Source organism: Jiella avicenniae (assembly GCF_021390325.1).
Classification (GTDB): Bacteria; Pseudomonadota; Alphaproteobacteria; order Rhizobiales; family Rhizobiaceae; genus Jiella; species Jiella avicenniae.
Genome location: NZ_JAJUWU010000028.1, coordinates 1 through 56,106, shown reverse-complemented (window position 1 = coordinate 56,106; position 56,106 = coordinate 1). Strand labels below are relative to the sequence as shown.

Below are 56,106 nucleotides of genomic sequence, written 5' to 3'. Positions count from 1 at the left end.
AGCTGGTGATGAGGATGTGGCCCCTGGCGGCGACAATCGCCTCATGCGCGGCCTTGACGCTGTACATGACGCCGAGGACGTTGGTCAGCACCATCTGGCGCCATTCCTCCGGGTCGCCGCCGGCCGTCCCGGCGCCCGTCGAGCCGATGCCGGCATTGGCGAAGAGCGCGTCGAGCCCGCCGAAACGCTCGGTCACCGCTGCCACCGCGGCCTTTTGGGAGGCTAAGTCGGTGACGTCGCAGGAAACGGCGAGCGCATTGTCCGCGCCGAGTTCGGCGACGAGGCCGTCGAGCTTGTCCTTGCGCCGGGCGGCGAGCCCGACGCGGTATCCGGCCTCGACGGCGCGCTTGGCGGCGGCGGCACCGATGCCGCTCGACGCGCCGGTGATGAGCAGCGTCTTCATGGGATGTCTCCTTTTCGTGTCGAACGCCCATCTGGCGCATCGGGCGTCCGGCACAAGCTTGCCGTTGATGGTTCAGGCCGCCGGCCGCGGTTTCGCGTCCGTTGACGGCCCGTCGCGGAACCTCGGGGGAGCTTGCCGGTTATCGAGCCTGAATGGCTGAGCCCCTTTTTCGCGGGCTCGCCCGATCGTTTTTCACCGTCCGAAAGGAGCCATCCATGGCCAAGGCCAGCAAGACCGGCAAGACCAAGCTGCATCCGACCAAGAATCCGATTTCCGAGAACATCCGCGGCTCGATGGTCGAACTCCTGCAGACGCATCTCGCCACCGCGGTCGACATCACCTATCAGACCAAGCAGGCCCACTGGAACGTCAAGGGGATGAACTTCATCGCCGTGCACAAACTGTTCGACGAGCTGCACGAATTGACCGAGGGCTATGTCGACACCATCGCGGAGCGTCTGACCGCGCTCGGCGGCCAGGCCCACGGCACCGTGCAGGCGGCCGTCGAAAATTCGGTGCTCGAGCCCTATCCGCTCGATCTCGTCAAGTCCGAGGATCACCTGAAGCGCCTCACCGACAGCTATTCGACCTGGAGCGCGGCGGTGGAGAAGGGGATCGAGGAAGCCTCGGAGGCCGGCGATCCGCTGACGGAAGACCTGCTGACGGCGGTCGGGCGCGGCCTCGACAAGTCGATCTACTTCATGGAAAGCCACTTCCAGAGCTGATCTCCCAGGCCGGGGCGCATCCGGCACTGGCGCCCGGCGAGTATTCGTGATGTTGCAAGGGGCGGCGCTCGGCGTCGCCCCTTTTTCGTGTCGCCCCGCCGGCCGACCAAAACGATCGGAACCGACCCATGCTCTCCCTGTTCGATCTGGCCGCCATCCTGCTCGTCCTTGCCGCCGTCTTCGGCTATTTCAACGAGCGCCGTCTCGGACTGCCGAGCAATGCCGGCCTGCTGATCCTGGCGCTCGTCTCCTCGCTCGGGCTGATGGGGCTGTCTGCCGCGCTCCCCGGTCTCGATTTTCCCGCCACCATCCGCAACACCGTCGCCGGCATCGATTTCAACGAGACGCTGATGGAGGGCATGCTCGGCTTCCTGCTGTTTGCCGGGGCCTTGCACGTCGACTGGGAGGCGCTGAAGTCGCGTGCTTTGTCGGTCGGGCTGATGGCGACCTTCGGCGTCCTCATTTCGACCGGCATCTGCGGCACCGGCTTCTACTATCTGGCCGCCTGGGTCGGCGCGCCGATCGAATTTGCCTGGGCCCTCGTCTTCGGCGCGCTGATTTCGCCGACCGACCCGGTCGCGGTCCTGGCGACGCTGAAGACCATCAGCGGCGTGCCGAAGCGGCTGGAGATCGACATGGCCGGCGAGTCGCTGTTCAACGACGGCGTCGGCGTCGTCGTCTTCACCATCCTGGTCGGCGTCGCCACCGGCGCTTCGGGCGAGCATCTGACCGTTTCGCTCGCCTTCCAGCACTTCGCCGTCGAGGCTTTGGGCGGGGCGATCTTCGGCGCGATCACCGGCTATCTCGCCTATCGGATGATGCTGAAGATCGACGACTACCCCGTCGAAGTGCTGATTTCGCTCGCCCTCGTCATGGGCACCTATACCGCCGCCCACCAGCTCGGCCTCTCCGGCCCGATCGCCGTGGTCGTCGCGGGCCTTCTGATCGGCGACCGGGGCGTCGCCTATGCGATGAGCGATCTCACCCAGCGCTATCTGCACGGCTTCTGGACGCTGATCGACGACATCCTCAATGCCGTCCTGTTCATGCTGATCGGGCTGGAGCTCTTGGTCGTCGACTTTACCTGGCAAACCGCGGCGCTCGCGGGCCTTGCGATCCCTCTGGTGCTGATCGGGCGGTTCTTCGCGGTCTATCTGCCCTTCCAGATCGTCCGGCTGCGCGAGCGCTTCTCCCGCGGCATCGTCGCGGTGCTCACCTGGGGCGGGGTCCGCGGCGGCATCTCGGTGGCGCTGGCACTGTCCCTGCCGGAGGGGCCGCAGCGCGACTTCATCGTCACGGCGACCTATGCGGTGGTGATCTTCTCGGTGCTGGTCCAGGGGCTGACGCTGGAGGTGCTGGTCAAGCGCGTGGTGCGCCCGGAAAGCGGCGACCCGTCGCGGGAAGAGATCGCCGAACGGCAGAAGCAGACCGGCGAGGCGACGGTGGCGTGACTCCCGTCGAACCGCAGCGGCGGGCGTTTCCGAAAGGCGTAAGCGTGTCCCGCTTTCCGCCGTTGCGCCGAGGCACCCCCCCTCTGCCTGCCGGCATCTCCGCCGCAAGGGGGGAGATCGGGCCCGCGCAACCCTTTTCAGCTTCGTCGCAGACGCCAAAATCGGCACGAAGTCTGCGGAGAGAGGCGCGTGTGCGAAGCCGCCGATCTCTCCTTGCGGGGGAGAGGCCCGGCAGGGCAGAGGGGGGGTAACCACCCGCTCTGCTCGTTTGACAGCCGGTCCCCTCAGTCGTTGCGACCCGAAATCGGGCGAGCCTGACCCCGCCTCAGCCGATCGTCTGGCCGGTCGCCTTCCAGTCGGCGAGGAAGGTCTCGAGGCCCTTGTCGGTCAGCGGGTGCTTGACGAGGCCCTTCAGCGTTGCCGGCGGAACCGTGGCGACGTCGGCGCCAATGAGGGCGGCCTCGCGGACGTGGTTCATCGTGCGGATCGAGGCGGCGAGGATTTCGGTGTCGAAGCCGTAATTGTCGTAGATCCGGCGGATGTCGGCGATCAGTTCCATGCCGTCGAGATTGATGTCGTCGAGGCGGCCGATGAAGGGCGAGATGAAGGTCGCGCCGGCCTTCGCCGCGAGCAGCGCCTGGACCGCAGAGAAGCAGAGCGTGACGTTGACGAGGAAGCCCTCGTTGGTCAACTCGTTGCAGGCCTTCAGGCCGTCGAGCGTCAAAGGCAGCTTGATGCAGACGTTGTCGGCGATCCCGGCGAGGATCTTGCCCTCGCGGACCATCTCGCTCGCCTCGATCGCGGTGACCTCGGCCGAGACCGGGCCGTCGACGATGTCGCAGATCTCGGCGATGATGTCCTTCATCGGCCGGTTGGCCTTCTTGATCAGCGACGGGTTGGTGGTGACGCCGTCGAGCAGGCCGGCATCGGCCAGCTCGCGGATTTCAGCGACATCGGCTGTGTCGACGAAGAATTTCATGGGTGTTCCCCTTCGAGATTCTGGTTGTGCGTTCGCCGCGTCCATAGCAGCATCGCAGCGGCCGGCGCCATACGGATCGTTCCGATCCGCTTGCCGGTCCGGTGATCGTCCCCTTCATATAGGACATTCCGTCGCGATCGGCAGACCGGGGGCCACTCCATCCGGAACCTCGGCGTTTTACGAACCCCGCCGACAAGCACCTTGGCGCGGCCGTTCGCTTTCCTTATCTCCAGCTCGCCACCAACTTGCGGCGAGCCGCTACCGGCCACGCAATCTGCCGAAAAACGAGTATCGAGCCATGGCACTGCAATCCACCGCCAGCGTTCCGACCGGCAATGCCAGTCGTTATCTGCAACAGCTCTGCAAGCATTGGAGCCATAATCTCGCCGTCGAATTCACGCCCGAAAAGGGCACGGTGACGTTCCCGCGCGACATTCGCGGTGCCGACTGGCCGGGCGACGGCCATCTCGCGATGACGGCCTCCAGCGACCGTCTCGACTGCACCATCGATGCCAGCCGGCCCGAACAGCTGGAACAGTTGAAGGGCGTCGTTTCCAGCCATCTCGATCGCTTCGCCTTCAAGGAGGCGCCGCTCGCCTTCGACTGGCGCAACGGACCGGACGCGGCCTAGAGCATGATCCCGAAAAGCGGAAACCGGTTTTCGGAATGGATCATGCGCAAACGGGAAGATGGAGCGGAGGGATGAGCGAAGCTCGTCTCTTCCCGCTCCAGCGCGAGGCGCCCGTCCCCTTGCAGGCTGTTAGGCTGGCAGCGCCGCACCGGTGATTCGCCTCGCCGGCGGGTGGCGCCGTCCTTCGCCGGAGATGCCTTGAACCTCACCGACCAGCTCTTTCCGGAGACCGTCGTCCCGGTGCTCGTGCCGCTGCCGGCCGATCGGCCCTATTCCTACACCGTGCCGGACGGGATGACGGTGGGTCCGGGCTCGATCGTCCAGGTGCCGCTCGGGCCCCGGCAGGTCGCCGGCGTCGTCTGGGACGGGCCGACCGACCGTGTCGACGCCAAGAAACTTCGTCCGATCACCCATGTCTTCGACTGTCCGCCGCTGGACGAGACGATGCGCCGCTTCGTCGATTGGGTGGCGGATTACACCTTGTCGCCGCCGGGGCTCGTCGTGCGCATGGCGCTGCGCGCGCCGGCCGCCTTCGACCCTGAGCCCTGGGTCGAGGGAATCGAGGCGACGGGGGAGAAGCCGGACCTGATCACCTCCGCCCGTCGGCGCCTCCTGGCGACGGCCGAAGAGGCGCCGGCCTGGTCGAAGAGCGGGCTCGCCCATGCCGCCGGGGTCAGCACCTCGGTGGTCGACGGTCTCCTGAGGCAAGGCGTCTTCCGCACGGTGCGGTTTCCGCCGCCGCCGGCCGTCGCCGAACCGGACACGGGATATGGCCGCGCAGTCCTCAGCGAGGATCAGGCGCTGGCGGCAGGCGAACTCGCGGCTGCGGTGCATCGCGGTGCGTTCGCCCCGATCCTGCTCGAAGGCGCGACCGGTTCCGGCAAGACCGAGGTCTATTTCGAGGCGGTGGCGAAGGCGCTCGACGCCGGCAAGCAGGTGCTGATCCTCCTGCCGGAGATCGCGCTGACCCAGAGTTTCATCGACCGCTTCCATGCCCGATTCGGTGCGCCCCCGGCCGAGTGGCACTCGGACGTTGCGCCGAAGAAGCGCGAGGCGATCTGGCGGCAGGTGGCGGAGGGCCGGGTCAGGATCGTCGCCGGCGCCCGATCCTCGCTGTTCCTGCCCTTCAGGGAACTCGGCCTCGTCGTCGTCGACGAGGAGCACGACCCGGCCTACAAGCAGGAGGATCGCACCTTCTATCACGCCCGCGACATGGCGGTGGTGCGCGCCTCGCTCGGCGGCTTTCCGGTGATCCTCGCCTCGGCCACGCCCTCGATCGAAACCCGCGTCAATGCCGAGACCGGCCGCTACGCCCATGTCCGGCTGAAGTCCCGGCACGGCGACGCCGCCTTGCCGGAACTGTCCCTCGTCGACATGCGCCGGCATCCGCCGGCACGCGGACGCTTCGTCTCGCCGGTCCTGGAAACCGAGATCCGCAAGACGCTGGCCCGTGGCGAACAGGCGCTCCTGTTTCTCAACCGCCGCGGCTATGCGCCGTTGACGCTCTGCCGGGTCTGCGGCCATCGCTTCCAGTGCCACAACTGCTCGACCTGGCTGGTGGACCACCGGCTGCGGGGCGTGCTCCAGTGCCATCACTGCGGCTTCTCGACCCCGCGCCCGGAAGCCTGTCCCGAATGCGGGACGCTCGATCACCTCGTCGCCTGCGGGCCCGGGGTTGAGCGCATCGCCGAGGAGATCGTCGAGGATTTCTCCGAGGCGCGCACCATCGTCCTGTCCTCCGACATCGCCGGCGGCCCGCGCCGGCTGCGGCGAGAGCTCGAGGCCGTCGCCGACGGCGAGGCCGACATCGTCATCGGCACGCAGCTGGTGGCGAAGGGCCACCACTTTCCGAAGATGACGCTGGTCGGGGCGATCGACGCCGATCTCGGCCTGGCCAACGGCGATCCGCGCGCCGCCGAGCGGACGTTCCAGCTGCTCCATCAGGTGACCGGCCGGGCCGGGCGCACTGGACTTGCGAGCCGCGGGCTGATCCAGACCTTCCAGCCCCGGCATCCGGTGATGCAGGCTCTCGTCGCCAGCGACCCCGAGAGCTTCTACGAAAGCGAGATCGACGAGCGTCGGCGTAACGCGCTGCCTCCCTTCGGCCGGCTCGCTGCGATCGTCGTTTCCGCCGACAGGCGCGCGGATGCGGAAGCCCACGCCCGCGAGATCCGCAAGGCCGCGCCGGAGATGCCGGAGATCGAGATGCTGGGTCCGGCCGAGGCGCCGCTCGCCGTGGTCCGCGGACGGCATCGGTTCCGGCTTCTGGTCGAGGCCAGTCGACGCGCACCGATTCAGGCCTATCTGCGCGAAACTCTCGCCAGGGCGCCGCGCCCGCGCGGCTCGGTCCAACTGCAAATCGACGTGGACCCACAAAGCTTTCTGTGAGAGGAACAGGCAAGGGCGGCATTGTGGGAAGGCATCGGAACATGACGATGACGCAGGCGCTTCGGTGGATTTCGGCCGCGATCTTCGTGATCGCTGCCGGCACGACGGCCGGCGCACAGGCGCCGCAGCCGGGCGGCATCGATCTCGAAACCTCGCCCTTCGCCGCGCCCAAGCCCGGCCAGAGCCAGGATCCGTCCGCCGGACTGACGCCGCGCGCGCTGGAGCTCGGCGAACTCGACTGGGCTCCGATCGTCAGCCGCTGCACCTTCGTGCGGAGCGGTGGCGCCGAGCCGGCCGAAAAACTGCCAGGCGAAGCCGGAGGTCCCGATGCCGAAGCCGGCGCCAGCCACGGACGGTTCGTCTTCGTGACGATGGTGGCGGAATCGACCGGCGAGGGGCAGCCGCTCGAACGCGGCTACGTCATGGCGAACGGTCTCGTGAGGGAGCTCGAAAAGGGCAAGACCTCGGCGGGCAAGGAGAAGTCCGTCGTCACCAACTGGCGGGCGACGGGCGAGCCGCGCATCTCCGTCGGTCTGATTCTGACCGGCAGGGCGAAGCTGAACGACCAGCTCCAATATACCGGCACGATGACCGTCTTCTGGGGCGACAAGAAGGAGGAGGTGCCGGTTCGGGGCACCTGCCAATAGGCGGACCCGGCCACACGGTCGTCGGGCGCCTCCAATAGTGGACCGACGGTGGCGAACAACGCCGATCCATGCCGATCTCCTCCACCCGCCGGATGGTTCCGCCGTCGTGAAACTTTCACGTCGGCGAGAATTCCCTGACATGGAATCTTTCGAATGTGCGTCCGGTCCAATCCGGATTCGAAAGGTTCAACAATGGCGCTTTCCCTCACCCGCCGCCGCTTTCTGGCGCAGAGCGGCGTCGCCGCGCTGGCGGCCGGCTCCTCCCTCGCCATGCCCGGCATCAGCCGGGCCGCCGCGCGGCCGCAATTCACCCACGGCGTCCAGACCGGCGACGTCGACGCGTCCTCCGGCATGGTCTGGACGCGGGTGGACCGTCCCGCCCGGATCGACTTCGAATGGGCGACGACGGACAGCTTCAGGAACGCCCGCAAGCTGCATGCGCTGACGACCTCGCCGGCCTCGGATTTCACCGTCAAGCGGCTGATCGAGGATCTGCCGTCGGATCAGGAAATCTTCTGGCGGGCCGTCGCGACCGATCTCGGCGACGTCAACGGCGTCTCCGATCCGATCGTCGGCCATTTCCGCACCGCGCCCGGTTCGCGCCGTTCCGTCAGGTTCGTCTGGTCCGGCGATACGGTCGGCCAGGGCTGGGGCATCGACGAGGACCGCGGCGGCATGAGAGCTTACGGCACCATGGCAAGGCACCAGCCGGACTTCTTCCTGCATTCCGGCGACACGATCTATGCCGACGGCCCCCTGAAGGAGAGCGTCGATCTGCCGGACGGCACGGTCTGGAAGAACCTCGTCATCCCGGAAAAGACCAAGGTCGCCGAGACCCTGGACGAGTATCGCGGCCAGTGGAAATACAACATGCTGGACAAAAACGTCCGCGAGTTGAATGCCGGCGTGCCGACCTTCTTCCAATGGGACGACCACGAGGTCCTGAACAACTGGTCGGCCTCCAAGGACCTTGCCGCCGACGATCGCTATGCCGAGAAGAACATCCACGTTCTCGCGGCCCGGGCCGCGCGGGCCTTCCACGAGATGACCCCGATCCGATACGTGCCGAGCGAGCCGGGCCGGATCTATCGCAAGATCGCCTACGGTCCGATGCTCGACGTGTTCTTCCTCGATCTTCGAAGCTATCGCGGGCCGAACGGCGACAACCTCCAGAGCGAGATGTCGCCGGCGGCGCAGATGATGGGGCCAGAGCAGATCGCCTGGCTGAAGCGGGAACTCGCCAATTCGAACGCCACCTGGAAGGTGATCGCCTCCGACATGCCGATCGGCCTTCTCGTGCCGGACGGCGAGAAATGGGAGGCCGTCGCCAACGGCGACGAGGGCGCACCGAAGGGCCGCGAACTGGAATTCGCCGATCTCCTGCGCTTCATCAAGTCGGCCGGGATCGCCAACACCGTCTGGCTGACGGCGGACGTCCACTACACCGCCGCCCACCACTATTCGCCTGATCGCGCCGCCTTCCAGGATTTCGAGCCGTTCTGGGAATTCGTTTCCGGCCCGATCCATGCCGGCACCTTTGGCCCGAACGACCTCGACATGACCTTCGGCCCGGAGGTGAAGTTCGTGAAGGCTCCCGAAAACGGACAGGCGAACCTCGCTCCCTCGGCCGGCCTGCAGTTCTTCGGCATCGTCGACATCGACGGCGCCAGCGAGGAGCTGACCGTCCGCCTGATGGACACGGACGACAACGAATTGTGGAAGACCACGCTGCAGCCGGTCCGCAAGGCGTAAGGTCGTCGGCCAAGGGGGGGGCGCGGCCGCGCCCGGCAGATGAATACCGGCACGAAACGAAAGAACCGGAGGCGGGGCCTCCGGTTCTTTCGCGCTGGCGGGGAGAGGGGGATCCCGCCCGCGATGTCGGTCGACGACGCGCTCGCGGCGCCCTTTTCGGCTTGGCTGATCGGCGGGACCGCCTCAGGCTTGGGGGGGACGATGCCGGGCCGCAGGCTCTACCTGCCGCAGCAGCCCGCCGGACGGCGCGAGGCGCTGGCTATTTCGCGGCGACCACCGACGTGGCGGCCATCGACTTGCCGCTGGTGCGATAGCTGATCTTGACGCGTTCGCCGGACTTCAGGGAAGACGCGGACAAGTCGCTCGGCAGGGTGAACTTCTTGCCGTTGGTGAGCGTCAGCACGTTGGTCGCGGCGTCGATCGACTTGATCTTGCCGGTGGTCACATGGGTCGACGTCTTGTTGCTCGCCAGATGCTTCGCCGTCGAGGCGGATGGCATCGCGCCGCCGGACATGGTGCCCTTCGACATCGTGTCGTTCGGCATCGTCGACGACGCCGCGAAGGCGGGGGCGCCGGCGATCAGGCTGGCGGCGAGGGTGAGGGGAAGGGTGAGACTACGCATCTCGCGCATCCTCGTAATTGAGCCGGCGAGCGGCGGGGCCGCATCGTCATCCGGCAAACGAGAAGCCGTCAGGTCGCGTCGCGTCGCGGGTTCGAACCGAACACCGCCGGCGCTTCCCGGCTTCGAGGCAGACGCTATTCGCCGGTCCGATCTGTCGCAAATGAAGAAGAAATAATGTTCACCAGCCGCAAAACCTCCGCAATTTCTAACGGCGAGACATGCGGTGCGGCATCGGCAAGACATCGGCGACGAAGCTGCCGTCTCCTGCTTTCGCACTTGCAAAAAATCGTGTATGGGCTGGCGCGAGCCCCGATCGCTACAACCTAGATCGCCGCGGACCCTGTGCCCTGCCAGCCGGCGGGGCTATCGGCGCGACCTGAACCGGATATTCTCATGAAGCTTCGCAACATCGCGATCATCGCGCATGTCGACCACGGCAAGACCACCCTCGTCGACAAACTGCTCGCCCAGTCCGGCACGTTCCGCGACAACCAGCGCCAGGAAGAGCGGGCGATGGATTCGAACGATCTCGAACGGGAGCGTGGCATCACGATCCTCGCCAAGGCGACGTCGGTCGAGTGGAAGGACACCCGGATCAACATCGTCGATACGCCGGGCCACGCCGACTTCGGCGGCGAGGTCGAGCGCATCCTCAACATGGTCGACGGCGCGGTGATCCTCGTGGACGCGTCGGAAGGGCCGATGCCGCAGACCAAGTTCGTCCTCGGCAAGGCGCTGAAGGTCGGCCTCAAGCCGATCGTCGCGATCAACAAGATCGACCGCCAGGACGAGCGCCACAAGGAAGTGCTCGACGAGATCTTCGATCTCTTCGTCGCTCTCGACGCGACGGAGGAACAGCTCGACTTCCCGGTCCTCTACGGCTCGGGCCGCGGCGGCTGGATGGCCGAGCAGCCGGAAGGCCCGCAGGACCAGGGTCTCGCCCCGCTGTTCGATCTGATCTTGAAGCACGTGCCGGAGCCGGACACCGCCGGCAAGGACGAGCCGTTCAAGATGATCGGCACGATCCTCGAGGCCAATCCCTTCCTCGGCCGGCTGATCACCGGGCGCATCCAGGCCGGCTCGATCAAGCCGAACCAGGCGGTCAAGGTGCTCGGCCGCGACGGCAAGCAGCTGGAATCCGGCAGGATCTCCAAGATCCTCGCCTTCCGCGGCCTCGAGCGCGTCCCGCTGGACTATGCCGAGGCGGGCGACATCGTCGCCATCGCCGGCCTCTCCAAGGGCACGGTCGCCGACACCTTCTGCGATCCGCAGGTCGTGGAGCCGCTGCACGCCCAGCCGATCGATCCGCCGACGGTGACGATGTCCTTCATCGTCAACGACTCGCCGCTCGCCGGCACCGAGGGCGACAAGGTGACGAGCCGCGTCATCCGCGACCGCCTGTTGAAGGAGGCCGAGGGCAACGTCGCGCTGAAGATCGAGGAAGCCGCCGACAAGGACTCGTTCTACGTCTCCGGCCGCGGCGAACTGCAGCTCGCCGTGCTGATCGAGACGATGCGCCGCGAGGGCTTCGAGCTCGGCATCTCGCGTCCGCGGGTCGTGATGCAGGAAGGCGAGAACGGCGAGAAGCTGGAGCCGATCGAGGAGGTCGTCATCGACGTCGACGAGGAGCATTCCGGCGTCGTCGTCCAGAAGATGTCGGAGCGCAAGGCCGAGATGGTCGAGCTGCGCCCGTCGGGCGGCGATCGCCAGCGGCTGGTCTTCCACGCGCCGACGCGCGGCCTGATCGGCTATCAGTCGGAGCTTCTGACCGACACCCGCGGCACCGCGATCATGAACCGGCTGTTCCACTCCTACCAGCCCTACAAGGGCGAGCTGGCCGGCCGCACCAACGGCGTCCTGATCTCGTCGGAAGACGGCGAGAGCGTCGCCTATGCGATGTTCAACCTGGAAGACCGCGGCCCGATGATCATCGATGCCGGCGTCAAGGTCTATGCCGGCATGATCATCGGCATCCACAGCCGCGACAACGATCTCGAGGTCAACGTCCTGAAGGGCAAGAAGTTGACCAACATGCGGGCGTCCGGCAAGGACGAGGCCGTGAAGCTCACCCCGCCGATCCGGATGACGCTCGACCGGGCCCTTTCCTGGATCCAGGACGACGAATTGGTCGAGGTGACGCCGAAGACCATCCGGCTGCGCAAGCTCTATCTCGACCCGCACGAGCGCAAGCGCTTCGAAAAGAGTCGCAAGGCAGCCTGACAGATTGTAAGACAGACGATAAGTTGGGCCCCGGTTACGGAAACGCGCCGGGGCTCTTTGCGTTTGTCACGCGAATGCGCTTGATAGCCGCCTGACGAAACCGCACCCATTTGCGCGAACGGGCCGACTGGTCGTGACCGAATGGTTTGTGGGGGATGTATATCGGTCCCCCATCGAGGGACGAATTTGATGATCGATGAAAAGACGTTGCGGCTCGACGATCAGCTTTGCTTTGCCCTCTATGCCGCGACCAACGCCGTCACGCGAGCCTATCGGCCCCTCCTTGCGCAACTCGAGCTGACCTATCCGCAGTATCTGGTAATGCTGGTGCTGTGGCAGGAGGGTAATTCGACGTCGCGGGCAATTGCAAAGCGACTGCAGCTGTCGGCGAACGCCATCAGCCCGCTCCTCGACCGTCTCGAAGAGAGCGGCCTGATCACCCGGCAGCGCGACCGGACCGACCGGCGGGTCGTCCACATTACCCTGACCCCCCGGGGCTCGGCGCTGGAATCGGACGTCTACGACGTCCAGCAGGTCGTCGAATGCCAGACGGGCCTCGCGCCGGATGATCTCAACCAGCTGCGAGCCGAACTGGCGATGCTGGCAGAGCGGATGGCGACGAAGACGGGGAACCGCGGCGGCTGAAACCGCGGGACGCGCCGCGAGGCTTCCCGCCGATGCGGGCGTGATCCTGCTCTGGCCCGGCCAAAGGAGCGTCCGACCGGCGCCGTTCGTTGAAGATCAACTGGCCGGTCCATCGATCCTGGTGGGTGAGACGGGGTCCGATGCCGGAAACGTCTCGTCGAGGGCTTCGTCGAGTTCTTCCTCGTCGTGCTCGCGTTTTTCTGCCTCGGTCCGCTTGGCTCGGCCGAACTCCGGGGCCTCGTCTTGCTCGCGTTCGGACGTGTCGCGTTCGGCCATCGCCATGCTCCCGGCGCTGATCTTCTCTCGTCGTCTCAACGAAGGCCGGCCGGGAAAGGTTCGGCTGCCGCGAGCGGATACTCTTTGGCCGGATGTCGAGCGACCTCAGTAGCCGGCCTGTCGGTCGACGACGTTCTCGAGCGGCTCGCCGCGCTCGTGGGCTGCGATCTGCCGCATGACGATCGGCGCCAGAGCGTCCGGATCGGAAGCCGCCGCCGCGTGCGGCGTCACGAACACCTTCGGATGGCTCCAGAGGCGCGATTCTGCCGGCAGCGGCTCGACCGTGAAGACGTCCAGCGAGGCTTCCATCAATCGGCCCTCGTCGAGGGCGGCCAGGATCGCCGTCTCGTGCTGCAGTCCGCCGCGGCCGGCATTGATCAGCACCGGACCGCCGAGCGGCGTCTCGCGCTTCATGCGGGACAGCAACGCCGCGTCGATGATGCCGCGGGTGTCGGCGGTCAGAGGCAGGAGGACGACGAGAATGTCGCTGGCGGCGAGAAACGGGCCGAGACCGGCTTCGCCGGCGAAGGTCTCGATCCCGGCAACCCTCTTTTCGCTGCGGCTCCAGCCGGCAACGTCGAAACCGAGAACCTTGAGCTTTTCCGCCGCGTCGAGGCCGAGGACGCCGAGCCCCATGATGCCAACGGTGATCTCGCGGGCCGCCGGCTGCATCCGTTCGTGCCAGATCTTCTGGGTCTGCTGCTGGCGATAGGCGCGGCCACGGCGGAAATGATCGAGCACCCGCCACACGACGAATTCGCTCATCCGTTCCTTCAGGTCGTCGGCGACGATCCTGACGATGGGGACGTCCGGGAGTTCGCGATCGGTGAGGATGTGATCGACGCCGGCACCGAGGGAGAAGATCGCCTTCAGGTCCGGAAGCGTCGCCAGCAGGCCCGGCGGCTGCTTCCAGACGACGGCGTAGTCGATCGGCTCGGCACCAGCTTCTGCGACATCGACGACGATCCGGCGATCGGGGGCCGCCTCGTGCAGGGCCTGCCACCAGCGGGAGGGGGCGAAGCCGGTGACGGAAAGAAGAATCGTCATGCCTCACCTTCGCTGTCGAAGAGCGTTCCCTGGAGCGCTTGTGCCCGGGCCCGGCCCTTGCGGGCGAACCAGTGGGTGCAGGCGATGAGATAGCCGTTCTCGATGCGGCCTTCGTCGACCGCTGCGATCAGGTCCTCGACGGGAGCGAGAATCGGACGGATGTCCTCGTGTTCGTCGTCCTTGCCGGCGCTGGTTTCGAGTTCGCCGGCATCGACGATCGCCAGGAAGACGTGGGCGTACTCGTCGGTGAGGCCGGGCGAGGGGAGCATCGAGAAGCAGCGCTCGATGGCGAGCGCGGCAAGGCCGGTTTCTTCCTGAAGTTCCCGCGCCGCGGCCTCGGCGACGTTCTCGCCGTCGTCGACCATTCCGGCCGGAAGTTCCACGGCGGCCGCGTTGGGGGTGTCGAGGGCGGCGGCGAGGCGGAACTGCCGGATGACGACGATGGCGTCACGGGCGGGATCGTAGGGCACGATCACGGCGACCGGACCCGTCGCGAGATATTCCCGCTCCATCGGTCCGATCCGGGCGCCGCCGTCGAGGGGATCGTGCTCGATCGTCAGCTTCTTGAAGTCGCGGAAGCCGCGATTGATGAGCTCCTCCCGCAGGATCAAGAAGGCGAGCGGCTGATCGGTCAACTGGTCGCGGTAATGTCCGCTCATTCGGAAACGACTCCCGTCGGCGCCGCCTTGATGTCAAAGGCGGCTGCCATCAATGCCTTGGTGTAGTCGGTGCGCGGGCGATCGAAGATCTCCTCGGCCGGGCCGCGCTCGACCACCTTGCCGTTTCGCATGACGATCACCTCGTTGGCCAGCGCCCGCACGACCTTCAGATCGTGGCTGATGAACAGGAAGGCGAGGTCGTGGCGCTTCTGCAGGTCGCGCAGGAGATCGACCACCTGGGCCTGGACGCTCATGTCGAGCGCCGAGGTCGGCTCGTCCAGCATGACGAAGCGGGGCTTGAGGATCATCGCCCGGGCGATGGCGATGCGCTGGCGCTGCCCGCCGGAAAATTCGTGCGGGAAGCGGAAGCGGGCGGCGGGATCGAGCCCGACCTCGTTGAGAACGTCGACGACGCGACGATCCCGCTCCGGCGCGGACAGGCCGCGTTCGTGGATCGACAGTCCCTCGGCGACGATGTCGGCGATCGACATGCGCGGCGAAAGCGAGCCATAGGGATCCTGGAAGACGATCTGCATCTGCCGACGCAGCGGGCGCATCGACCCGAAGGACCGGTCGTCGATCCGCTCGCCGTCGAAGCGGATCTCGCCGGTGGAGGAGATCATCCGCGAGAGGGCGAGCCCGAGGGTGGTCTTTCCCGAACCGGATTCGCCGACGACGCCGACGGTCTGTCCGGCCCGGATGGTGATATCGATGCCGTCGACCGCCTTGACGTGGCCGGTGACGCGGCGCATCAGCCCGGTGCGGATCGGGAACCAGACCTTGAGGTCCCTGGCTTCCATGACGACCGGCGCGTTGGCGTTCGCGGCGGGCGGGCGGCCCTTCGGCTCGGCCGCCAGCAGATGCTTGGTATAGTCGTGCCGGGGCGTGTCGAAGATCGTCCGGGTCGGCCCCTCTTCGACGATCTTGCCGCGATACATCACGCAGACCCGGTCGGCGATGCGCCGGACGATGCCGAGATCGTGGGTGATGAACAGCATCGCCATGCCGTGCTCGGCCTGCAGATTCTTCAGGAGTTCCAGGATCTGCGCCTGCACGGTCACGTCGAGGGCGGTGGTCGGCTCGTCGGCGATCAGAAGGTCCGGGTCGTTGGCGAGCGCCATCGCGATCATCACCCGCTGGCGCTGGCCGCCGGAGAGCTGGTGCGGATAGGCGCCGAGCCGCTCCTCGGCATTGCGGATGCCGACCTGGGAGAGCAGTTCCAGCGTCCGCTCGCGCGCCGCCTTGTCGCCGAAGCCGCGATGCAGTTTCAGAACCTCGCCGACCTGTTTTTCGATCGTGTGCAGAGGGTTCAGCGAGGACATCGGCTCCTGGAAGATCATCGAGATGCGGTTGCCGCGCACCTTGCGAAGATCCCGTTCGTCGTCGTCGATGAGGTTCTCGCCGTCGAAGTAGACCGCGCCGCCCGGATGGCTCGCCGCCGGATAGGGCAGGAGTTTCAGGATCGACAGCGCCGAAACCGACTTGCCGGAGCCGGACTCGCCGACGAGGGCCAGCGTCTCACCCCGGGCAATCGAGAAGGAGACGTCGTCGACGGCGAGCATCGTCTTGCCGCCCTGGCGGAAGGCGACGGAGAGGTTCTCGACGGAGAGGAGGGACGGAACCTCGCCGGCTTTCTTGACAGGATTGCTCGTCAAAGGAAGACCCCACTGTAATGTCGGTCTGAACGCGGGTTTCGATCACGATATCCGTTCAATGGAAGATGCCTTGCTGGATTGAACGAGTTTCAGAGCAACCGCGCGATTATCTCGGCTTCGGAGATTCGCGTCAAAGAAGCCGGAAACCGGAGCCGCTGATCGCTCGACAGAATGCTCTTGCAACCGGTTTCGAGGGCGGTTGCGACGTGGATGGCATCCGGCAGCTTGCCCCCGTTCTCCGCCCTGACCGAAGCACTTCTCATCAGCACGTCGGTCGTGATCGGGATGGTCCTGACGGCGAGTGGCCGGGTGAGGAGCGCCCGATAGGCGCGGACGAGATCCTCTCTTGCCGCAGCCAGCGGTCTGACCATCACCTCCGCGAGGGAAAGTTGGCTCGTCAGAAGATCGAAATGGCCTCTGGCAGACAATTCGAAGAGCTTCATGACCTCGGCGTGGTTCTTCTCGACGAACGCGATCAGGATGTTGGTGTCGACGTAGACCGGAGCCACCTTCAGTCATCCCACTCGTCGCGAAGGGCACGGATCCGCTGCACCGCCTCCTCCGTCGTCGTGCCCAGATCGGCCCCGGCTCCCCAGATTTTTCGAAGCGCCGCAAGCCGCTGCTCCAGTTCCTCGGGCGGGACCGAAGGACGCGTTGCAACGCCTTCCGATTCCGCCAGCTCCCCCTCGAACGTCACACTCACCGGCGTACCGGCAACGAACTTCTCGCGGATGTCCTCCGGCAGGTCGTCGACGCCGACCGTCTTCGTGATGCGTCCGATCTCACCCATGGTCACCTCCTCGCCTCATCCGAAGCTCTTGCGCGGGTCGAAGGCGTCGCGCACGGCCTCGCCGATGAAGACGAGCAAGGATAGCATCAGGGCGAGCACGAGAAAGCCGGAAAAGCCGAGCCAGGGCGCCTGCAGGTTGTTCTTGCCCTGGGCAAGAAGCTCTCCGAGGGACGGCGAGCCGGGCGGCAGGCCGAGGCCGAGGAAGTCGAGCGCCGTCAAGGTGGTGATCGAGCCCGACAGGATGAAGGGCAGGAAGGTCAGCGTCGCGACCATCGCGTTGGGCAGGAGATGGCGGAACATGATGGTGAAGTTGCCGACGCCGAGCGCCCGCGCCGCGTTGACGTATTCGAAGTTGCGGGCGCGCAGGAATTCCGCCCGCACGACGCCGACGAAGGCCACCCACGAGAACAGCATCATGATGCCGAGCAGCACCCAGAAGCCGGGCGGCAGCACGGCGGCGATGATCAGGAGCAGGTAGAGCACCGGGATCGACGACCAGATCTCGATGAAGCGCTGGAAGATGAGGTCCACCCAGCCGCCGAAATAGCCCTGGACGGCGCCGGCGGCGACGCCGATGACGGCCGAGCCGACGGTCAGCGCCAGCCCGAACAGCACCGAGATGCGGAAACCATAGATCACCCGCGCGAGGACGTCTCGGACCTGATCGTCCGTGCCGAGCCAGTTCATGTTGCCGAGGGTGCAGCCGGGGTCGGCGACGCCCTCTGCATAGGCCTGGCATCGTTCCTCCGCCGAGAGCGTCCAGAATGGCGGGGAGGGGGCGGGCGTCGGCGGCTCGAGGTTCTTGGTGTCGTAGGAATAGCGGATCGGCGGCCAGATCATCCAGCCATTGGCATTGATTTCTTCCTGGTTCACCGGGTCGCGATAGTCCGTCACCGGCAGAAAGCCCCCGAAGACCTCTTCGGGGTAGTCGACGAAGACGGGGTAGTAGAATTCGCCCTTGTACTCGACCAGGAGCGGCCGGTCGTTGGCGACGAATTCGGCAAACAGCGTGACGACGAAGAGGATCGCGAAGATCCAGAGCGACCAGTAGCCGCGCCGGTTGGCCTTGAAGTTCTGCCAGCGGCGCCGGTTGATCGGCGACAGGCGCGGGCGTTTGACGAGTTCGCCTTCCGGCGCGAGCTGGGCGATGCCGCTCGTCTGCTCGCGGGCGATGTCCGCGGCCCGCTCCTCGGGGAGTTCGCGGTTGTGGTTTTCCTGTTTCTGGCGGTCGCGCAGAGCGTCGTCCATGTCAGACCTCCCGCTTCTCGAAGTCGATCCGCGGATCGACCCACGTGTAGGTCAGGTCCGAGATCAGCGTGGTGATGAGGCCGATCAGCGAAAAGATGTAGAGGGTGGCGAAGACCACGGGATAGTCGCGCTTGTAGATGGAATCGAAACCGAGATAGCCGAGCCCGTCGAGCGAGAAGATCGTCTCGATGAGCAGCGAGCCGGTGAAGAAGGCGGAGATGAAGGCGCCGGGAAAGCCGGCGATGATGATCAGCATGGCGTTGCGGAAGACGTGGCCGTAGAGGACGCGGCTCTCCGTCAGCCCCTTGGCCCGGGCGGTGGTGACGTATTGCTTGCCGATTTCGTCGAGGAACGAGTTCTTGGTCAGAAGCGTCGTCGTGGCGAAGGCCGATAGCGACAGGGCGATCAGCGGCAGTGTCAGGTGCCAGAAATAATCCGGAATGGTCTGCGTCACGCAGTCCGCCGGGGCGAACTTCGCCGACCAGGGGGCGCACCATGCGCCGCTGACGCCATCCGACAGGAGGCCGCGCAACGGGAACCAGTCGAGGAACGACCCGCCGGCGAAAAGCACCATCAACAGGACGGCGAAGATGAAACCGGGGATCGCATAGGCGACGATGACGATGCCGGACGTCCACACGTCGAAGGACGAGCCGTCCTTCAACGCCTTGCGGATGCCGAGCGGGATCGAGATCAGGTAGGAAATCAGCGTGATCCACAGGCCGAGCGAGATCGACACCGGCATCTTTTCCAGGATCAGATCCCACACGCCGATCGAGCGGAAATAGCTCTCGCCGAAGTCGAAGCGGGCGTAGTTCCAGATCATCAGGCCGAAGCGCTCGAGCGGCGGCTTGTCGAACCCGAACTGCTGCTCCAGCCGTTTGATGAAGGCAGGATCGAGCCCCTGCGCGCCGCGATAGCCGGAATCCTGGTTGCTGGAGGAGGAACCGAAGTCCGAGCTTCCGCCGGAGACCCGGTCGGCGGCGCCGCCGGCCTCGCCGCGCAGGCTGGCCACCACCTGTTCGACCGGGCCTCCGGGCGCGAACTGGACGACGACGAAGGAGATCGCCATGATCCCGAGGATCGTCGGGATCATCAGCAGCAATCGGCGAAGGATATAGGCGCCCATGTGGGGTTTCGCGTCTCCGGTTGGCGTCGCCCGGCCCTGAGGCGGCGACGCGGAATTCGCCAGTCTTTCCCGTTGTTAACCAAAAGCGCGGCCGGGCGCAAAAGGAGCGATGGTCACGCCGGACCGATCCGTCGGGCCGATCTCGAAGCGCCACTCTTTCGGGAGAGGCTTACTCAGGCCTTGCCGAGCGCCTCGGCCTTCTCGGCGTCGACCCACCAGAGCCGCTCGACCGGCCAGCCATAGTCGGGTTTCGGCTCCCTGAAGCCGAACATGTCCCAGTAGGCGGCGCGATGGCTCTCGGAATGTATGTTCGGGATCCAGTCGAATCTCGCCCGCAGAACGCGGTCGAGCGCCCGCATCGCCATGGTGAGGCTGCGGCGGTCCTCGGCGCGGTTGACGACGTCGATCAACGCGTCGACGCCCGGATCGGCCATGCCGACGAAGTTGTTGGAGCCCTCGCGGTCCTTCGTCTGGCTGCCGTAGAAGTTGACCAGCGTGTCGCGGGTGGGGGTCGCCCCCATCGAATAGGCCGCGCCGATCAGGTCGAAATCGAAACGGTTCTGGCGTTCCTGATACTGGGCACCGTCGACCAGCCGGAACGACGCGTCGACGCCGACGGCCTTCAGCGTCTGGACGAACTTCGAATAGACCCGCTCGAAGCCGGGATCGTCGATCATGTATTCGAGCGTGAACGGCTGTCCGGACGCATCGACCAGGCGGCCGCCCTTCTGCGTCCAGCCGGCCTCGCCGAAGAGCCGCAGCACCTCGCGCAGGCGCGTGCGGTCGCGGCCGGAGCCGTCCGAGACGGGCTGGGTCCAGACCTCGCCGAAGACCTCCTCGGGCAGCTTGTCGCGCAGCGGCTCGAGGATCTCCAGTTCGGCGGGCGAGGGCGGTCCTTCCGCCTTGAAGTCCGAGGTTTCGAAGCAGGAGTCCGAATGCTTGTAGATGCCGTAGAACATCTGGGCATTCGTCCATTCGAAGTCGAAGCACAGATTGATCGCCTGTCGCACCCGGCGATCGGCGAAACGCTCGCGGCGCTGGTTGAGCGCCCAGCACTGGAAGGTCGGCGTCTTCTCGCGGGGAAACTCGCGCTTGACGACGGAGCCGTCGAGGACGGCAGGGAAATTGTAGTCGGTCGCCCAGGTCTTGGAGGTGAATTCCTCGCGGAAGGTGATGCTGCCCTTCTTGAAGGCCTCGAAGGCGACCGTCCGGTCGCGGAAGAACTCGATCCGGATCGTATCGAAATGGTCGAGCCCGCGGGCGAAGCCCATCTCCTTCGCCCAGTAATCCTGCCGCTTGCGGTATTCGATGTACCTGCCGAACTCCATGGCGCCGATCTCGAAGCGACCGCTGCCGGGGATCGCCTTGGCCGTCACGCTTTCGAACGGCTCGGCGTCGAAGAACGCCTTCGGCACGATCGGCATGCCGAAGACGCCGAGGGCGTCCTGGTCGGTCTGCTTGCCGGAAAAGACCAGGCGCACCCTGTCCGGCGCGTCGGCGACGACCTCGACCACTTCCTGCAGGGTGATCTGCAGGGAGGGGTGGCCCTTTTCCTTGAAGGTCTCGTAGCTGAAGACCACGTCCTCCGCCGTCACCTTGGCCCCGGTCGAGAACGTCGCTTCGGGCCGCAGCGCGAAGACGTAGGCGTTGCGATCGGGCGAAATCGTCACGGTGGCGGCGAGGGCGCAGTAGAGCGCATCCGGCTCGTCCAGCGAAGACGTCATCAGCGCGTCGTAGAGCCCTTCGATCCGCGGCGGAGCATTGCCCTTGAGGACGAAGGTGTTCAGCGTGTCGAAGGTCAGCGGCGACTGGTTGAGCATCCAGTTCGGCACGAAGAAGTCCAGCCGCCCGCCGGAGGGCGCGTCGGGCGTGGCGTAGTCGAATTGGGCGAAGTCCGCTGGATATTTCAGGTCGCCGAAGGCCGACAGGCCATGCAGCGGCGTTTCGGTCGGCGAGGCGGCGAAGCCGCGACCGGGCAGGGCCGCCGATGCGGCGAGACCGAGCGCCATCTGGCCGAAGCGGCGGCGGGTGAAACGGAGCGTCGTGCCCATCAGTTCGCCGCAGCCTCTTCGGCGCTCTTGATCCACCATGCGAAGGGGTCGATGCTGGAATAGCCGGGGCTCTTGTCGGGCATGCCGAACTTGTCCCAATAGGCGAGCCACGTCTCGTTCTTGAACCACTGCGGAACGACGTAATACTCCCACAGCATCACCCGATCGAGCGCCCGCGTCGCCGCGACGAGCTCGTCGCGGTCCTTGGCGTAGACGATGTCGTTGACGAGCGCATCGATCGCCGGGTTCTTGATGCCGGCATAGTTGCGGCTGCCGGGCGTGTCGGCGGCCCCGCTCGACCAGAAGTCCCGCTGCTCGTTGCCGGGCGACATCGACTGCGGGTAATATTTCAGCGACGTCATCTCGAAGTCGAAATTGGTCAGGCGCTCGATGTACTGATTGGAATCGACGATGCGGATCGTGGCGTCGATTCCTAGCCGCTTCAGGCTGTCGGCATAGGGCTGCAGCACGCGCGCATCGGTCGGATCGTCGCCCAGCATCTCGATCGAGAACTGGCGACCCGTCTTGGGATCGACCAGACGCGTCCCCTGCAACTCATAGCCGGCCTCCCGGAAGAGTTCGAGCGCCTGGCGCAGATGCTCGCGTGTCGAGCGATTGTCGGTATAGACCGGCAGACTGAACTCTTCGGTGAAAACCTCCGGCGGGATCTGATCCTTCAGAGGCTCGAGGAACTTCAGCTCCCGCTCGCTCGGCAGGCCCGACGAGGCGAGCTCGCTGTTGTCGAAATAGCTGCCCATGCGCTCGTAGAGGCTGAAGAAGAGCGACTTGTTCATGTCCTCGAAATTGTAGGCCAGGGTCAGCGCCTCGCGCACCCGCCGGTCCTGGAACTTCGCGAGGCGATTGTTGAGGACATAGGCCTGCATCGACTCGACCTGATTGTCGGGGATCGTCGTCTTCTTGACCTCGCCTTTCTCGAAGGCAGGGAAATTGTATTCCTGTGCCCAGCGGCGCGAGCTGTTCTCGATCCGGTAGTCGTCGAGGCCGCCCTTCTTGAACGCTTCCCAGGCCGCGTTGGCATCGCGGATATAGGTGTAGTCGAGCTTGTCGTAGTTGTAGCGACCCTTGTGGGTCGCGACGTCCGCGCCCCAGTAGTCCTTGACGCGCTCCCATTCGATCGACTGGCCGGTGACGAAAGGGCCGATCTCGTAGGGGCCGGAGCCGAGCGGCGGCTCCAGCGAAGGCTGCGAGATGTCGCGGGGCTTGCCGTCGGGGCCGGTGCCTTCCCACCAGTGCTTCGGCAGGACGGTCAGATCGCCCATGATGTGGGGAAGTTCGCGGTTGCCGGTCTGGTCGAAGGTGAAGGTCACCTCCCGCTCACCGGTCTTCTCCGCCTTGACGACGTTCTTGTAATAGGTCGCCCACTGCGGATGCAGTTCTTTCAGCGTGTCGAAGCTCCAGATCACGTCCTCGACGGTGATCGGCTCGCCGTCGTGCCACTTCGCCTCCGGATCGAGACGGAAGGTGACGAAGGAATCGTCCTTGGGAAAGCGCACCGCCTCGGCGATCATCGCATGGGTGACCGAGGGCTCGTCCGTCGATTGCTCCATCAGCGTGTCGTAGAGCAGGCCCCCGCCGAAATTGGCGAGTCCCGCGGCGGGCGTCCCGCGCACGACGAAGGGGTTGAAGCTGTCATAGGAACCGACGACGACGGAATTCAGCGTGCCGCCCTTGGGCGCGTCGGGATTGACGTAGTCGTAGTGCTGGAAGTCGGCCGGATATTTGGTCGCCTCGGCCAGAGACATCGAGGTCTGCCATTCGCCGGCCGCGGAAAGATCGGCCGTCGGATCTGACGAGGAAGCGGGCGCAGGTGCCGTCTTCTCCCGACCCGGATTGGGCTCCGCGCCGGGGTTCGGCGCGGGCGTAGCCTGCGCCGCCGGCGCCGCCGTTTCGCCGGTGGCGGCGCCTCCCTGATCCTGCGCATGGCCGGCGGCCATCGAAAGGCCGAGGGCCATGCATGACGTGGCGAGAAAATGGGCGGCGCGCGTCAGGATCGGCAAGGGCATGTCTCCGCGAGAGCGTTCCGTTCTGTCGAGGCTTCGGTATCGCACGGCTTTATGGCGACCATCGGGGCGCCCTGCCAAGTGACGATTCGTTCATATCGCAGGGAAACCTGTGTCCGCGAGGGCCGCAGGCAGGGCAAAACGTCGCCCAAACATGCGAAAGCCCCGGTCGCCGACCGGGGCTCTGCGGCTTTCGGAGAATCGTGACCCCGCGAAGCGGCGGGCTCACTCGCCCTTCTTGGCGCCGTTCTCGTCGAAGCTCGCGAGATAGGCGATGACGTTGTCGATGTCCTCGGGCTTCTTCAGGCCGGGGAAGGACATCTTGGTGCCTGGGGCCACGGCCTTCGGGTCGGCGAGCCAGGCGTGCAACTCCTCGACCGTCCAGGTCGGGTGTTCCTTGGCATAGTCCTGCAGCGCCGAGGAGAAGGTATAGCCTTCGACGGCGGCGATCTTCTCGCCGAGGATGCCGTTCAGCTCCGGCCCGATCTTGTTCTTGGCGCCTTCGCCGACCGCGTGGCAGGCGCGGCACTTGTTGAAGACCTTCTCGCCGGCGGCCGGGTCTCCCGCAAGGGCGACTTCGGTGGCGCCGCCAGCCGCCGGTGCCGCGGCTCCCGCATCGCTCGATGCGGCTGCCTGCTCGCCGCCTTCGGCCGGAGCCGCCGCCTGACCGGCATTGCCGCCTGCGGCGTTCTCCTCGCCGTCCGCGGCGGGCTGGCTCTCGTCGCTGGCGGCAGCGGCGGGGGGAGCCGGTTGTTCGCCCTGCACGCCCTCGGCCGACATCTTCGCCTCGGTGGTCGCCTCGCTGCTTTCGACCGGTGCCGATTCGGGAGCCGATCCGGCCTCGACCGGCGCCTGGGCCTCTTCTCCGCCTTCGCCCATCTTCGTGGTCGTCGCGGGGTTGGTGACCTCGGGCGGCTCTTCGCCGCCAGCCGCGGCTTCGCCTTCGGCCGGCGCCTCGGGGAGCGGTGCCGGGTTGTCCGACAGCGTGTGCAGATAGGCGATCAGGTTGGCGCGATCTTCCGGGCTCTTCACGCCGGCAAAACCCATCTTCGTGCCGGAGACGACGCCTTTCGGATCCTTCAGGAAGTGATAGAGGTGGTCATAGTCCCAGTTGGCCGAGCCGCCCTCGGAAAACTCCTGCATGCCCGCGGAATAGGAGAAGTCCGAGACCGAGGCGATCGGCCGCGTGACGACGTCCCACAGATGCGGGCCGACCTTGTTCGGGCCGCCCTTTTCGCCGGAGTGGCAGGCCGTGCATTTCTTGAAGACGGCCTCGCCGGCGCCGGCGTCGGCGGACTGCAGGAGTGCGGCGATCGGCGGATCTTCTGCCGCGGCTGCCGGCGCGCCGGCTTCTCCCTCGGAGGGCTCTGCTGCGACGATCTCGTAGCCCGGCTGTTCGGGCGCCTCGGAGTGGAACAGCCCTTCGGCGAGGATGCTGCCTCCGAACAGAACGAAGACGGTGCCGAGGATGGCGCCGAAGATCTTGTTGGCCTCAAACGAATCCATTGGCGGGACTGACCCTCCCCATCAAATGCCACAACTCTGCCGGTTCGGCAGACCCCCAGGTGAGACGCGCCGGACCGTAGGGTTTTTGCCGATTCAAGGCAACACCTGTAAAAGGCGCGCCTCCGGGGCTTTTGACACTTTCCAAACCTCGGCTCAAGCTTCGACAAACGAATAAGGATTTCGGGCAGCCCGCCATGTCGACACTCATCCTCATTCCCGCCCGCCTCGGCTCGACGCGGCTCCCGAAAAAGGCTCTCGCCGACATCGCCGGCAAGCCGATGGTGGTGCGCGTCGCCGAACGGGCGGTGGCCGCCGCGGCAGGCCGGGTCGTCGTCGCGACCGACGCCGAAGAGATCCTGAAGGCCGTCGAGGCCGCGGGTTTCGAGGCGGTGATGACCTCGGTCGACCACCAGTCGGGCTCCGATCGCATTCACGAAGCCTTGCAGAAAGTTGATCCGCGGCGCGAGGCGGAGACGATCATCAACGTCCAGGGCGATCTGCCGACGGTCGAGCCCGAGACGATCCGCTCGGCGCTCGCCCCCTTCGATAACCCGGGCTGCGACATCGCGACGCTCGCCGCCGAGATCACCCACGAAGCCGAGCGGGTGAACCCGAACGTCGTCAAGCTCGTCGGCTCGCCGATCGGGCCGCACCGGCTTCATGCGCTCTATTTCACGCGCGCCACGGCGCCATGGGGCGAGGGGCCCCTCTACCACCACATCGGCCTCTACGCCTATCGCCGCGAGAGCCTCGAACGGTTCGTCTCGCTGTCCCCGTCGGTGCTTGAACGCCGCGAAAAGCTGGAACAGCTGCGGGCGCTGGAAAACGGGATGCGAATCGACGCCGAAATCGTCGATACGGTGCCGCTCGGCGTCGACGGGCCGGACGACCTCGTCCGGGCGCGCGAAATCTACGGAGCATGACAATCATGGCCGACGACCGCCCGATGATCGCCTTCCAGGGCGAACCCGGCGCCAATTCCGACATGGCCGTCCGGGACGTCTTCGGCGACGCCTACGAGGCGCTGCCGTGCCCGTCCTTCGACGATGCCTTCGCCGCGCTGAAGACCGGTACGGTGGAGCACGAGGGCCGGGAGCGGCGGGTCGAGCGGGCGATGATCCCGATCGAGAACACTTTGGCCGGCCGCGTCGCCGACATTCATCTGCTGATGCCGGATTCCGGCCTGCAGATCGTCGGCGAATACTTCATGCCGATCCATTTTCAGCTGATGGCGCTGCCGGGCGTCGAGCGCAGCGAGATCCGCAGCGTCTCCAGCCACATCCACGCGCTCGGCCAATGCCGCAAATATCTGCGGGCGCAGGGCTGGAAGCCGCAGGTCTCGGGCGATACCGCCGGGGCCGCCCGCGAGGTGGCCGAGGCCGGGGACCGGACGCGGGGCGCCCTCGCGCCGCGGCTCGCCGCCGAGTACTATGGCCTCTCGATCGTCGAGGAAGACGTCGAGGACGCGGCCAACAACGTCACCCGCTTCGTCATCCTGGCCAATCCGGGCCAGCAGCCCTTCGCCGATCCCGACGAGCAGCGGTTGAGCCTGTGGGCCGCGCGCGACCCGGAAAAGAGCGACGACGGCCGCCAGATGGTCAGCCGCAACGTCGTGACCACTTTCGTCTTCCGGGTGAAGAACATTCCGGCGGCGCTCTACAAGGCGCTCGGCGGCTTTGCCACCAACGGCATCAACATGACCAAGCTGGAGAGCTACCAGCTCGGCGGCAGCTTCTCGGCGACGCTGTTTTACGCCGACGTCGAAGGCCATCCCCACGACCCGGCGCTCGGCCGGGCACTCGAGGAACTCCGGTTCTTCTCCGCCGAATACCGCAACCTCGGCGTCTACCGCGCCGCCGACAACCGCCAGGCGCTGCTCTTGCCGGGGGAGTGAGATTCAAAGGCAGCGGCTTTCACAGTCGCCCTCACCCCGAGGCGCTCGCGCAGCGAGCCTCCAAGGGCGAGGGCGCATCGCCCGCGCATCGGCAGCTGTTCGACGCCGTGCCGGCAGCAGATCCTCGCCCCTCGAGGCTTCGCTCCGCACGTCGGGATGAAGGGCTTGCGCTCTCATCCCGCGCGGTCCGCCTCGCGGGCGATCTTCAGAATTCGTTCCGGCAGCCCCGCGCTTTCGAGAAATGGCGCGTGGCCCTGGCCGGCGACCGTCCGGAGCAAGGTCACCCCCCTCTGCCTGCCGGCATCTCCCCCGCAAGGGGGGAGATCAGGCCAACCGCCAGCCTGGGCCCGGCTTCGAGCGATTGCCCTGGTCACCCCCGGCGGCCGTTGACGAGGTCGCTCTCGATCGAGAAGGGCGCGCCGAGGCGCATTTTGTAGACCTGATAGTTCTCCATGATCCGCTGGACGTAGTTGCGCGTCTCGGTGAAGGGGATCCGCTCCACCCAGTCGACCACCTGATCGAGCGACATGCCGCGCGGATCGCCGAAGCGTTCGATCCATTCGCGCGCCCGCCGCGGACCGGCATTGTAGGCGGCGAAGGTGAGCACGTAGGAGCCGTCGAAATTGTCGATCTGATCGCCGAGATACTGCGCCCCGAGCGTGGCGTTGTAGCCTGGATCTGCGGTCAGCCGCTGGGGCGAATAGGCGACGCCGACCTTGCGGGCCATGCTCTTCGCCGTCCCCGGCATCAGCTGCAGCAGGCCGAGGGCGCCGACCGGCGAGCGGGCCTTGGGATTGAAGGCGCTTTCCTGCCGGGCGATGGCATAGGCGAGCGCCTTGCCCGAGGCCGAGATGTTGGCGCTTTCCGGGATGACGCCGATCGGGAAGGCGAGGGCGGGGGCGTCGACGCCGCGCCAATAGGCGATCTTGCCGACCTGCAGCACGAGATGATGGTCGCCGCGCCGCTCGGCCATGACCGAAAGGAGGGCGAGCTCGCCCGGGCTGTCGAGCTCGTCGGCAAGGCCGCGATAGAGGATGTCGGCGCGCCAGTCCGAGCCGATCTGCTCGAGCCGCTGGATCGCCCTCACCGCGGGGCGGGAGGCAAAGCGCTGACGCTCGGCGCTGCTCGGGTTCGGGAAGGCGATCGGGCCGGGGCGGTGGCCGAGCCGCGAGGCGGCGAGCTGGCCGTAATAGGTCGCGCCGTAGTGCGCGGCCCGCTGGTAGTAGCCGCCGGCGCTGCCGGAGCGCGCCGCCTCGGCGGCCCGGCCGAGCCAGTAATAGCCGCGCGACAGGGACAGCGGCTTGTTCGACATCTGGACGATGCGGGCGAAATGCTGGGATGCGGTGGCGGCGTCGCCGAGGAAGCGCAGCGCGATCCAGCCGGCGTGGAACTCGGCCTCCACGGCCTCGGTGGAATCCAGCGCCGAATGGCCGGCGGCGATGCGGTAGGCCTGTTTCGCCTTGCCGAGATCGAGAAGGTCGCGGGCGACGATGCGCCGCTCGTTCCACCAGGCGTCGGGATCGATCAAGGTCGCCGGGTCTCGCGGCGAGTTGGCGAGGATCTCGGCCGCCTCGTCGACCTTGTGGGCCTTGCGGTCCAGCTCGACGACCGCGAGCAGATAGCCGGGGTCCGAGCGCTCGGACCGCGGCACGGCGGCGAGCAGCCGTCCGGCATTCGACTGGTTGCGGATCACGGCGGCGCGGGCGGCGTAGAGTTCGCTCGCCCCGGCGAGCTTGGCGACGCGCTCGGCGTCGCTCACCCGCTCGCGATAGAGCAGCATGTCCATGCGGTGCTTGTGGTCGCTCCGGCCGAGCAGCGTGCCGAAGGTCGACAACATCCGGCTTTCGGTCGAGCGGTCCATCACCTCGGTCCGCCAGCTCTTCTGGATCAGCTGCTTGGCGCGGCCGACCTCGCCGACGCCGAGATAGGCCTTCGCCAGCGCCATCGCGCCTTCGGGGCTTTCCGGCGTGCTGCCGGCGAAGGCGGAGATCACCTCGGGGGCGGGGCGGTCCTCGCGCCAGATCGCCTTTTCGGAATTGATCCGCAGCGCCTTCATGCCCGGCCAGCCGGCGAGCGTGCGGGCGGCATTGGCGATGTCGATCGCCGGAACGTCCCGGCCGCCGGTCAGGGCGATCGCCCAGGTGAGGATCTCGCGGTCGAGGCTGCCGGGCGTCATGCCCTCGCGGATCGCGCGGGCCCTGAGGGCATTGCCGTCGGACAGCGCCTGCAGCCCGTCCTTCAGCGCGCCGTTGACGGGGGCGACGGGCGACATGGCGCGCGGCATCGCCGCGATCGAGGCGGTGAAGGCTGCCGCCTCGGCCGGAACCTGCGCGGCCGGCGCCCGGCGGGGAACGGGAATGCCCGACGGGATCGGGGCCGGAACCGCGGCGCCGAACCGGCCGGGATCGAGACCGACGCCCACGGCGACGCCGCCCGGCCGCGCCGTCGGCAGCGGGCCGAGATCGGGCAGGAAGTCCGTCTGCGCGAGCGTGGGCTGCGCGATCAGCGAGGTCGCCAGCGACACCAGCAGCAGTCGGGCGAGGCGCGAGGGCTTCGGCATGAACATCCTCATCGGGTGTCGAAACGTCGGTCGGAACGCCGGCGCTTTCGTCTCCGGCATGGTTGTCGATTCTTCCACGATCGCCGTTAAGCTCCTGTTACCGTCCCCAGTCTCGCCGATGCTGCCGACATTGACGAGCCCGCTTGTTTCCCCTTTCGAGCTTCAATATGTTCGCCCGACCAGCGAAAGCATCGCGACGGTTCGCGCCGTCTGTGAGTTCGCCGACCGCAGTCCGATCGCGACACCTGCCGGTTCGAACGGCCGCTCCAGGGGCGGCGCGTGGCCCGGCGACTTGCCGAGGGCGCTCGTTTCCGGCGGCCGCCTCGCTCATTCGGGCCGGGGCGCCGAGCCATCGGAACGGCGTCTTCAGCGTCCGGACCGTCGGCAGCCTGCCGCGGACGATGGCGGCGGCTTTCCCGGAAAAAAAACGATAAACTCCGCGGCAGGGGCCCGGAGGGGTGGGAGTGAATGATGTTCAATGGCTCGATTCCGGCGCTGGTGACGCCTTTCGCCGAGGACGGCACGTTTGCGGAGGAGACCTTCGCCGACTTCGTCGAGTGGCAGATCGCCGAAGGCTCGACCGGCGTCGTCCCGGTCGGCACCACCGGCGAGAGCCCGACGCTTAGCCATGACGAACACAAGCGCGTCGTCGAGGTCTGCGTCAAGGTCGCGACCGGACGCGTTCCCGTGATCGCCGGCGCCGGCTCCAACAACACCGACGAGGCGATCGATCTCGCCGCCTTTGCCGAAACGGCCGGGGCCGACGGCCTGCTGGTGGTGACGCCCTACTACAACAAGCCGAACCAGCGCGGTCTCTACGCCCACTATGCAGCGATCGCCGAGGCGGTGTCGCTGCCGATCCTGATCTACAACATTCCCGGCCGCTCGATCATCGACATGACGCCCGAGACGATGGGCCGGCTCTGCGCCGACTTCGCCAACATCGTCGGCGTCAAGGACGCGACCGCCAAGGTCGACCGCGTCTCCGAGCAGCGGGCGACCTGCGGCACCGGTTTCGTGCAGCTCTCCGGCGAGGATTCGACGGCCCTCGGTTTCAACGCCCATGGCGGCCACGGCTGCATCTCGGTGACGGCGAACGTCGCGCCGCGGCTCTGTGCGGAGATGCAGGGCGCCTGCGCGAGGGGCGACTATCGGACGGCGGTCGAGATCCAGGACAGGCTGATGCCGCTGCACAAGGCGCTGTTCCTCGAGCCGAGCCCGACGGGGGTGAAATACGCGCTGAACCGGCTCGGCAAGGTCGCCAACAGCGTCCGCCTGCCGCTGGTGCCGATCGAGGCCTCGACCGCCGAGACGATCGACCGGGCGCTCGCCCATGCCGGCCTCGCCGGCTGACGATCCCGCCGACCTTCCTGCCGGAAGGCACCGGTCGGGGCGCGTGAGGCCGGCTTTGCCGGCTGCGCCCTGGCGGATCCGGCGGGCAGGGACCAGATGTCGTCTCGGCACGCGAACAGAAGGGACGTGCGCTTTCCGCGCACCGGATCGAACCATGGCCAAGAAAAAATCCGACTCGAACGTCGCGGCCGAGAACCGCAAGGCGCGGTTCAACTACGAGATCGTCGAGACGCTGGAGGCGGGGCTCGTCCTGACCGGCACCGAGGTGAAGTCGCTGCGCGGCGGCAAGGCCTCGATCGCCGAGGCCTATGCGACGGAAGAGCAGGGCGAACTCTGGCTGATCAATTCCAATCTGCCGGAATATCTCCAGGCCAACCGCTTCAACCACAACCCGAAACGCCGCCGCAAGCTGCTCGTCCACCGCACCCAGCTGAACAAGCTCGCCGGCGCGGTGCAGCGGGACGGCATGACGCTGGTGCCGCTGAAGATCTATTTCGACGATCGCGGCATGGCCAAGATGGAACTCGCCGTCGCGAGGGGCAAGAACGCCCCCGACAAGCGCCAGACCATCAAGGAGCGCGACTGGAACCGCCAGAAGCAGCGGATTTTGAAGGAGGGGTGAGCCTCTCTCGCCGTCTCCGGCGCTCGATGCGCCCGCCCGCGGCGACACCGACCGACGCCGCGAAAACCCCGTGCGAAGACCCCCGGCGGCGCGGCTGGGCCCGAGTTTGGCGGCAGTCTCCTCGCCGGGCCCTTGAAGAAGCGCCGCAGCGATGTCTGGCCGCCCGCCTCCGATGAAACGGAGGGGACAGCGGAACGCCGGAGGCAAGCCCTCCGATATTCTAAGGCAGGAGGGCTAGCCGCGACAGTCGTCACTGCGCATTCTCTCGCTCTCAGACATAGCCAAGGAGCGGGATTTTTCGGATGCCATTAAAAGAATTGCTTGGTTATCAATTCATATATATATCGGCTTTTATTGTCTGGAGAATTTTGATTGTTTTACTGATTTTTTATTTTCCCTTTGTTCCAGCATCCGGATCGGGCGTGAGCGGCATCACGATTCTGCTATCGTGTTCCACCACCCTCTATTTTTACGTCCGGCGCGAGAGCAGTCCACCACTTGGAAGAGAATATTGGATCATGGTATCGATTAGCGCGGCAATTTCTTTTATCTTAGATTTAATCGTGTTTTTCTCTGTGATGCATTATCAATCCATCCCATTTTCTGCCGATTATGCAATTCTCATGGTTTTTTTAATTACAGCCGCGCTCAGCCTTTTTGGAAATATGATTGGATATTCCGATTTCGTCGCACGACGATGGCTTCGCTGAATTAGCAAACCCGCACCAGCGAAGGCGGGCTTCAAGTGCGAATGTCCCGCTTCACGGCTGATACAGCGTCGAGGCAAACGGTCCGATTGTGTCGGAAGCCGAAGGTCAGCTTTCCGCGGATCCCGCCCGGAAGCTGCCAGTCTCCTTCCGGCCCTCTTTCGCCGAGCCCCCCCTTGACGACCGGCGCCGTCCGCTACCCTCACCGATAAACCATATCGATGCTGTCGAACGCCCCCAGCGCGTGGTCCTCGCGGAAGAAGGCGTGGTCTTGCTCGAGGCGGTCGGCGGCTTCTTCGGCGAAGCGGACGAGGTCGGCGACGAAGAGGTCGCGCGGGGTGGCGGCGGCGACGATGGAGGGTTCGACGTCGTAGTCGATCTGGCCGAGGTCGTCGGAGAGCGCGTGGGCCTGGGCGAGCACCGCGCCGCAGACTTCGGCGTATTCCTTCCAGGTCGAGTAGCTCAGCTCGTCGAGGTCGATGTCGTCGCGGAAGGGCGCGCGCTCGCGGCTCATGAAGCTTTCGCCGTCGATCGTCACGGCGCCGTAGAAGACGTCGCCGTGGGCGAGCTGCACGGCCTGGCCGTGGGCGATGCGGTCGGCCTTGTCGCCGGCGTTGAAGTCGGACGGCGGGACGAGGCCGTCGAGGGCCGAGCGCCGGGCGCTCTTGAACTCGATGATGATGTCGTCGGTGGCATTCTTCGAGGGGCCCTCGATGAGGACGTAGTAGCGCGGCAGGCCGAGCGAGGCGGTGCCCTGGCCGTGGCGCATGCAGACGTCCTTGACCTTCAGCTCGCCGGCGCGCCGGTGCGCGTCGATGCCGTTGGCCTCGGCGAGCTCGTCGATCGCCTTCTGGAACTTGCCGATCTCGCCGGAGATCGGCTGCAGCTCGTCGGAGGGGCGAAAGCCCCGGCCGGAGCCGTCGAGATAGTCCTCCCAAAGCCAGGCCTCGCGCTCCTCCCAGGCCTCCTCGAACAGCCGCTGGATCACCTTCGGCGAGTTGTCCATCCGGTAGCTGTCGTTCTTTTCCGTCGCATGTTCGGCATAGCCCTCCATCGCCGTGAAGTAGCCGCTGACGAAATGCTCGACGATCTTGCGCCGCTTCTTGCGCTTCAGCCCGCCTTCCTCGCGTGCGGCGATCCAGAAGCCGACGGCGCCGCGCTTCAGGTCGAAGGTGAAGGGGGCGTAGATCGTCTCGTCGAAATCGTTGACGCCGAAGATCGGCGCGCCGTGCTCGTCGGGCATGACGCCGAAATTCTCCGGATGGACGTCGCCGAGCGCCATGACGGACGGCATGTCGGCATCCTCGCCGACCATGTCGCGATAAAAGAGGAGGGCGGTGCCGCGGAAGAACTTGAAGAAGTCGCCCGCGAGTTCGTCGAACTTCATCCGGGCGGCCTCGTTGCGCTGTTCGATGCGCTGGGCGTGATCCTCCCGCAGGGTCGAGCGGACGTGCTCGCGCCGGGCCTGGCCGGTGAGAAGGACCGGCGGGACGATCTGCTCGCCCTCGGCGATGCGGGCCGACAGGGCGCGGAACACCTCGACCCGGCCTTCCGCCTTGCGCGACGGCTTGACCTCGACCTTTTTCGACTTCGTCGCCGGCTTCTTCGTCTTCTGCCCCTTGGCCATGATCCGTCCTTCGTCGTGCTTTTACCGGGAACGCTGCGGAAGGACGGCCGTTCCGCCCCGAACCGCCATGGGGCCGGGGAATGCCGGTGCCGGACGCGGCGGACCATGAGCGGATCGGAAATGGAGCGGGCGCAGCCCATGCCCATCGTCGGGATCATCTCGGACACGCACGGCCTGTTGCGGCCGGAAGCCCTCGTCCCCCTCCGCGCCGCTGAGCACATCATCCATGCCGGCGACATCGGCGCGGCGGAGATCGTGCCGCAGCTTCGAAAGATCGCGCCGGTGACGGCGATCCGCGGCAATGTCGACGAGGCGGCATGGGCGCGCGAATTTCCGGAGACCGCGACGGTGGACCTCTTCGGGCGTCGCTTCTTCGTCATCCACGATCGGGGCGATCTCGCCTTCGACCCTGCGGCCGAGGCGATCGACGCGGTGATCGCGGGCCATTCGCACAAGCCCGGCATCGAGACCCGCGACGGGGTCCTTCATCTCAATCCCGGCAGCGCCGGCCGCCGCCGCTTCAAGCTGCCGGTCGCCGTGGCGACGGTGATGGTGGAGGGGGAGACGATGACCGCGACGATCCACGAGATCGGGTAGGTCTACGATCCGGGGAGGGGAGGCGGGCCGTCTTCGTAGGGATTCGTCAACGCAATGCCCATGGGTGCGAAGTGTCTGGCGTTACGGGTCACGAGCCGCAGGCCGTGCGCCGCGGCCGTCGCGGCGATTGCGACGTCGGCGAGACCGGGTGCGGCGCCGCTCATCCTGGCCCGGGCCGAAAGCATGCCGGCGAGGCGCGCCGCGTCGCGGTCGAGCGGCAGGATGCGATTGCCGTAGAGGTGCTCGACGGTTTGCAGCCAGGCCCGCAGGCGCGCCGCCTTCCGATGTTGCCCCCTGATCGTCGACAGCTCGGCTCCGGCCTCGATCTCCGCTATCGTCACGACCGAAAGAAAGATGTGGTCGGTGGCGGCTTCCAACCAGTCCTTCAGCTCGCCGAAGCTCCACCGCTGATCCTTCACCGGCGCACTTTCGGACAGGATGTTGGTGTCCAGCAGGTAGCTCAACGATCGAGGTCGTGCAGTGGCGTCTCGTCACGCTCGGGAATGTCGCCATCGACGAGTCCCGAGGCGGCCAGGAGCTTGCCGAAGCTCGGCACCGTCGAGAGACGCTGCCATTCGTCGAAGGACAGGATGACCGCTTCCGGCTTGCCATGGCGCGTGATGATCGACGGCTCGCCGCGGTTGGCGTCGTCGACCACAGCCGAAAGCGCCGCCTTGGCATCGCGCAACTGGATCTCACGCATCGGCTTGCTCCCATGACCACTGTGGTCATTGATAGGCGGTGCGGGGAGCGCTTTCAATGCATGAGACGTCGCGACGGCGGTAACGACGGTGCCACGTCGATGCGTGACGCAAAGCGATAGTTAGTCCAAAAACCCCGCCACCTCCGCAAACACCGCCTCGAACATCTCGGTCGTCAGCCGACCGGTGTTGGTGTTGTAGCGCGAGCAGTGATAGCTCGAAAAGATCCGCAGCCCGGCGAGGTCGGTCGCGCCATTGTGGCGGAAGGGATGCGCCGCGAGACGGCCGCCGAGGGTCCGGATGGTGGAATCGTGGGCGATCTTGCCGAGGGTGACGACGGCGCGAAGATCGGGCAGGCGGGCGATCGTTTGAGTGAGGAACGGCCGGCAGGCGTTGATCTCGGCGCCGACGGGCTTGTTTTCCGGCGGCACGCAGCGGACCGAATTGGTGATCGCGGCGCCGATCAGTTCCAGCCCGTCGTCGGGCCGGGCGTCGAAGCGGCCGTTGGCGAAGCCGAAACGCGTCAGCGTCGCATAGAGAAGATCGCCGGCATAGTCGCCGGTGAAGGGGCGGCCGGTGCGGTTGGCGCCCCGAAGGCCCGGCGCGAGGCCGACGACGAGGAGCCGGACGCCGTCCGGCCCCCCGGGCGGAAGCAGGCTCGGCACCGGCGCGTTGTGCCAGGACGGCTCGCGGGCGCGCCAGTCTTCGCGGAACGCGGCGAGGCGGGGGCAGCGCGGGCAGTCGCGCGGCGGCTCGGCCGGCGTGCCGGCAAAGGGATGGGCCGCGCCGCCGTGGGGACCGGCGGCCGTGAGGGGCCTCGGTGTGGACAAGAAGTCTGCTGCCTTGCCGCTCAGTAGTCGTCGTCTTCGGATTCCGCCTCGGCCCGGCGGGCCATGCGGGCTTCGCGCTCGGCCGGAGTGCGGCCGATCTCGCCGCGCAGCGTGACGATGTCGATGAAATGGTCGGCCTGGCGGCGCAGGTCGTCGGAGACCATCGGCGGCGAGGAGGTCAGCGTCGAGACCACCGAAACCTTGCGTCCCTTGCGCTGCAGCGCCTCGACCAGCGAGCGGAAATCGCCGTCGCCGGAGAACAGGACGAAGTGATCGACGGTATCGACCAGTTCCATGGCATCGATGGCGAGTTCGATGTCCATGTTGCCTTTGATCTTGCGGCGGCCGGACGGATCGGTGAACTCCTTCGCCGGCTTGGTGACGACGCGGTAGCCGTTGTAGTCCAGCCAGTCGATCAGCGGTCGGATCGACGAATATTCGTTGTCTTCGATCAGCGCCGTATAATAATAAGCGCGAAGTACATAAGATTGCCGCTGGAACCAGCTGAGCATCTTCTTGTAGTCGATATCGAAGCTAAGATTTTTTGACGTTGCGTAAAGATTGGCGCCGTCAATGAATAAAGCAAGTTTCTCGCGTTGATCAAACATTTTTTGCAACTCGCGTTAGAAAGCGGGGTAAAGCTGAATAGTCGGACTGCGAATTCTGGAATCACCAAGTCGATCTCGGACCAGCAGCGCCCGTAGCAGGTTTGCTGGGCAGCCGGCAAGATGCACTGCCGGTCGAGGCCGCTCCGTCGGATGCATCCTCTGCGGATCGATCGGCTCGATATGCTTGCACTGACGGCGGCGGGGCGCCTGGCGGGAGACCGGCGCTCCGGCTGCATCTCTCCTGCCGACCCCACCTCTCCTGCCGACCCCACCTCTCCTGCCGACCCGAGGACTCTCGTTCCCCGCAGAGTCACCGCAGGCGAAATCAATGGGGTACTTGCCGCGCGCGGACGAAACGTCTATGTCCGGGTCTTCGTCACCGAATTTGACCCGTTGCAGGAGACAGGCATGGCCCGCGTCACCGTAGAAGATTGCGTCGACAAGGTCGAGAACCGCTTCGAGTTGGTTCTCCTTGCCAGCCACAGGGCGCGCCAGATCTCGCAAGGACAGACCATAACCATCGACCGCGACAACGACAAGAACCCCGTCGTCGCGCTCCGCGAGATCGCCGACGAGACGCTCTCGCCCGGCGACCTGAAGGAAGATCTGATCCACTCGTTACAGAAGCACGTCGAGGTGGACGAGCCGGAGCCGCGCCCCGACCAGGGCCGCGCCGAGGAGAACCAGCGCCTCATCGCCGCCGCGAATTCCGAGGTTCCCGCCGCGGTCGAGCCGGCAGCCGAGGATGCCGAGCCGGTCTCCTTCGACCGGATGTCGGAAGAGGACCTTCTGGCCGGCATCGAAGGTCTCGTGCCGCCCGAGAAGACCGACGATTATTGAGCCGACGAGGGCGTCTGCCTCTACAATACCGGCAGGCGTTGACACTATATTAGGGGGTGTCGTTCCGGATGGAGCGATGCCCCCTTCGTCATTCCGTCACCAGTCAGAGCCGGTCGCCACAAGCCCATGATGCGGCAATACGAACTCGTCGAGAAAGTCGCGGCCTACAAGCCGGATCTCGACGAAGCGCTTCTCAACCGGGCCTATGTCTACGCCATGCAGAAGCATGGCTCGCAGAAGCGCGCCAGCGGCGATCCGTATTTCTCCCACCCGCTCGAGGTGGCGGCGATCCTCACCGACATGCATCTCGACGAGGCGACGGTGGCCGTCGCCCTGTTGCACGACACGATCGAGGACACCGACGCCACCCGCAAGGAGATCGACCAGCTGTTCGGGCCGAAGATCGGCCAGCTGGTCGAGGGCCTGACCAAGCTGAAGAAGCTCGACCTCGTCTCCAAGAAGGCCGCGCAGGCGGAGAACCTGCGCAAGCTGCTCCTGGCGATCGCCGACGACATCCGCGTCCTCCTCGTCAAGCTCGCCGACCGGCTGCACAACATGCGCACGCTGGGGCCGATGGCGCCGGAAAAGCGCGCCCGCATCGCCCAGGAGACGATGGACATCTATGCGCCGCTGGCCGGACGCATGGGCATGCAGGACATGCGCGACGAGCTGGAGCAGCTGTCGTTTCGTCACATCAATCTCGACGCCTTCGAGACGATCACGGCTCGCCTCGCCGAACTGAAGGCCCGGCACGCCGAAACGATCGCCGCCATCGAACGGGACCTGACCGCGAAGCTCAAGGAGAACGGCATCCAGGCGAGCGTTTCCGGCCGGCAGAAGACCGCCTATTCGGTCTTCTCCAAGATGCAGCGCAAGGCGCTGTCGCTCGAACAGCTTTCCGACATCTTCGGCTTCCGGGTGATCGTCGACGACGTGGAGTCCTGCTACCAGACGCTGGGGATCGTCCACCGCACCTGGCCGATGGTGCCCGGGCGGTTCAAGGACTACATCTCGACGCCCAAGCAGAACGACTACCGCTCGCTCCACACCACTATCGTCGGGCCGTCGCGCCAACGCGTCGAACTGCAGATCCGCACCCGGGAGATGCACGAGGTCGCCGAATACGGCGTCGCCGCCCATACGCTCTACAAGGACGGCGCGACGTCGGGTGCCGTGCATCTGTCGAAGGAATCCAACGCCTATGGCTGGCTGCGCCGGACCATCGAGCTGCTGGCTTCCGGCGACAATCCGGAAGAGTTCCTCGAACACACCAAGCTCGAGCTCTTTCAGGACCAGGTGTTCTGCTTTACCCCGAAGGGTCGGCTGATCGCCCTGCCGCGCGGCGCGACGCCGATCGATTTTGCCTATGCCGTCCACTCCGAGGTCGGCGACAATTGCGTCGGCTGCAAGATCGACGGCCGGATCATGCCGGTGGTCACCGAACTCGCCAATGGCGACGAGGTCGAGGTCATCTGCGCCAAGGGGCAGACGCCGCCCCAGGCCTGGGAGACCATCGCGGTCACCGGCAAGGCCCGGGCGGCGATCCGGCGGGCCGCGCGGGCCTCGATCCGCAAGCAGTATTCCGGCATCGGCCAGCAGATCCTCGAGCGCACCTTTTCGCGCGCCGGCAAGGCCTACGCGCGCGAGGCGCTGAAACCCTTGCTCGGCAAGCTCGGGCACCGCGAAATCGAGGACGCGCTGGCAGCCGTCGGTCGCGGCGAGCTGAAGCCGACGGACGTCCTGAGGGCAGCCTTCCCGGACTATCAGGAAAGCCGGGCGGCGCGGGCGGCGGAAACCGGCGAGGACGAGGGCTGGTTCAACCTGCGCACCGCCGCCGGCATGATCTTCCGCGTGCCCGGCCGCTCCAAGGCGAAGCCGCGCACCAACGGCAAGGCGATCCCGATCCGCGGCGCCGGGGAGGACATGCCGGTCCGCTTCGGGCCGGACGGAGCCGTGCCGGGCGACCGCATCGTCGGCATCATCGAGCCCGGCAAGGGGATCACCATCTACCCGATCCAGTCGCCGGCACTCACCGCCTATGACGACGAGCCGGACCGCTGGGTGGACGTCAGGTGGGACCTCGACGAGGCGATGAGCGAACGCTTCCCGGCCCGCATCATGCTGTCGGCGAAGAACGAGCCGGGCTCGCTGGCGGAGATCGCCGAGACGATCGCCATCAACGACGCCAACATCCACAATCTTTCGATGATCTCGACGGCTCCGGACTTCACCAAGATGATCATCGAGCTGGAGGTCTGGGACATCCAGCACCTCACCCAGACGCTCCGGCAGCTGCGTGCCAAGCCCTGCGTCGCCGACGTCACGCGCGTCAACGGCTGATCCTGCCGGCCCGGCCGGTCGCTTTGACAGGGCTCGCGCAAGGTGTGACAAGATCGTGAACGCCCGTCCAGGGGCGGGGAAATTTTCGCCGCAAAGCGCTGGCTTAAGGCAGCCGGGGGTCGCTGGCGGCCGGCATTGCATCACGTCGACGCGAGATCACGGCGAATTCGCCGTCCCTCCCATTCTTTCGGAGTTGTCGAACCATGTTGTTCCGGCGGCGCGTGCCCGAGGGCCGTTGGGCGCGATTTCGCACTTTTCTCTGGCCGCGCCGGTCGTTCCGGCGCTCCTATCGCTATTTCGTCAAGCGGGTGATCCGGCTCGATGCCGCGCCGCATGCGGTCGCCGCGGGCTTTGCCGCGGGGGTCATCGCCTCCTTCACGCCGTTCATCGGCTTCCATTTCCTCCTGGCCTTTGCGATCGCCTATCTCGTCGCCGGCAACATGGCGGCGGCGGCGCTCGGCACGGCCGTCGGCAATCCGGCGACGTTCCCGTTCATCTGGGCCTCGACCTATGAAATCGGGCGGTTCGTCACGGCAGGGGCACCGGCCAACGCGCCGCATCCCGACACGCTGGAATCCTCGCTCTCGCCATCCAATCTCCTGGCGATCTGGGATCCGGTGGTGAAGCCGATGCTGATCGGCTCGATCCCGCTCGGTCTCGTCGCCGGAGCCTTGTCCTACGTCCTCGTGCGCTCGGCGGTGACGAGCTTTCAGGCCCACCGCAGGCGGCAGATCGCGGCGGGACGCAAGCCCGTCGACCAGGCCGGCAAGGTGCTGGTCGAGCGCCTGGCCGCACAGCGCAGGCAACAGCCGCGAGGCGTCGGTGGACGCACCGCTTCCGGGCCGGACAAAGTTTAATCCCGCCGCCGTTGCGGCCCGCCCGCCAAGTGGTTAGAAGGCGCTCTGCGGCCGGGCCGCGCGACGGTGAACAGGCAAGAAGAGAGTGCGATGGTCGACCAGGCCGAACGGACGGACAAGGGCGGCTTCGGCGAGACCGTCAAGGTCATCATCCAGGCGCTCGTCCTCGCTTTGGTCATCCGCACCTTCCTGTTCCAGCCCTTCTCCATCCCGTCCGGATCGATGATGCCGACGCTTCTCGTCGGCGACTACCTGTTCGTTTCCAAGTGGAGCTACGGCTTCTCGAAATATTCGTTCCCGTTCTCGCCGGACGTCTTCGACGGGCGGGTGATGTCCTTCGAGCCGAGCCGCGGCGACGTCGTCGTCTTCCGCAAGCCGCACGAGGAGGACGTCGACTACATCAAGCGCCTGATCGGCCTGCCCGGCGATCACGTCCAGGTGCGCGAGGGCATCCTCTATCTGAACGGCAAGGCGGTTCCGCGCGAGCCGGCCGGCGAGTTCACCTTCGACGACGGCGCGACGGCCGAGCAGTATCGCGAGACCCTGCCCAACGGCGTCTCCTACGTCACCCTCGACCTGTCGCCGAATTCGCCCGGCGACAACACCCGCGAATTCGTCGTGCCGCCGGACCATTACTTCATGATGGGCGACAACCGCGACAACTCCCTCGACAGCCGTTTCGACGTCGGCTACGTGCCGTTCGAGAACTTCGTCGGCAAGGCGCGGGTCATCTTCTTCTCGATCAAGGACGACGTCTCGCCGCTCGAAGTCTGGCAGTGGCCGAGCGATCTGCGGCCGAGCCGCTTCTTCACATGGCTCGGGTAAAGCGCGAAAGGTCTCTCGACGAGCTCGAGCAGCGGATCGGCGTCCCGATCCGCGACAAGGAGCGCTTCGAGCGCGCCCTGACCCATTCGAGCCTGTCGAGCGAAGGCGGCGCCAAGAGCTACGAGCGGCTGGAATTTCTCGGCGACCGGGTGCTCGGCCTCGTCATCGCCGAGCGGCTGTTCGGGCAGTTTCCGGATGCCGACGAGGGCGAACTGTCGCTGCGGCTCAACGCGCTGGTCAGCGCCGACGCCTGCGCCGAGATCGCCGACGAGATCGGCCTGTTCGACTATGTCCGGCAGGGCTCCGACCTGAAGAAGCTGAAGGGCGAGCGCACCAGGAACATCCGCGCCGACCTCGTCGAGTCGCTGATCGCCGCCATCTATCTCGGCGAAGGGCTGGAGACGGCGCGCGACTTCGTCACCCGCCACTGGGGCGAGCGGCTCGACGCCGACGTCGTCGCCAGGCGCGATCCGAAGACGGCGCTGCAGGAATGGGCGCACCAGCGCGGCCCGGCGGCGCCGCGTTACGAGACGATCGACCGGTCGGGGCCCGACCACGAGCCGGTCTTCACCATCCGGGTCGCCGTCGAGGGCGTCGAGCCGGCCGAAGGGCAGGGCCGCTCGAAGCGGATCGCCGAGCAGGAAGCCGCCGCAGCCGTGTTGCGGCGCGAAGGTATCTGGAAGGACCGGGATTGAGCGACGAGACGACGCGCGAGGACGAGATCGGGCCGGACCAGCCGCAGGCGGCGGGCGCAGCGCCCGCGAGCGGCGAAGGCACGGGCGGCACCGGGCCCGCCCGCCGCTCGGGCTTCGTCGCGCTGCTCGGCGCGCCGAACGCCGGCAAGTCGACCCTCGTCAACCGGCTGGTCGGCACCAAGGTGACGATCGTCACCCACAAGGTCCAGACGACGCGGGCGCTGGTGCGCGGCATCGCCATGCATGACGGCGCCCAGATCGTCTTCGTCGACACGCCGGGCGTCTTCAAGCCGAAGCGGCGGCTCGACCGGGCGATGGTGAAGACCGCCTGGTCGGGGGCGAGGGACGCCGACGTCGTCCTTGCCATCGTCGATTCCGAGCGGGGCATCAGCGAGGACGTCGGAGAGATCCTCGACCGGCTGAAGGACCGGCCGGTGACCAAGGCGCTGCTTCTCAACAAGGTCGACCGGATCCAGCGCGAGAAGCTGTTGGGCCTGACGAAGGAACTCACCGACAGGGTCGCGTTCGACCGGGTCTTCATGATCTCGGCGCTCGACGGCTCGGGCTGCGGCGACCTGATGGACTGGCTCGCCAAAGCGCTGCCGGAGGGGCCCTGGTATTATCCCGAAGATCAGGTCTCCGACCTGCCGCTGCGCCAGCTCGCCGCCGAGATCACCCGCGAAAAGCTCTATCTCAGGCTGCATCAGGAACTGCCCTATGCCAGCCACGTCGAGACCGAGCTGTGGGAGACCCGGCCCGACGGCTCGGTGCGGCTCGAACAGACCATCTATGTCGAGCGCGACAGCCAGAAGCGCATCGTCATCGGCCACAAGGGCGAGACGATCAAGGCGATCGGCGAAGCCGCCCGCAAGGAGATCACCGAGGCGGCCGACCAGAAGGTGCACCTGTTCCTGTTCGTGAAGGTGCGCGAGAACTGGGGCGACGATCCCGAGCGCTACCGGGAGATGGGGCTCGATTATTCGAGCTGACCGCCGACCGGCGGGCCTGTCCTTCATGCGGCGGCGCGCCTTTGTTCCGAGCGGTGCTTTTGAAGTCGACTGGATGCGGCGATGGAATGGCGTGAGGAGGCGATCGTGCTCGGCGTCCGGCGCCATGGCGAGACGAGCGTCATCGCCGAGGTGATGACCAGGTCGCGCGGGCGGCATCTCGGCATCGTCAGGGGCGGGCGCTCGCGGCGCCAGCAGCCGGTGCTGCAGCCGGGAAACACCGTCGAGGCGCATTGGCGGGCGCGGCTCGACGAGCACATGGGCACCTTCATCCTCGAACCTTTGACGCTTCGCGCCGCGTCGCTGATCGAAAGCGCAGCGGCGCTGAATGCCGTGCAGCTTGCGGCGGCCCATATCAGGCTCCTTCCCGAGCGCGATCCGCATCCGCGGCTCTACGACGGTCTGGCCGTCCTCATCGAACATCTGACCGAGCCGCAGACCGTCGCGGCTCTGATGCTGCGCTTCGAGATCGCCTTGCTCGAGGAACTGGGCTTCGGGCTCGACCTCTCGCAATGCGCCGCGACCGGCCAGACGCACGATCTCGTCTATGTCTCGCCGAAGACCGGCCGCGCGGTCAGCCGCGAAGCCGGCGCCCCCTGGCACGACAAGCTGCTCGCCTTGCCGGCGTTTCTGGTGGAGGAGGGCGGTCCGGAGGGGGCGGACGAGCTGCGGGAGGCGTTTCGCCTGACCGGCTACTTCCTTGCCCGCAACGTCTTCGGCCCGCGCGGCATCAAGGAGCCCGAAGCGCGGCACGGACTGCTCGCTGCGCTGGCGAAGGACGGCCTCAGGCCGCTGCCGAATCTGTCCGCCGAGGAATGATCGCCGCGATCTCGTCGTGCTTGCAATCGGTTTCCAGTTTCAGGTCGTATGACCTCTGCAGGTTCAGCCATAGTTCCGGCGTCGTGCCGAAATAGCGCGCCAGTCGCAAGGCAGTATCAACGGTGACCGGCGTCTCCTCGCGAGCGAGCCGCTCGATCCGGGTTCGCGGAACGTGAAGTGCCTTCGCCAGCCCGTACGGGGTCATTGCGAGCGGCACCAGAAAATCCTCGCGCAGAATTTCGCCGGGGTGGATAAGGGGTAGTTTCAGATCCATTGCACGGGCTCGATCTCGTTCAGGCAGCCATTCCATCAATGATAGTCGACGATCTCAATGTCTTCCGCTCCCTCGTCGGTCCAGCGAAAGCATATGCGCCACTGATCGTTGATGCGGATGGAATACTGCCCGCTGCGATCACCCTTCGGAGCCTCCAAGCGGTTCCCAGGAGGTGAGGCCAGATCGCTGAGCCGTCCCGCATCTGCCAGGTAGCGGAGTTTACGTTGGGCGGGCCGTATGAGATCTGCCGGAAAACCCTTCACCGATCGACCTGCTGCCAACAGTTCGATCGTGCGGCCTTTCCAGGAACGGATCACGGCAACACCAGCATAGTATCATGCTAAGATACGTCGGTGCTGTTGTCCACCTATGCCCGTCTTTCCGTATCACACCGCCAGCGCCGGCCGCTCCACCGCGCTCTCGCGGATCGGCCAGTGCATGACCGCCGCGAAAAGCCCGAGGACGACGCCGAGCCACCAGACCACGTCGTAGGAGCCGTAGATCTCGTAGAGATAGCCGCCGAGCCAGACGCCCAGGAACGAGCCGATCTGGTGGGAGAAGAACACCAGGCCGCCGAGCAGGCCGAGATATTTCGTGCCGAACATGATGGCGACGAGGGCGTTGGTCGGCGGCACGGTCGAGAGCCACAAAAGGCCCATGACGACGGCGAAGACGACGACCGTCGCCGGCGTGATCGGCGTCAGCAAGAAGACCGTCACGACGATCGAGCGGCCGATATAGATCCAGGCGAGGAAATGCGGTTTCGACACGCGCTGGCCGATGATGCCCGAGGAGATCGAGCCGATGATGTTGCAGAAGCCGATCAGCGCCATCGAGACGACCGCCCATTGCGGCGCGATGCCGACATCGGCGAGGAAGGCCGGGAAATGCGCCGTGATGAAGGCCACCTGAAAGCCGCAGACGAAGAAGCCCGAGGTGAGGAGGACGAAGCTCCGTGTCGCGAAGGCTTCGCGCAGGGCCGCGCCCATGGTCTGCTCGATCTCGGGCTTGAGGTCGCGCCGGATCTGGCCGTTGCCGCGCAGCGCAAAGGACAGCAGCGGGACGAGGAGCATGACGGCGGAAAGGACGAGCAGCGCGTCGGACCAGCCGTAGCTGTCGATCAGCGCCTGGGACAGCGGGGCGAAGAGGAACATGCCGGCCGAGCCCGCCGCCGTGCCGAGCCCGAAGACGAAGGAGCGCTGCTCGGCGCTGACCCGTCTGGCGAAGGCGGCGAGGACGATGCCGAAGGAGCCGGAGGCGACGCCGAGGCCGACGAGAACGCCGGAGCCGATGGTCAGGAAAATGGGCGATGGCGCGACGGCCGTCAGCGCCAGGCCGCTCGCATAGAGGAGGCCGGAGAGGATCAGCACGCGGGCGGTGCCCCACTTGTCGGCGATGGCGCCGAACAGCGGCTGGCCGGCACCCCAGCACAGATTCTGGATGGCGATGGCGATGGCGAACTCGTCGCGGCTCCAGCCGGTGTCGGTGAGCATCGGCAACTGGAAGAAGCCGATGGCCGAGCGTGGGCCGAAGGTCAGGAGCGCGATCACGCAACCGGCGGCGATGGCGACGAGGGCGGTATTGTCGGGCCGATCTCGGCCGGGAACGGCGGTCATGACGGTATTCCTCGAGACGGACCTGAAGAGGCCGGGATTGTACCTGCCGACCGCCCGGGGGCAAACGCGCAATTGCAATGGGTGTCATCAGCGAATGCGATGGATCGGCCGGCCGGCTCGAAGCCCGCGCGACGGGCTTTGCCCTTCCGCTCTGCCGCGCGAGCCGATAGAAGGCGTTCCCGACGATCAAACGGACGAAGGCCCGTGAAACGATACGACACGATCGATGCGCTGCGGGCAGCGCTGGGGCGGGCACGGCAGACGGGACGGACCATCGGCCTCGTCCCTACGATGGGCTTCCTGCATGCGGGACATCTCGAACTGGTGCGGCGGGCGCGGGCGGACAACGACGTCACCGTCGTCTCGATCTTCGTCAATCCGACGCAGTTCGGCCCGTCTGAGGATTTCTCGACCTATCCGCGCGACATGGAGCGCGATCTCGCGCTTCTCGCCGAGGCGGGGGTCGATGCGGTGTTCACGCCCGCCGTCGAGGCGATGTATCCGCAGCCGCTGCAGACGACGATTTCGCTGAAGCCGCTCGGGGACATCCTGATCGGCACGGTGCGGCCCGGTCATTTCAGCGGTGTCGCGACGGTGGTCGCCAAGCTCTTCAACGTCGCCCAGCCGACGCGGGCCTATTTCGGCGAGAAGGACTTCCAGCAGCTCACCGTCATCCGCCGCATGGTCGATGATCTGAATTTCCCGGTGGAGATCGTCGGGGTGCCGACGGTGCGCGAAGAGGACGGGCTGGCGATGTCGTCGCGCAACGTCCGGCTCTCGCCCGACGACCGAAAGGCGGCGCAGGTGCTCTCGCGGGCGCTGTCCGAGGGTGCGGCGACGATCGCGGCGGGCGAGGGCGATGCGGCGGGCGTGCTGGCGGCGATGACGGCGAGGATCGTCGCCGAGAAGGGCGTCACGCTGCGCTCGCTCGACATCGTCGATGCGCGCGATCTCGGTACGGTCGACAGGATCGACCGCCCGGTCGTGCTGCTCGTCACGGCCGAGGTCGGGCCGGTGCTCCTGATCGACCAGCGCGAGGCGCGGCCGGCCTGAAGGACAAATGGCAAGGGGAGGCGGGCGATGAGCGCGCAAAAGCAGGCGAAGCGCCGTACGGCGCCGCAGATCCAGGCACGAAAAGGCGGAGAGCCCATCGTTTCGCTGACGGCCTACAATGCCGCCTTGGCACCGCTCGTCGATCCGCTGGTCGACTTCATCCTCGTCGGCGACAGCCTCGGCATGGTCGAGCATGGCATGGATTCGACGCTTGCCGTCGGCCTCGATCTGATGATCGCCCATGGCAGGGCGGTGGTGCGCTCGACGGCCGAGGCGCTGATCGTCGTCGATCTGCCCTTCGGCGCCTATGAAGCCTCGCCGGAAGACGCGTTCCGGTCTGCCGCGCGGGTGATGGCCGAGACCGGCTGCGGAGCGGTGAAGCTGGAGGGCGGGGCGCATATGGCGCCGACGATCTCCTTCCTCGTCGCGCGCGGCATTCCGGTGATGGCCCATGTCGGCCTCACGCCCCAGGCGGTCAACGCGCTCGGCGGCTTCCGCAGCCAGGGCCACGACGAGGCGGCGCGGGAGAAAATTCTCGGCGATGCCGTTGCCGTGGCCGATGCGGGGGCCTTTTCGGTCGTGATCGAGGGCGTGGTGGAGCCGCTTGCCGAGGAGATCACCCGGAAGGTGGGGATCCCGACGATCGGCATCGGCGCGTCTTCGGCCTGCGACGGGCAGATCCTCGTCCTCAACGACATGCTGGGGCTGACGGAACGCGTGCCCAAATTCGTCAAGCGCTATGGCGAGATCGGCAAGGCGGTGAGCGAGGCGGTCGCGGTCTATGCCGGCGAGGTGCGCGCGCGGCAGTTTCCCGCGCAGGAGCACACATACAAGGCGCGCGGGTGAGCGGCAGGGGCGCCGCGATCACGTCCCCTCAGCCGATCGACACGATCTCCGCCTCGGTGGCACCGGCCCGGACGGTGTCTCCTTCCTCCTTGCCGACGAGCTGGCGGGCGAGAGGCGACAGGTAGGAGATCAGGCCCTCTTCAGGGTCCGCCTCGTCGATCCCGACGATCCGGTAGCTCTGAACCTTTCCGTTCGGGCGCCTGATCTCGACGCGGTCGCCGAACTGGACGACCTCGCTGCCCGCCTGGGGAACGGTGAGCTGGGCGGTGGAGCGGCGGGCGCGCCAGTATCTGAGGTCGCGGTTGATCATCGCGAGGGCGATCTTGTCGTTCGCCGTCCGCGCCTCTTCGAGCGAAGCTTCGGCTTTGGCGATCTCCGCGTCGAGCATTTCGAGGCCGCGTTTCGTGACGAAGTTCGGGTCCGTCCCGAGGTCGCGCTCCGGCAGCCCTTCGACCTGATCCTCGTTCGGTTCCTTGACGAATGCGACGCTCATCGAACGCTCCTCCCACGCTGTTTCCACGAAACGCAACCAATGGTGATGATATAGGGTGGGAACCCATGGTCAAACCACCGCGACTCTGCCCCATGGTCGCATCGCGGCGGCCATGAGGGCGAAGCCGTCTGCCCGGCCGGGCGCGTGAGGACCGGCAAGGTGGGCCGGGATCTCGGTCGTGCCGTCCGGAAGAGGGCGCTGTGCCCCGGTCGCCTGCCGTCAGCCGCCGCTGCCCGCCTCGGCGAAGATCGCGGCGAGATCGGCCTCGCCGAGGCGGCGGATCGCGCCCGGCTCGAGGTCGGACGGCAGGGTGAGGCCGCCGATGGACTCCCGGTGCAGCGTCTCGACATGGTTGCCCGCCGCCGCGAACATCCGGCGGACCTGATGATAGCGGCCTTCGTAGACCTTAAGGATCGCGTCCTGCGGGCCGAGGATCTCGAGCACCGCAGGAGCGAGCGGCTTGTCTTCCCCTTCCAGCATCAGCGTGCCGGAGGCGAAGAGCGCGGTCTCGGCTCCGGTCAAAGGCCGAGCGAGATGGGCGCGGTAGCGCTTGGCGACGTGGCGCTTCGGCGAGATGATGCGATGGAGGAGCGCGCCGTCGTCGGTCATCAGCAACAGGCCGGAGGTCTCCTTGTCCAGCCGGCCGACCGTCGAGATGGCGGGATCGCGCCGCCGCCAGCGGGCCGGCAGGAGATCGTAGACGAGCGGTCCCGCCTCCTTGTGCGAGCAGGTGACGCCGAGCGGCTTGTTCACCATCAAGGCGACGCCCGGCAACGGATCGAGCGCCTCGCCGTCGACCACCAGTCGGGATTCGAGGTCGGGCGTCAGCGCGATCCGGGTATCGGCGCGGGGGATCGGGGCGCCGTCGAGCCGGATGTGGCCGTTCCTGGCCAGGAGCTGGATCTCGCGCCGGGAGGCGTAGCCGAGATTGGCCAGCAGCTTGTCGAGACGGGCGGTCGGCGTCTTCATTTGCGCGCCTCGAAGATCTTGTAGCCGGCCACGTCCGCCAGCGTCGTCACGGTCCGGAACGTCCCGCGCAGCACCTCTTCGTAGGGCATGTGGCGGTTGGCGACGAGATGGAGCGTGCCGGAGCGGCGGAGCATCCGGCCGGCGGCGACGATGAAGGCCTGGCCGAGCCCGCGATCCTCGATCCCCTCGGCGTGAAAGGGCGGGTTCGAGACGGCGAAGTCGAGATCGGTGAGCGCCGCCTGACGGACGTCGCACCACAGGAAGCGCGCCCGCGGATCGGCGACGTTCATCTTCGCCGCCTCGGCGGCGCGGCGATCGATCTCGACCAGCGTCAGAGATTCGACGTTCGGCGATTCCAGCACGGTCAGGGACAGGACGCCGAGCCCGGCGCCGAGGTCGGCGCCCCGTCCCGAAAGGGGCGGCAGATGGCGCCGGAGCAGCGAGGATCCCGGATCGACGCGGTTCCACGAGAAGATGCCGGGCTGCGAGCGAAGGCCGGTCTCCTCCAGCGTGACGGGCGAGCCCTCGGCGATCGCCTCGGCAAGGCCGTGCGGGGCGTCCGGGCGCCGGACGCTGCAGATGCGGTGCCGGGCCTTGAAGCGCTCGGCGACGTCGCAACCGAAAGCCTCCAGCTCGGCGCGCAGGCGCTGGCCGCCCTTGGCCTTCGGCGCCGAGACGGTCAGCGCGCCGCCGGCGGCGAGCGCCCGCAGGGCATGGGCGAGGACGAAGCGCCGTTCGATCGCGCCGGGCGGCGCCGCGACGGCGATCGTGTCCAAGGCGGCGTCGGGCAGGCGCTCCAGCGCCTCGGCGCCGGGGCGCAGCGGGGAGAGCTGCACGGCGCCCTCCGGCACCTCCACGAGATCGGCGGGGGGCGAACCGTAGACGGCACTGCGGAGCGGAAGAGACGGATCGATCTTTGTCACGCGGGTGCCATAGCAGCTTTGGCGGGTTTGCAAAGAGTGGCCGTCGCCGCCGATCGGCAGGAGGGAACGGCGACGATGCTCGTCCGCGCGACTCAGATCGCCCGCTGGTTCACCCGTTTCGACAATTCCGCCGCGGTCTCGACCCGCTCGGAATAGCGGTCGGTGAGGGCGGCCGAGCGGCCCCGCGTCATGTAGGTGAATTTGACGAGTTCCTCGCAGACGTCGACGATGCGTGCGTAATAGGCCGACGGCTTCATCCGGCCGGCCTCGTCGAACTCGGCGAAGGCCTTCGCGACGGAGGACTGGTTGGGGATCGTCACCATCCGCATCCAGCGGCCGAGGATGCGCAGCTGGTTGACCGCGTTGAAGCTCTGGGAGCCGCCGCAGACCTGCATGACCGCCAGCGTCTTGCCCTGGGTCGGGCGGACCGCGCCCTGCGACAGCGGGATCCAGTCGATCTGCGCCTTCATGATGCCGGTCATCGCCCCGTGCCGCTCGGGGCTGACCCAGACCATGCCCTCCGACCATGTCGCGAGATCGCGCAGCTCGGCGACCTTCGGATCGTCGGCCCCGGCGGCATCGGGCAGCGGCAGGCCGCGCGGGTCGAAGGTCTTCACCGCGCAGCCGAGGAAGGTCAGGAGGCGGCCGGCCTCCTCGGCGGCGAAACGCGAATAGGACCGCTCGCGCAGGGAGCCGTAGAGGATCAGCATCCGGGGCGCATGGCCCGGATCGCCAGGCGCCCCGTAGAGCGCCGGGTCGACGGGCGCGAGGGCGCCCTCGACGAGATTGGGCAGGTCCGAAAGCGGCATCCGGGGCAAACGTTCGTTCATCGTCGATGGCGAGCGGCCAGGGGCCGGTTCGTCAGTGGGCGGCGGGGACGACCTCGCCGTCCTCCTTGGTGAAGGATCCGATGTCGGGGTTCGGCAGGATCTCCAGCACCTTTTCGGAGGGACGGCAGAGACGCACGCCCTTGTCGGTGACGACGATCGGCCGGTTGATCAGGATCGGGTGCTCCATCATCGCCTGGAGCAGCTCCTCGTCCGAGAGCTTGTCGTCGTCGAGGCCGAGCTCGTGATAGGGCGTGCCCTTTTCGCGCAGGAGATCGCGCGGCTTCATGCCCATCATGTCGAGCAGTTCGATCAGCGTCTCGCGGCTCGGCGGGGTCTTCAGATACTCGATCACCTGCGGCTCCTCGCCGGACTGGCGGATCATCGCCAGCGTGTTGCGCGAGGTGCCGCATTGCGGGTTGTGGTAGATCGTGACGGTCATCGGGCGCTCTCGTTTCGAGTGGCGGATCGGTCGGCGCTGAGGGCCTCGCGGAGGGTCGGCCGCGGGCCGGGATCGAGCAGCCAGCCAAATAGCGCGGTGGCGAGGGCCGCGCCAAGGCATTCGGCGACAATGAAGGCCGGCACGTCGAGCGGCCGGATGCCGGAAAACGTGTCGGTGAAGGCTCTTGCGACGGCGACCGCCGGATTGGCGAAGCTCGTCGAGGCGGTGAACCAGTAGGCGGCGCTGATGTAGAGGCCGACCAGCCAGGGGATCGCCGGCCCGTTGAAGCGCAGACCGCCGAGGATGACGCCGACGAGGCCGAAGGTGGCGAGGACCTCCGCTCCCCATTGCGCCGGCCCGGTGCGGGGGTGGGTGGCGAGCGCCAGCGGCGAAAGATCGAACATCAGATGGGCGGCGACCGTGCCGGCGAGCCCGCCGGCGATCTGCGCGGCGACATAGAGGCCGGCGATGCGCCGGCGGGTCGCCCCGCGCAGGAACACGGCAAGCGTCACCGCCGGGTTGAAGTGAGCGCCGGAGATCGGCCCGAAAATGGTGATCAAGACGACGAGGATCGCCCCGGTCGGCAAAGTGTTGCCGAGGAGGGCCAGCGCCGTGTCGTCCGTCAGCCGCTCGGCCATGATCCCCGAGCCGACCACCGTCGCGACGAGCAGCGCGGTGCCGAGCGCCTCGGCGACGAGCCGGCGGGGCAGATCGAAGGGCGGCGGCCCGCTCAAGGCTTGGCCCCGACCGGTCGCGGCTTCGCCGCTGCGGGGCGCGGCGCGCTCGTCGTTCCGGCGTCCGCCGGGCGGCCCCCGCAGCCGCCGGCGGCCATCTCGCCGATCTCGGGGCCGCAGATCTCCGGATGCCCGTCGCAGCAGTCCTCCGCCAGAAAGGCCAGCAGCGCCCGCATCGCCGTAAAGCGCACCGCATAGCGGACCTGCCGGCCCTCGCGCCAGGAATGGACGAGGCCGGACCGGTCGAGCCCCGCCAGATGAAAACTCATCCGCGTCGGCATGATCGTCAGCCGCACGGCGATCTCCCCCGACGGCAGTCCGCCCGGCCCGGCCTTCACCAGCAGGCGAAACGCCCGCAGGCGGTCGGCATGGGCGAGGGCGGCCAGGGCGGTGACGGCGTAAGTGTCTTCCATGGCTGCGAGTATACAGGGATTGTTGGAGGGTGGAAGGGTGCGTTTGGTTGATGAGGGGGGGTGCTATGGGATCGATACGCCGTGAGTGGTGCGCGGGGCCGGCAGCTTCGCGCCGGGGAAAAGGAAGAGGCCGTAGCTCACCGCGGCCGGGAATACGGAAGGCGGGCGTTGGCGCGTGGGCTTGCTGACCGACGGCTATGCGCCCATCTCGGTCATTCTGATAGACGTGTCTGCCACTCGAAAGCGGACATTTGCTATGAAGGATGCGCAGGGCTATTTTGGAACGACCAGGATGGGCGGAAACCCGTCGGCCCGCTTCCGGAAAATAGGCTCGCGGAAGCTGCCGCCATCGCCTCGCGTCCGGCTAGGTCTTTCAGCCCAAAGCAGATATGATCGAACTGCTTTGCCTCACTCATAACCTTATATAGGTAACGATGCCCGCTCCAAAGACGATTGTCGATCTCGTTGAACGCTTTGAATCACATAAAGACGCATACAAGGCACCTACCTACAACGAAACTCAGCTCCGCCGCGAGTTTGTAGATCCCCTCTGCAAGGCTTTAGGATGGGACATCGATAACGAGCAAGGTTGGGCGGAAGCGTATAAAGATGTCGTCCATGAGGACGCCATCAAGATCGGAGGCAATACAAAAGCCCCAGACTATGCGTTCCGGATAGGCGGCACCCGGAAGTTTTTCCTTGAAGCCAAGAAACCTTCGGTCAACATTAAGTCCGATATATCTCCGGCATTTCAGCTTCGCCGCTATGCTTGGAGCGCAAAGTTGCCGCTGTCCATTCTGACCGATTTTGAAGAATTCGCCGTTTACGATTGCCGAGTCAAACCCGAAAAGGGTGACAAGGCGAGTGTCGCCCGCGTCGCCTATTACACCTTCGATCAGTATGTAGAAAAGTGGGATGAGATCGCGGCGATCTTTTCACGCGACTCGATACTCAAAGGCTCGTTCGACAAATATGCGGATGACAACAAGCGAAAGCGCGGCACGGCCGAGGTAGACGATGCCTTCCTCGCTGAGATCGAAAGCTGGCGATCCGCTCTCGCGAGGAACGTTGCCCTACGCAATCCTCACCTATCGCTCACAGAGCTAAACACTGCGATTCAGAAAACCATTGACCGGATCGTCTTCCTTCGAATCGCCGAGGATCGCGGCATCGAGCCTTATGGTCAGCTCCAGAAGCTCGCAGCAGGGAAGGGACTCTATGGACGGCTCGGAGCCTTATTCCAGCAAGCCGATACCCGATACAACTCCGGCCTGTTTCACTTCCGCGCTGGCGACGGATCTGCCGAAACGCTCGATGAATTCACGCTAGCTCTCACCATTGACGATAAGGTTCTGAAGCCAATTCTTTCAGGCCTATACTACCCAGACAGTCCGTATGAATTTTCCGTTCTGCCCGCCGACATTCTGGGGCAGATTTACGAGCGCTTTCTTGGGAAAGTCATCCGCCTATCCGGCCGGACTGCCATCATCGAGGATAAGCCCGAGGTTAAGAAAGCTGGTGGTGTGTACTACACTCCAGCGTACATATCGAAATACATAGTGCGTCATACACTGGATCCTCTGCTGGCTGATCAGACGCCGCTGCAGATATCAGGCCTAGATAAGCGCATGCGCAATCAAGCTCCCCTTCGGATTATCGATCCCGCGTGCGGATCGGGATCCTTCCTGATCGAGGCGTATCAATATCTGTTGGACTGGTATCGGGTGCAGTACATCAAGGACAATCCCGCTAGGGCGCGAGTGGAAAAAATCCAAAGCTGTACCCGGTCGGAACCGGCGAATGGCAGCTTACAATTTCCGAGCGTCGGCGCATCTTGACCACCCACATCTTCGGCGTAGACATCGACTTGCAAGCGGTAGAGGTCACAAAACTGTCGCTTCTTCTCAAGGTCTTGGAAGGAGAGAAAGCCGACACCATTGCTCGACAGATGGATCTGTTCAAGACGCGAGCTCTGCCCGACCTCGGGGCAAATATCCGTTGCGGAAACTCTCTCATTGATTCCCATTTTTACAAATCGTATTCGCTATCACTCCTAACCGAGGATGATAAAATTCGGCTTAATATTTTTGACTGGGACGACGAATTCCCATTCTTCAGGAGGTCGAAATTCGATTGCGTCATAGGCAATCCCCCGTACCTCTATTCCGCTGGAAGCGAATACAGCGCATATTTCCAGTCCTACTATTCCTTCTCCAACTATCAGACGGATTTCTACGTTTATTTTATCGAACGTGGCCTCGCGCTTCTGCGCAAAGGGGGCGCTATGGGGTACATCATTCCAGACTCGTGGCTGAATTCTGACAGTTTCGGAAAGATGCGCTCCGCTCTAGTCAATGAGTGGCACCTTGAGCGCGTATGCGTATACAAGTACAACGTCTTCCGATCTGCAAACATCGAGAATACGGTGTTCGTCGCGCAGAACCGCAAGCCCGGCGCCGAAATACCGATCTACGAATTTTCTTCGCCGACCGATGGACGATTGGTCAACACTCTAGCAGTAGCAGACATCAACAGACTCGGCATCCTAGACCCCGGTCACAGTAAAACAGGGGAAGCCATAATCTCCCACCTCGATACCTTTCCAAGGCTGAAGCGGATTGTCGATCTCAATAGGGGCATCCACGCTTATCGGACAGACGGGTACGGTAAAACGGCTTTTGGTCATGGCCCCCAGACTAAACGAGATAAAGACGAACGGTCATACCATTCTACCACCAAAAGGGATTCGACGTATCTCCCTGAAGTGCGAGGTCGCGATGTCCTTTGGTGTAGGTATCGTCATTCTGGGAAATATATCTCATATGGCGAATGGCTGGCTGAACCTCGAAACCCAAAATACATCTTAAATCCGAAAATCGTTTTCCGGAAGACGCTTGGAAATATACTGTCAGCAGCTCTCATTATCGAGCCTGCAGCTGTTGACCAGTCGCTGTACATCGCGATTGAGAAGAATAATGATATTGAAATACTGAAGTTCGTTTTGGGTGTGACAGCCAGTTCGCTCGGGGCGTGGTACCTGCGAACTAAATATTCCATCTATGACAAGCTGCATCCTTGGTACACCAAAAAGCATTTGGAGGATTTTCCGATCCCCCCCGCTAGCAGCAAGATTGCAGGAATTGTCGATAAAATCTTGGCCGCACAGACCGCCGAAACTTCGGCGAAGACCGAGGGAGAGCGTCGGCGCGCTGCCCGTGAAATCAATGTCTATCGGAGGGATTTGGATAAGGCGGTCTTCGCTTCGTTCGGCCTCTCGGACAAGCAAGGCGACTTCATTCGCGCCGCGACGGCTACGGGCGGTGCTGCTCATTACACAAATTGAAGCCGAAGCCGCCGCGTCCACTTAGAAACGACTGCTTTCGAGAACGCCAACACCGAACTTGAGCGTCTTCGAAGGGGCGAAACCCGAGTGGCGGCTTTCTGCCGATCCCGCTCAGAAGCGGACGGTCTCCTTTCGGCCCATCAAAGCCAGCAGAAACCGCCTGCGTCCAGCCTCTCGCTGGATCCTGCAGAGTTGACGCCCGTGCACGTCCTCCAGCGGATCGGGGCATCGCCGTCAGCAGCGCCGATCTCGTGTGCGGCGGCAGGCGAAAGGGCGCCCTCTCTCCCCTTTGTGGGAGAGAAAGCGATTTCATCGGCTTATACCAACTCTCATTGATCAGAACCCATGCGCCCACTCTCGCAGGCCGATGGACATGATGCGCCACGGCTGTGTTTCGATCTTTCGCCAAGCCCTGCAGGTGTGATCGAGAATATCGTCGTAGGATT

At 65.9% G+C, this 56,106-nt stretch carries 55 protein-coding genes (1 of these 55 only partly in view); 25 read left to right on the top strand and 30 right to left on the bottom strand.

Translation table 11 applies throughout. From position 1 onward, the window contains the following. A protein-coding gene (locus LZD57_RS22475) for an SDR family oxidoreductase (protein WP_233721829.1) crosses the window boundary here: on the bottom strand, positions 1-403 show its 5' portion. It extends 272 nt beyond the left edge of the window; the window shows 403 of its 675 coding nt (coding positions 1-403); it begins with the start codon at positions 401-403; the stop codon falls past the left edge of the window. A gap of 215 nt (positions 404-618) precedes the next feature. Between LZD57_RS22475 and dps the strand changes: the two genes are divergently transcribed. Further along, a complete protein-coding gene (gene dps / locus LZD57_RS22470) occupies positions 619-1,128 on the top strand; it encodes a DNA starvation/stationary phase protection protein Dps (protein WP_233721828.1) in 510 nt (169 codons plus the stop codon). A gap of 128 nt (positions 1,129-1,256) precedes the next feature. Beyond that, entirely contained in the window at positions 1,257-2,579 is a 1,323-nt protein-coding gene (locus LZD57_RS22465) for a cation:proton antiporter (RefSeq protein ID WP_233721827.1), read from the top strand. 325 nt (positions 2,580-2,904) lie between these two features. Here the strand turns inward: LZD57_RS22465 and fsa are convergent, their stop codons facing one another. Next, on the bottom strand, positions 2,905-3,558 hold the full coding sequence (fsa, locus tag LZD57_RS22460) for a fructose-6-phosphate aldolase (RefSeq protein WP_233721826.1): 654 nt from the start codon (positions 3,556-3,558) through the stop codon (positions 2,905-2,907). Positions 3,559-3,856: 298 nt separating this feature from the next. Here fsa and LZD57_RS22455 point away from each other — a divergent pair, with 298 nt between their 5' ends. The 4 genes from LZD57_RS22455 to LZD57_RS22440 all read left to right on the top strand — a co-directional run bounded on the left by LZD57_RS22455 (position 3,857) and on the right by LZD57_RS22440 (position 8,976). Then, entirely contained in the window at positions 3,857-4,189 is a 333-nt protein-coding gene (locus LZD57_RS22455; RefSeq protein WP_233721825.1) for a DUF2218 domain-containing protein, read from the top strand. Positions 4,190-4,387: 198 nt separating this feature from the next. Continuing rightward, entirely contained in the window at positions 4,388-6,577 is a 2,190-nt protein-coding gene (locus LZD57_RS22450; RefSeq protein ID WP_233721824.1) for a primosomal protein N', read from the top strand. A gap of 41 nt (positions 6,578-6,618) precedes the next feature. Continuing rightward, complete coding sequence (locus LZD57_RS22445) at positions 6,619-7,224, top strand: hypothetical protein (RefSeq protein WP_233721823.1); 606 nt, start codon at positions 6,619-6,621, stop codon at positions 7,222-7,224. A 192-nt stretch (positions 7,225-7,416) separates the two neighbouring features. Continuing rightward, complete coding sequence (locus LZD57_RS22440) at positions 7,417-8,976, top strand: alkaline phosphatase D family protein (protein WP_233721822.1); 1,560 nt, start codon at positions 7,417-7,419, stop codon at positions 8,974-8,976. Positions 8,977-9,235: 259 nt separating this feature from the next. Here the strand turns inward: LZD57_RS22440 and LZD57_RS22435 are convergent, their stop codons facing one another. Further along, on the bottom strand, positions 9,236-9,598 hold the full coding sequence (locus LZD57_RS22435; protein ID WP_233721821.1) for a DUF1344 domain-containing protein: 363 nt from the start codon (positions 9,596-9,598) through the stop codon (positions 9,236-9,238). A gap of 393 nt (positions 9,599-9,991) precedes the next feature. Here LZD57_RS22435 and typA point away from each other — a divergent pair, with 393 nt between their 5' ends. Both typA and LZD57_RS22425 read left to right on the top strand, forming a co-directional pair. Continuing rightward, positions 9,992-11,818 carry a translational GTPase TypA gene (gene typA / locus LZD57_RS22430; RefSeq protein WP_233721820.1) on the top strand — a complete coding sequence of 609 codons (1,827 nt, stop codon included), beginning with the start codon at positions 9,992-9,994 and terminating at the stop codon, positions 11,816-11,818. Positions 11,819-12,007: 189 nt separating this feature from the next. After that, entirely contained in the window at positions 12,008-12,463 is a 456-nt protein-coding gene (locus LZD57_RS22425; protein WP_233721819.1) for a MarR family winged helix-turn-helix transcriptional regulator, read from the top strand. A 96-nt stretch (positions 12,464-12,559) separates the two neighbouring features. On the opposite strand, the gene LZD57_RS22420 is transcribed toward LZD57_RS22425, so the two are convergent. The 11 genes from LZD57_RS22420 to LZD57_RS22370 all read right to left on the bottom strand — a co-directional run bounded on the left by LZD57_RS22420 (position 12,560) and on the right by LZD57_RS22370 (position 24,845). Then, the gene (locus LZD57_RS22420) at positions 12,560-12,739 is read right to left on the bottom strand and encodes a hypothetical protein (protein WP_233721818.1); all 180 of its coding nucleotides are present in this window, start codon (positions 12,737-12,739) and stop codon (positions 12,560-12,562) included. Positions 12,740-12,844: 105 nt separating this feature from the next. Beyond that, the gene (locus LZD57_RS22415) at positions 12,845-13,786 is read right to left on the bottom strand and encodes a 2-hydroxyacid dehydrogenase (RefSeq protein WP_233721817.1); all 942 of its coding nucleotides are present in this window, start codon (positions 13,784-13,786) and stop codon (positions 12,845-12,847) included. Continuing rightward, on the bottom strand, positions 13,783-14,445 hold the full coding sequence (locus LZD57_RS22410) for an NUDIX domain-containing protein (protein ID WP_233721816.1): 663 nt from the start codon (positions 14,443-14,445) through the stop codon (positions 13,783-13,785). The genes LZD57_RS22415 and LZD57_RS22410 overlap by 4 nt, the downstream gene beginning before the upstream one ends. Further along, the gene (locus LZD57_RS22405; RefSeq protein WP_255700112.1) at positions 14,442-16,100 is read right to left on the bottom strand and encodes an ABC transporter ATP-binding protein; all 1,659 of its coding nucleotides are present in this window, start codon (positions 16,098-16,100) and stop codon (positions 14,442-14,444) included. The genes LZD57_RS22410 and LZD57_RS22405 overlap by 4 nt, the downstream gene beginning before the upstream one ends. Before the next feature lie 89 nt (positions 16,101-16,189). Beyond that, a complete protein-coding gene (locus LZD57_RS22400) occupies positions 16,190-16,609 on the bottom strand; it encodes a type II toxin-antitoxin system VapC family toxin (RefSeq protein ID WP_233721815.1) in 420 nt (139 codons plus the stop codon). Between the two features lie 2 nt (positions 16,610-16,611). After that, positions 16,612-16,890, bottom strand: coding sequence for a hypothetical protein (locus tag LZD57_RS22395; RefSeq protein WP_233721814.1), 279 nt, complete (start codon positions 16,888-16,890; stop codon positions 16,612-16,614). 15 nt (positions 16,891-16,905) lie between these two features. Continuing rightward, positions 16,906-18,138: an ABC transporter permease gene (locus LZD57_RS22390; protein ID WP_233721813.1), complete on the bottom strand. Its 1,233-nt coding sequence runs from the start codon at positions 18,136-18,138 to the stop codon at positions 16,906-16,908. Position 18,139: 1 nt separating this feature from the next. Next, positions 18,140-19,267, bottom strand: a complete 1,128-nt coding sequence (locus LZD57_RS22385) for a microcin C ABC transporter permease YejB (protein WP_233721812.1) — start codon at positions 19,265-19,267, stop codon at positions 18,140-18,142. Positions 19,268-19,440: 173 nt separating this feature from the next. Then, positions 19,441-21,318, bottom strand: a complete 1,878-nt coding sequence (locus tag LZD57_RS22380) for an extracellular solute-binding protein (protein ID WP_233721811.1) — start codon at positions 21,316-21,318, stop codon at positions 19,441-19,443. Next, positions 21,318-23,336, bottom strand: coding sequence for an extracellular solute-binding protein (locus LZD57_RS22375; RefSeq protein WP_233721810.1), 2,019 nt, complete (start codon positions 23,334-23,336; stop codon positions 21,318-21,320). The genes LZD57_RS22380 and LZD57_RS22375 overlap by 1 nt, the downstream gene beginning before the upstream one ends. A gap of 228 nt (positions 23,337-23,564) precedes the next feature. Next, positions 23,565-24,845: a c-type cytochrome gene (locus LZD57_RS22370; RefSeq protein ID WP_233721809.1), complete on the bottom strand. Its 1,281-nt coding sequence runs from the start codon at positions 24,843-24,845 to the stop codon at positions 23,565-23,567. Positions 24,846-25,039: 194 nt separating this feature from the next. On the opposite strand from LZD57_RS22370, the gene LZD57_RS22365 reads away from it, so the two are divergent. Together LZD57_RS22365 and LZD57_RS22360 are read left to right on the top strand one after the other, a co-directional pair. Further along, the gene (locus LZD57_RS22365; RefSeq protein WP_233721808.1) at positions 25,040-25,768 is read left to right on the top strand and encodes a 3-deoxy-manno-octulosonate cytidylyltransferase; all 729 of its coding nucleotides are present in this window, start codon (positions 25,040-25,042) and stop codon (positions 25,766-25,768) included. Positions 25,769-25,773: 5 nt separating this feature from the next. Beyond that, positions 25,774-26,739, top strand: coding sequence for a prephenate dehydratase (locus LZD57_RS22360; RefSeq protein ID WP_420844850.1), 966 nt, complete (start codon positions 25,774-25,776; stop codon positions 26,737-26,739). Positions 26,740-27,109: 370 nt separating this feature from the next. On the opposite strand, the gene LZD57_RS22355 is transcribed toward LZD57_RS22360, so the two are convergent. After that, positions 27,110-29,299, bottom strand: coding sequence for a lytic transglycosylase domain-containing protein (locus tag LZD57_RS22355; protein WP_233721806.1), 2,190 nt, complete (start codon positions 29,297-29,299; stop codon positions 27,110-27,112). 471 nt (positions 29,300-29,770) lie between these two features. On the opposite strand from LZD57_RS22355, the gene dapA reads away from it, so the two are divergent. The 3 genes from dapA to LZD57_RS22340 all read left to right on the top strand — a co-directional run bounded on the left by dapA (position 29,771) and on the right by LZD57_RS22340 (position 31,984). Next, on the top strand, positions 29,771-30,652 hold the full coding sequence (gene dapA, locus LZD57_RS22350; RefSeq protein ID WP_233721805.1) for a 4-hydroxy-tetrahydrodipicolinate synthase: 882 nt from the start codon (positions 29,771-29,773) through the stop codon (positions 30,650-30,652). Between the two features lie 154 nt (positions 30,653-30,806). Then, positions 30,807-31,274: an SsrA-binding protein SmpB gene (smpB, locus tag LZD57_RS22345; protein ID WP_233721804.1), complete on the top strand. Its 468-nt coding sequence runs from the start codon at positions 30,807-30,809 to the stop codon at positions 31,272-31,274. Positions 31,275-31,576: 302 nt separating this feature from the next. Next, a complete protein-coding gene (locus LZD57_RS22340; protein ID WP_233721803.1) occupies positions 31,577-31,984 on the top strand; it encodes a hypothetical protein in 408 nt (135 codons plus the stop codon). Between the two features lie 199 nt (positions 31,985-32,183). On the opposite strand, the gene LZD57_RS22335 is transcribed toward LZD57_RS22340, so the two are convergent. Then, positions 32,184-33,608, bottom strand: coding sequence for a DUF2252 domain-containing protein (locus tag LZD57_RS22335; RefSeq protein ID WP_233721802.1), 1,425 nt, complete (start codon positions 33,606-33,608; stop codon positions 32,184-32,186). A 105-nt stretch (positions 33,609-33,713) separates the two neighbouring features. On the opposite strand from LZD57_RS22335, the gene LZD57_RS22330 reads away from it, so the two are divergent. Further along, positions 33,714-34,205, top strand: a complete 492-nt coding sequence (locus LZD57_RS22330) for a metallophosphoesterase family protein (protein ID WP_233721801.1) — start codon at positions 33,714-33,716, stop codon at positions 34,203-34,205. Between the two features lie 2 nt (positions 34,206-34,207). On the opposite strand, the gene LZD57_RS22325 is transcribed toward LZD57_RS22330, so the two are convergent. From LZD57_RS22325 to LZD57_RS22310, 4 genes are all read right to left on the bottom strand, one after another. After that, positions 34,208-34,669, bottom strand: a complete 462-nt coding sequence (locus LZD57_RS22325) for a PIN domain-containing protein (protein WP_233721800.1) — start codon at positions 34,667-34,669, stop codon at positions 34,208-34,210. After that, positions 34,666-34,908 carry a type II toxin-antitoxin system Phd/YefM family antitoxin gene (locus LZD57_RS22320; protein ID WP_233721799.1) on the bottom strand — a complete coding sequence of 81 codons (243 nt, stop codon included), beginning with the start codon at positions 34,906-34,908 and terminating at the stop codon, positions 34,666-34,668. The genes LZD57_RS22325 and LZD57_RS22320 overlap by 4 nt, the downstream gene beginning before the upstream one ends. Before the next feature lie 120 nt (positions 34,909-35,028). Continuing rightward, positions 35,029-35,736, bottom strand: coding sequence for a uracil-DNA glycosylase (locus LZD57_RS22315; protein ID WP_233721798.1), 708 nt, complete (start codon positions 35,734-35,736; stop codon positions 35,029-35,031). Between the two features lie 20 nt (positions 35,737-35,756). After that, positions 35,757-36,344, bottom strand: coding sequence for a LabA-like NYN domain-containing protein (locus LZD57_RS22310; protein WP_233721797.1), 588 nt, complete (start codon positions 36,342-36,344; stop codon positions 35,757-35,759). A 408-nt stretch (positions 36,345-36,752) separates the two neighbouring features. Between LZD57_RS22310 and rpoZ the strand changes: the two genes are divergently transcribed. The 7 genes from rpoZ (at position 36,753) to recO (ending at position 43,727) form a co-directional block, all read left to right on the top strand. Next, complete coding sequence (gene rpoZ / locus LZD57_RS22305) at positions 36,753-37,184, top strand: DNA-directed RNA polymerase subunit omega (protein ID WP_233721796.1); 432 nt, start codon at positions 36,753-36,755, stop codon at positions 37,182-37,184. Positions 37,185-37,310: 126 nt separating this feature from the next. After that, entirely contained in the window at positions 37,311-39,524 is a 2,214-nt protein-coding gene (locus tag LZD57_RS22300) for a RelA/SpoT family protein (RefSeq protein WP_233721795.1), read from the top strand. A 203-nt stretch (positions 39,525-39,727) separates the two neighbouring features. After that, positions 39,728-40,381: a DUF2062 domain-containing protein gene (locus tag LZD57_RS22295; protein WP_233721794.1), complete on the top strand. Its 654-nt coding sequence runs from the start codon at positions 39,728-39,730 to the stop codon at positions 40,379-40,381. 90 nt (positions 40,382-40,471) lie between these two features. Next, complete coding sequence (lepB, locus tag LZD57_RS22290; protein ID WP_233721793.1) at positions 40,472-41,206, top strand: signal peptidase I; 735 nt, start codon at positions 40,472-40,474, stop codon at positions 41,204-41,206. Beyond that, positions 41,194-41,901, top strand: coding sequence for a ribonuclease III (gene rnc, locus LZD57_RS22285; RefSeq protein WP_233721792.1), 708 nt, complete (start codon positions 41,194-41,196; stop codon positions 41,899-41,901). The genes lepB and rnc overlap by 13 nt, the downstream gene beginning before the upstream one ends. After that, on the top strand, positions 41,898-42,890 hold the full coding sequence (gene era, locus LZD57_RS22280; RefSeq protein ID WP_255700111.1) for a GTPase Era: 993 nt from the start codon (positions 41,898-41,900) through the stop codon (positions 42,888-42,890). Before rnc ends, era begins: the two co-directional genes overlap by 4 nt. 81 nt (positions 42,891-42,971) lie before the next feature. After that, entirely contained in the window at positions 42,972-43,727 is a 756-nt protein-coding gene (gene recO / locus LZD57_RS22275) for a DNA repair protein RecO (protein ID WP_233721791.1), read from the top strand. On the opposite strand, the gene LZD57_RS22270 is transcribed toward recO, so the two are convergent. The 3 genes from LZD57_RS22270 to LZD57_RS22260 all read right to left on the bottom strand — a co-directional run bounded on the left by LZD57_RS22270 (position 43,693) and on the right by LZD57_RS22260 (position 45,617). Next, positions 43,693-44,001 carry a HigA family addiction module antitoxin gene (locus LZD57_RS22270; RefSeq protein ID WP_233721790.1) on the bottom strand — a complete coding sequence of 103 codons (309 nt, stop codon included), beginning with the start codon at positions 43,999-44,001 and terminating at the stop codon, positions 43,693-43,695. The two genes, recO and LZD57_RS22270, sit on opposite strands and share 35 nt — an antisense overlap. Before the next feature lie 35 nt (positions 44,002-44,036). Further along, positions 44,037-44,318 (bottom strand): type II toxin-antitoxin system RelE/ParE family toxin, encoded by a 282-nt coding sequence (locus LZD57_RS22265; protein WP_233721789.1) that lies wholly within the window; start codon positions 44,316-44,318, stop codon positions 44,037-44,039. Positions 44,319-44,387: 69 nt separating this feature from the next. Continuing rightward, entirely contained in the window at positions 44,388-45,617 is a 1,230-nt protein-coding gene (locus LZD57_RS22260; protein ID WP_233721788.1) for an MFS transporter, read from the bottom strand. A gap of 204 nt (positions 45,618-45,821) precedes the next feature. Here LZD57_RS22260 and panC point away from each other — a divergent pair, with 204 nt between their 5' ends. Beyond that, a complete protein-coding gene (panC, locus tag LZD57_RS22255) occupies positions 45,822-46,670 on the top strand; it encodes a pantoate--beta-alanine ligase (protein WP_233721787.1) in 849 nt (282 codons plus the stop codon). A 27-nt stretch (positions 46,671-46,697) separates the two neighbouring features. After that, entirely contained in the window at positions 46,698-47,516 is an 819-nt protein-coding gene (gene panB / locus LZD57_RS22250) for a 3-methyl-2-oxobutanoate hydroxymethyltransferase (protein ID WP_233721786.1), read from the top strand. 28 nt (positions 47,517-47,544) lie between these two features. On the opposite strand, the gene LZD57_RS22245 is transcribed toward panB, so the two are convergent. From LZD57_RS22245 to LZD57_RS22215, 7 genes are all read right to left on the bottom strand, one after another. After that, a complete protein-coding gene (locus LZD57_RS22245; RefSeq protein ID WP_233721785.1) occupies positions 47,545-48,009 on the bottom strand; it encodes a GreA/GreB family elongation factor in 465 nt (154 codons plus the stop codon). A 219-nt stretch (positions 48,010-48,228) separates the two neighbouring features. Continuing rightward, the gene (locus LZD57_RS22240; RefSeq protein WP_233721784.1) at positions 48,229-48,978 is read right to left on the bottom strand and encodes a pseudouridine synthase; all 750 of its coding nucleotides are present in this window, start codon (positions 48,976-48,978) and stop codon (positions 48,229-48,231) included. Next, entirely contained in the window at positions 48,975-49,901 is a 927-nt protein-coding gene (locus LZD57_RS22235; RefSeq protein ID WP_233721783.1) for a class I SAM-dependent methyltransferase, read from the bottom strand. The genes LZD57_RS22240 and LZD57_RS22235 overlap by 4 nt, the downstream gene beginning before the upstream one ends. Positions 49,902-49,993: 92 nt before the next feature. Beyond that, complete coding sequence (arsH, locus tag LZD57_RS22230) at positions 49,994-50,710, bottom strand: arsenical resistance protein ArsH (RefSeq protein WP_233721782.1); 717 nt, start codon at positions 50,708-50,710, stop codon at positions 49,994-49,996. 52 nt (positions 50,711-50,762) lie between these two features. Next, entirely contained in the window at positions 50,763-51,170 is a 408-nt protein-coding gene (arsC, locus tag LZD57_RS22225) for an arsenate reductase (glutaredoxin) (RefSeq protein WP_233721781.1), read from the bottom strand. Further along, complete coding sequence (locus LZD57_RS22220; protein ID WP_233721780.1) at positions 51,167-51,904, bottom strand: MIP/aquaporin family protein; 738 nt, start codon at positions 51,902-51,904, stop codon at positions 51,167-51,169. The genes arsC and LZD57_RS22220 overlap by 4 nt, the downstream gene beginning before the upstream one ends. Beyond that, positions 51,901-52,317 (bottom strand): ArsR/SmtB family transcription factor, encoded by a 417-nt coding sequence (locus tag LZD57_RS22215; RefSeq protein WP_233721779.1) that lies wholly within the window; start codon positions 52,315-52,317, stop codon positions 51,901-51,903. Before LZD57_RS22215 ends, LZD57_RS22220 begins: the two co-directional genes overlap by 4 nt. Before the next feature lie 434 nt (positions 52,318-52,751). Here LZD57_RS22215 and LZD57_RS22210 point away from each other — a divergent pair, with 434 nt between their 5' ends. Further along, entirely contained in the window at positions 52,752-54,155 is a 1,404-nt protein-coding gene (locus LZD57_RS22210) for a type I restriction enzyme HsdR N-terminal domain-containing protein (protein WP_233721778.1), read from the top strand. Next, complete coding sequence (locus LZD57_RS22205; RefSeq protein ID WP_233721777.1) at positions 54,152-55,660, top strand: Eco57I restriction-modification methylase domain-containing protein; 1,509 nt, start codon at positions 54,152-54,154, stop codon at positions 55,658-55,660. The genes LZD57_RS22210 and LZD57_RS22205 overlap by 4 nt, the downstream gene beginning before the upstream one ends. Positions 55,661-56,106 lie beyond the last annotated feature (446 nt).

Bases quoted from the DNA above. Each gene is read 5' to 3' on its own strand.
- LZD57_RS22380 (WP_233721811.1), bottom strand. From the start codon at position 21,318: ATGGGCACGACGCTCCGTTTCACCCGCCGCCGCTTCGGCCAGATGGCG.
- rnc (WP_233721792.1), top strand. From the start codon at position 41,194: ATGGCTCGGGTAAAGCGCGAAAGGTCTCTCGACGAGCTCGAGCAGCGG.
- panB (WP_233721786.1), top strand. From the start codon at position 46,698: ATGAGCGCGCAAAAGCAGGCGAAGCGCCGTACGGCGCCGCAGATCCAG.
- LZD57_RS22295 (WP_233721794.1), top strand. From the start codon at position 39,728: ATGTTGTTCCGGCGGCGCGTGCCCGAGGGCCGTTGGGCGCGATTTCGC.
- LZD57_RS22445 (WP_233721823.1), top strand. From the start codon at position 6,619: ATGACGATGACGCAGGCGCTTCGGTGGATTTCGGCCGCGATCTTCGTG.
- LZD57_RS22440 (WP_233721822.1), top strand. From the start codon at position 7,417: ATGGCGCTTTCCCTCACCCGCCGCCGCTTTCTGGCGCAGAGCGGCGTC.
- LZD57_RS22385 (WP_233721812.1), bottom strand. From the start codon at position 19,267: ATGGGCGCCTATATCCTTCGCCGATTGCTGCTGATGATCCCGACGATC.
- lepB (WP_233721793.1), top strand. From the start codon at position 40,472: ATGGTCGACCAGGCCGAACGGACGGACAAGGGCGGCTTCGGCGAGACC.
- LZD57_RS22365 (WP_233721808.1), top strand. From the start codon at position 25,040: ATGTCGACACTCATCCTCATTCCCGCCCGCCTCGGCTCGACGCGGCTC.
- LZD57_RS22370 (WP_233721809.1), bottom strand. From the start codon at position 24,845: ATGGATTCGTTTGAGGCCAACAAGATCTTCGGCGCCATCCTCGGCACC.
- smpB (WP_233721804.1), top strand. From the start codon at position 30,807: ATGGCCAAGAAAAAATCCGACTCGAACGTCGCGGCCGAGAACCGCAAG.
- rpoZ (WP_233721796.1), top strand. From the start codon at position 36,753: ATGGCCCGCGTCACCGTAGAAGATTGCGTCGACAAGGTCGAGAACCGC.
- LZD57_RS22340 (WP_233721803.1), top strand. From the start codon at position 31,577: ATGCCATTAAAAGAATTGCTTGGTTATCAATTCATATATATATCGGCT.
- LZD57_RS22395 (WP_233721814.1), bottom strand. From the start codon at position 16,890: ATGGGTGAGATCGGACGCATCACGAAGACGGTCGGCGTCGACGACCTG.
- LZD57_RS22355 (WP_233721806.1), bottom strand. From the start codon at position 29,299: ATGCCGAAGCCCTCGCGCCTCGCCCGACTGCTGCTGGTGTCGCTGGCG.
- LZD57_RS22390 (WP_233721813.1), bottom strand. From the start codon at position 18,138: ATGGACGACGCTCTGCGCGACCGCCAGAAACAGGAAAACCACAACCGC.
- LZD57_RS22270 (WP_233721790.1), bottom strand. From the start codon at position 44,001: ATGGATCTGAAACTACCCCTTATCCACCCCGGCGAAATTCTGCGCGAG.
- LZD57_RS22425 (WP_233721819.1), top strand. From the start codon at position 12,008: ATGATCGATGAAAAGACGTTGCGGCTCGACGATCAGCTTTGCTTTGCC.
- dapA (WP_233721805.1), top strand. From the start codon at position 29,771: ATGTTCAATGGCTCGATTCCGGCGCTGGTGACGCCTTTCGCCGAGGAC.
- LZD57_RS22410 (WP_233721816.1), bottom strand. From the start codon at position 14,445: ATGAGCGGACATTACCGCGACCAGTTGACCGATCAGCCGCTCGCCTTC.
- LZD57_RS22435 (WP_233721821.1), bottom strand. From the start codon at position 9,598: ATGCGTAGTCTCACCCTTCCCCTCACCCTCGCCGCCAGCCTGATCGCC.
- LZD57_RS22330 (WP_233721801.1), top strand. From the start codon at position 33,714: ATGAGCGGATCGGAAATGGAGCGGGCGCAGCCCATGCCCATCGTCGGG.
- LZD57_RS22260 (WP_233721788.1), bottom strand. From the start codon at position 45,617: ATGACCGCCGTTCCCGGCCGAGATCGGCCCGACAATACCGCCCTCGTC.
- arsC (WP_233721781.1), bottom strand. From the start codon at position 51,170: ATGACCGTCACGATCTACCACAACCCGCAATGCGGCACCTCGCGCAAC.
- typA (WP_233721820.1), top strand. From the start codon at position 9,992: ATGAAGCTTCGCAACATCGCGATCATCGCGCATGTCGACCACGGCAAG.
- LZD57_RS22300 (WP_233721795.1), top strand. From the start codon at position 37,311: ATGATGCGGCAATACGAACTCGTCGAGAAAGTCGCGGCCTACAAGCCG.
- LZD57_RS22420 (WP_233721818.1), bottom strand. From the start codon at position 12,739: ATGGCCGAACGCGACACGTCCGAACGCGAGCAAGACGAGGCCCCGGAG.
- LZD57_RS22320 (WP_233721799.1), bottom strand. From the start codon at position 34,908: ATGCGTGAGATCCAGTTGCGCGATGCCAAGGCGGCGCTTTCGGCTGTG.
- LZD57_RS22245 (WP_233721785.1), bottom strand. From the start codon at position 48,009: ATGAGCGTCGCATTCGTCAAGGAACCGAACGAGGATCAGGTCGAAGGG.
- dps (WP_233721828.1), top strand. From the start codon at position 619: ATGGCCAAGGCCAGCAAGACCGGCAAGACCAAGCTGCATCCGACCAAG.
- arsH (WP_233721782.1), bottom strand. From the start codon at position 50,710: ATGCCGCTTTCGGACCTGCCCAATCTCGTCGAGGGCGCCCTCGCGCCC.
- recO (WP_233721791.1), top strand. From the start codon at position 42,972: ATGGAATGGCGTGAGGAGGCGATCGTGCTCGGCGTCCGGCGCCATGGC.
- LZD57_RS22360 (WP_420844850.1), top strand. From the start codon at position 25,774: ATGGCCGACGACCGCCCGATGATCGCCTTCCAGGGCGAACCCGGCGCC.
- LZD57_RS22455 (WP_233721825.1), top strand. From the start codon at position 3,857: ATGGCACTGCAATCCACCGCCAGCGTTCCGACCGGCAATGCCAGTCGT.
- LZD57_RS22310 (WP_233721797.1), bottom strand. From the start codon at position 36,344: ATGTTTGATCAACGCGAGAAACTTGCTTTATTCATTGACGGCGCCAAT.
- LZD57_RS22210 (WP_233721778.1), top strand. From the start codon at position 52,752: ATGCCCGCTCCAAAGACGATTGTCGATCTCGTTGAACGCTTTGAATCA.
- LZD57_RS22415 (WP_233721817.1), bottom strand. From the start codon at position 13,786: ATGACGATTCTTCTTTCCGTCACCGGCTTCGCCCCCTCCCGCTGGTGG.
- LZD57_RS22215 (WP_233721779.1), bottom strand. From the start codon at position 52,317: ATGGAAGACACTTACGCCGTCACCGCCCTGGCCGCCCTCGCCCATGCC.
- LZD57_RS22465 (WP_233721827.1), top strand. From the start codon at position 1,257: ATGCTCTCCCTGTTCGATCTGGCCGCCATCCTGCTCGTCCTTGCCGCC.
- LZD57_RS22335 (WP_233721802.1), bottom strand. From the start codon at position 33,608: ATGGCCAAGGGGCAGAAGACGAAGAAGCCGGCGACGAAGTCGAAAAAG.
- LZD57_RS22240 (WP_233721784.1), bottom strand. From the start codon at position 48,978: ATGAAGACGCCGACCGCCCGTCTCGACAAGCTGCTGGCCAATCTCGGC.
- fsa (WP_233721826.1), bottom strand. From the start codon at position 3,558: ATGAAATTCTTCGTCGACACAGCCGATGTCGCTGAAATCCGCGAGCTG.